Origin of the sequence: Pseudomonas sp. TNT3 (assembly GCF_010095445.2) — a bacterium.
In the GTDB taxonomy this organism is placed as follows: Bacteria; Pseudomonadota; Gammaproteobacteria; order Pseudomonadales; family Pseudomonadaceae; genus Aquipseudomonas.
Genome location: NZ_WFGV02000010.1, coordinates 1 through 57671 on the forward strand (window position 1 = coordinate 1; position 57671 = coordinate 57671).

Consider the following 57671-nt stretch of genomic DNA (forward strand, 5'->3'; position numbering starts at 1 on the left):
GCCCAGGTCTTTTTGCGCGGCGTCGGGATTTTCCAGCGCCAGCCCGACTATGCGTTCGGCCGCACTGATGTAGGTATCGAGGCTCGGCTTGACCTTGTTCAGCCCCGTCTTGATGGTGTCGTTGACCTTCAGCTTGAGGATCAGGTCGCCGGTACCGACTTCGTCATCCAGCTTGATGGAAACGCTTTCCACCACGCCAGCGGCAGGCGATGGAATTTCCATGCTCGCCTTGTCGGATTCCAGGGTGATCAGTGACTGGTCGGCTTCAACGGTGTCGCCAGCCTTGACCAGGACTTCGATGATCTTGGCCTTGCCCGACGAGCCGATGTCCGGAACGTGGATGTCCTGAACGCTATCGGCAACCGGTGCCGCCGGAGCTGCCGCTGCAGCAGGCGCAGCGGCCGGTGCAGGTGCAGCTGCCTGAGCTGGAGCGGCAGCAGCAGGCGCCGCAGCACCTGCCACTTCCAGGTCCAGGATCAGGTCGCCGGTGCCGACTTCGTCGTTGAGCTTGACGCTGATGGCCTTGACCACGCCCGCGGCAGGCGACGGGATTTCCATGCTGGCCTTGTCGGATTCCAGGGTGATCAGCGATTGATCAGCCTCGACGGTGTCGCCGACCTTGACCTGGATCTCGATGATCTGGGCCTTGCCCGACGAGCCGATGTCCGGCACGTGCACTTGTTGAACCGAAGCGGCAGCAGGTGCAGCGGCTGGCGCGGCAGCAGCAGGTGCGGCAGCCGGTTTCTCTTCAGCCTTGGCCGCCGGTGCAGCGGCCGCCGCAGGGGCTGGCGCAGCGTCACCTTCGACTTCCAGCTCCAGCAGTTCGTCGCCTTCTTTCAGGCGATCGCCCAGCTTTACTTTCAGGCTTTTGACGATACCGGCCTTCGGCGCAGGCACTTCCATGCTCGCCTTGTCCGATTCCAGCGTCAGAATGCTCTGCTCGGCTTCGATACGGTCGCCGACCTTCACAAACAGTTCAATTACTTCACCTTCACCGCTGCCGATGTCAGGTACGCGAATGAGTTCGCTCACAGAGTGTCTCCTCAGCAGTCCAGTGGGTTGCGTTTTTCCGGGTTGATACCGAACTTGGCGATGGCTTCAGCCACGACCTTAGGTTCGATGTCACCACGGTCAGCCAATGCTTCCAGGGCTGCCAACACCACGAATTGACGATCGACTTCGAAGAAGTGACGCAGCTTCTTACGGCTGTCACTGCGGCCGAAACCGTCGGTGCCCAGGACTTTGAATTCCTTGGACGGGACCCACTGACGAATTTGCTCAGCGAACAGTTTCATGTAGTCGGTGGAGGCGATGACCGGACCTTTACGGCCGTTCAGGCACTCTTCGACGTAGCTCAGTTTAGGCTTCTGGCCCGGGTGCAGACGGTTGGTACGCTCAACGGCCAGGCCGTCGCGACGCAGTTCGTTGAAGCTGGTAACGCTCCAGACGTCAGCACCGATGTTGAACTCTTCACGCAGAATCTTCGCCGCTTCACGCACTTCACGCAGGATGGTGCCGGAGCCCATCAGTTGTACGTGGTGCGCCGCTTCGCGGGTGTCTTCTTCGAGCAGGTACATGCCCTTGATGATGCCTTCCTCGGCACCGGCCGGCATGGCAGGTTGCTGGTAGGACTCGTTCATCACGGTGATGTAGTAGAAAACGTCCTGCTGCTCTTCGGTCATCTTCTTCATGCCGTCCTGGATGATCACCGCCAGCTCGTAGCCGTAGGTTGGATCAAAGGTGCGGCAGTTCGGGATGGTAGCGGCCAGGATATGGCTGTGACCGTCTTCGTGTTGCAGGCCTTCGCCGTTCAGCGTGGTCCGGCCGGCGGTGCCGCCGATCAGGAAGCCACGGGTGCGGCTGTCGCCAGCGGCCCAGGCCAGGTCGCCAATACGCTGGAAGCCGAACATCGAGTAGAAGATGTAGAACGGCAGCATTGGCTGGTTGTGGCTGGAGTACGAAGTACCAGCGGCGATGAAGGAGCTCATGGCGCCTGCTTCGTTGATGCCTTCTTCGAGAATCTGGCCTTTCTTGTCTTCCTTGTAGAACATCACCTGGTCTTTATCGACTGGCTCGTAGAGCTGGCCGACGGACGAGTAGATGCCCAACTGACGGAACATGCCTTCCATACCGAAGGTACGGGCTTCGTCCGGGATGATCGGAACGATGCGTGGGCCGATTTCCTTGTCCTTGACCAGCTGCGCGAGGATCCGCACGAAGGCCATGGTGGTGGAGATTTCACGGTCGCCCGAACCGTCAAGGATGGCCTTGAGGGTATCGAGTGGCGGGGTCGGCACGCTGAAGCTCTGTGCGCGACGTTGCGGCACGAAACCGCCCAATGCAGTGCGGCGCTCGCTCAGGTAGCGGGCTTCTGCGCTGTTTGGCTCCGGCTTGAAGAACGGCAGGTTTTCCAGCTCTTCGTCCTTGACCGGGATGTCGAAACGATCACGGAACAACTTCAGGCTGTCGACATCGACTTTCTTGGTGTTGTGCGCCGTGTTTTTCGCTTCGCCGGCACCGGTGCCATAACCTTTGATGGTCTTGGCCAGGATGACAGTCGGTTGTTCTTTGTGGTTGACCGCTTCGTGGTACGCCGCGTAGACCTTGTACGGGTCGTGGCCGCCACGGTTGAGCTTCCAGATCTCGTCGTCGGACAGATCAGCAACCATCGCCTTGAGTTCTGGCGAGTTGAAGAAGTGTTCACGCACGAACGCGCCGTCTTTGGCTTTGTAGTTCTGGTACTCGCCGTCGATGACTTCGTCCATGCGACGTTGCAGGATGCCGTCGACGTCTTTGGCCAGCAGTGGGTCCCAGAAACGGCCCCAGATGACTTTGGTCACGTTCCACTGAGCACCGCGGAATACGCCTTCGAGTTCCTGGATGATCTTGCCGTTGCCGCGAACCGGGCCGTCGAGGCGCTGCAGGTTGCAATTGATGACGAAGATCAGGTTGTCGAGCTTCTCGCGGCCAGCCAGCGAGATCGCGCCCAGGGATTCCGGCTCGTCGCACTCGCCGTCGCCCAGGAAGCACCAGACTTTCTGCTTGCCTTCAGGGATGAAGCCACGGGCTTCCAGGTACTTCATGAAGCGTGCCTGGTAGATCGCCTGGATCGGGCCCAGACCCATAGATACGGTCGGGAACTGCCAGAAGTCAGGCATCAGCCAAGGGTGCGGGTAGGACGACAAGCCCTGGCCGTCGACTTCCTGGCGGAAGTTGTTCATCTGGTCTTCGGTGATGCGGCCTTCCATGAACGCGCGGGCATAGACGCCTGGCGAGGTGTGGCCCTGGAAGTAGATCAGGTCGCCGCCGTGTTCTTCGGTCGGGGCCTGGAAGAAGTAGTTGAAGCCGATGTCATACAGGGTCGCACTGGAGGCGAAGCTGGAGATGTGACCGCCGAGGTCAGAATCTTTCAGGTTCGTACGCATTACCATGGCCATCGCGTTCCAGCGAACCAACGAGCGAATGCGGCGTTCCATGAACAGGTCGCCAGGCATGCGTGCTTCGTGGGTCACAGGAATCGTGTTGCGGTAAGGCGTGGTGATGGCGTATGGCAGCTGCGAGCCACTACGGGTCGCCAGTTCGCCCATACGGGTCATCAGATAGTGAGCGCGGTCTTCGCCTTCTTTGTCGAGAACCGATTCCAGGGCGTCCAGCCATTCCTGGGTTTCGACGGGATCGAGGTCTTGCATGGCTTGCTCCAGGGCGGAAAGGCTTCCAGAATCGGTTGCCTGAGTTTGCGACTGGCCTTGTGGGCAGACGATATAAATTCTTGGATTGCCGAGAGGTTGTTCCGGCGGCGTGTAGTTTTACTACAAATCTTCGGGCATTTCAGCCTTTCGAATGTATAGACGAGTAGTAAAACTACAGATGAGCGGCTTGTGGCCTCCAGCTGCGTTGTGAGAATAATCGTTAAGGTTGGTCTTTTGCCAACCGAAAAAGGTGAAAGCTTGATGATCGCTGCCAACATTAAAAGAATTTCAGCTATTTCTAACCTTTGTTCGACAGTCGATCAGGTAGTGGGTTTTCGAAAATCACTACATGCAGCCCGTTACACGCCGATCAAGGATAGACCATGAGCCTCCCTTCGCTTGCCGAACTGCCCGCCATACTCCTGCCGTTTGTCACCCGTGCCGAGCAGTCGTTCCGTGAAGCCGTCGCTGCACTCGATGGCGACTCGAACCTGTCCGGCTGGACGCCTGAACGTTGGGCCCAATTTGCCCGTATTACCGCCGCCAGCGACTTTGTCACCGAACAGAGTGTGCGTGACCCTTTAATGCTGCTTGAACTGGTGCAGTCCGGCGAACTCGACCGTGGCTTTGCCCCCGGTGAACTGTGTGCGCAGATCGCGGCGGCAGTAGGGCTGGCTGAAACCGAGGACGAATTGGGGCGTGTCTTGCGTCGGCAGCGCACCCGCCATCAGGTGCGGATCATCTGGCGCGATCTGACCCGGCAGGCCGATCTGGTCCAGACCTGCCGCGACCTTTCGGACATGGCCGATGCCAGCATCGATCAGGCCTATCAATGGTTGTACGCGCGCCATTGCCAGCAGTTCGGTGTACCTACGGGACGGCGCAGCGGCGAGGCGCAGCAAATGGTCATCCTGGGCATGGGCAAGCTTGGCGCGGTCGAGCTGAACCTGTCGTCGGACATCGACCTGATCTTCGCCTACCCCGAGGGCGGCGAAACCGTCGGTGTGAAGCGCTCGCTGGATAATCAGGAATTTTTCATACGCCTCGGTCAGCGCCTGATCAAAGCGCTGGACCCCATGACTGTCGACGGCTTCGTGTTCCGCGTTGACATGCGCCTGCGGCCCTACGGTTCGGCAGGTGCCCTGGTGCTGAGCTTCAATGCGCTGGAGCAGTATTACCAGGATCAGGGGCGCGACTGGGAACGCTACGCGATGATCAAGTCGCGGGTGGTGGCCGGCGATCAGGTGGCCGGCGCGCAATTGCAGGAGATGCTGCGTCCTTTCGTTTACCGACGGTATCTGGACTTCTCGGCCATCGAAGCGCTGCGCACCATGAAGCAGCTGATCCAGCAGGAAGTCCGCCGCAAGGGCATGGCTGACAACATCAAGCTCGGCTCTGGCGGCATCCGCGAAGTCGAATTTATCGCTCAGGCTTTCCAGCTGATTCACGGCGGTCGCGACCTGAGCTTGCAACAACGCCCTCTATTAAAAGTACTGAGCACACTGGAAGGCCAGGGGTACCTGCCACCCGCGGTGATCAGCGAGTTGCGCGAAGGCTACGAATTCCTGCGTTACACCGAACATGCGATCCAAGCGATCGCCGACCGCCAGACCCAGATGTTGCCGGACGGCGCGCAGGATCAGGCGCGCATTGCTTTTATGATGGGTTTTGCCGATTGGCCTGCCTTCCACGAGCAATTGATGTACTGGCGCGATCGTGTGGCCTGGCACTTCGGTCAGGTGATCGCCGATCCCGACGAAGAGGAAGGCACCGAGAGCGAAGTGGTGGTCGGGGGTGAGTGGCTGCCGCTGTGGGAAGAGGCTCAGGATGAAGAAGCCGCTTGCCGCCAGTTGGAGGACGGAGGTTTTGCGGACGCTTCAAAAGCCTTGAAAACCTTGGCCAGTCTGCGGGGCAGCCCGCAATTGCGCGCCATGCAGCGCCTCGGTCGCGAACGGCTCGACGCCTTTATTCCGCGGCTGCTGGCTCAGGCCGTGGAGCACGCCAACCCGGACCTGGTGCTGGAGCGGGTATTGCCATTGGTGGAGGCTGTCGCCCGTCGTTCCGCGTACCTGGTGTTGCTGACCGAAAACCCGGGTGCACTTCGCCGCCTGCTAACCCTGTGTGCCGCGAGCCCGTGGATTGCCGAGCAGATCACCCGCTTCCCGTTGTTGCTCGACGAACTGCTTAACGAAGGCCGGTTGTTCAAGCCGCCCCTGGCGCCGGAATTGGCCGCCGAGCTGCGCGAACGCCTGACACGAATTCCTGAAGACGACCTCGAGCAGCAAATGGAAGCGCTGCGCCATTTCAAACTGGCGCACCGCTTGCGTGTTGCCGCCTCGGAAATCGCCGGCAGCCTGCCGCTGATGAAAGTCAGTGATTACCTGACCTGGCTGGCGGAAGCGATCCTGGAGCAAGTGCTGGCACTGGCCTGGCGTCAAACGGTGGCCAAATATGGCACGCCCCTGCGCACTGACGGCACGTTGTGCGATCCCGGCTTCGTCATTGTCGGTTATGGGAAAGTCGGCGGACTGGAACTCGGGCATGGTTCCGACCTGGACCTGGTGTTTATCCACGACGGTGATCCGCAGGCAGAAACGGACGGGGCAAAACCGATTGATGGGGCCCAGTTCTTCACCCGGCTCGGGCAGCGGATCATTCACTTGCTCACGACCCAAACCAACTCGGGCCAGCTGTATGAAGTGGATATGCGCCTGCGACCATCCGGTGCGTCGGGCTTGCTGGTGAGTTCGCTGGGTGCGTTTGCGCGTTATCAGGAAAACGAAGCCTGGACCTGGGAGCACCAGGCATTGGTGCGGGCGCGAGTACTGCTGGGCAGTCAGGATGTGGGGCAGGCGTTCGAGAAAGTCCGTGCGGCGATTTTGGGTAAACCAAGGGACTTGCCGACCTTGCGCCAGGAGGTCAGCGAGATGCGCGCCAAGATGCGCGATAACCTCGGCAGCAAGAGCACGGCGGCCGGCACCGGGACAAATGCTTTCGAAGCCACCGCGCCGTTCGATCTCAAGCAGGATGCCGGAGGTATCGTCGATATTGAATTTATGGTGCAATACGCGGCCCTGGCGTGGTCCGAAACGCACCCGTCATTGCTGCGCTGGACCGACAATATCCGCATTCTGGAAGGGTTGGAGGAGGAAGGGCTGATGCCCGCCGAAGACGCCGGTTTGTTGCGCGAGGCCTATAAAGCCTATCGTTCTGCCGCGCACCGACAGGCCTTGCAGAAGGATGCTGGCGTAATACCTGGCGATCAGTTCGCGGACGAACGACGGCAGGTGCTGCGAATCTGGCGCGAGTTGGGGCTAAGCTAAAACCGGAGATTGGCAGCACCGTATTACCCTGTGGGAGCGAGCCATGTGGCGAGGGGATTTATCCCCGTTGGACTGCGCAGCAGTCCCATTTTTTAGGGCCGCTTCGCGACCCGACGGGGATAAATCCCCTCGCCACATGGCTTGCTCCCACAGTAGATCTTCATTGTTTTGTAGATTGAGGCAGCTAAGCTGCACCGCACTGGATGTGCACCAATACCCAATGTGGGAGCGAGCTTGCTCGCGATAGCGGAGTGACAGTCGACAGTCATGTTGAAGGTGATGACCCATCGCAAGCCTGCATGCTTCCACAGTGATTCTCGAGGCGGGGAGGCGTAAGCCTCCCCGGTTCGTTTTTGGAAACCACATGAAAATTCTGATCGTTGGGCCCAGTTGGGTCGGTGACATGGTGATGGCGCAGACACTCTTTCAGTGTCTTAAACAGCGCCACCCGCAATGCGAAATCGACGTGTTGGCCCCCGAGTGGAGCCGGCCGATTCTGGAACGCATGCCCGAAGTCCGTCAGGCCTTGAGCTTTCCGCTCGGCCACGGCGCTCTCGAGCTGGCGACCCGCCGGCGCATCGGCAAATCCCTGGCCGGCCAGTACGACCAGGCGATCCTGCTGCCCAATTCCCTCAAGTCGGCGCTGGTGCCGTTCTTCGCCGGCATTCCCAAACGCACAGGCTGGCGTGGCGAGTTTCGCTACGGCCTGCTCAATGACGTGCGCACGCTGGATAAAGAACGCTATCCGCTGATGATCGAGCGCTTCATGGCGCTGGCTTACGAGCCCGGCGCCGAGCTGCCGAAACCCTATCCCCGGCCAACCCTGCAGATCGATCCGGTCACCCGCGAGGCGGCTCTGGCCAAATTCGGCCTGACCCTCGACCGCCCGGTATTGGCGCTGTGCCCAGGCGCCGAGTTCGGTGAGTCCAAGCGCTGGCCGTCCGAGCATTACGCCAAGGTCGCCGAAACGAAGATTCGTGAAGGATGGCAGGTCTGGTTGTTCGGCTCTAAAAACGATCACGCGGTGGGCGAAGACATTCGCGCCCGATTGATCCCTGGCCTGCGCGAGGAGTCGGTGAACCTCAGCGGCGGAACGTCCCTGGCTGAAGCCATTGATCTGCTGTCCTGCGCCGACTCGGTGGTGTCTAACGACTCGGGCCTTATGCACGTCGCCGCCGCACTGAACCGTCCTCTGGTTGCGGTCTACGGCTCGACGTCGCCAGGCTTCACGCCACCCTTGGCCGAGCACGTCGAAATCGTTCGCCTGGGCATTGAATGCAGCCCTTGCTTCGACCGTACGTGCCGCTTTGGTCATTACAACTGCTTGCGCCAGCTCATGCCGCAAGCGGTGAACGAAGCCTTGCAGCGGTTGCAGGGCACTGTGGTCGAGGTCAATTAGTTTGCGGGTACTGTTGATCAAGACTTCATCGCTGGGTGACGTGATCCACGCGTTGCCGGCGCTGACTGACGCGGCACGGGCAATTCCTGGCATCCAGTTCGATTGGGTCGTGGAAGAAGGTTTCGCCGAAATTCCGACCTGGCATCCCGCCGTGGGCAAGGTGATTCCGGTGGCGATCCGTCGCTGGCGCAAGAACATCTGGCAGACCCTCAAGAGCGGCGAGTGGAAGCGCTTCAAGCAAAGCGTTCGCGCCACGAAATACGATCTGGTCATCGATGCCCAGGGCTTGCTGAAAAGTGCGCTGCTGACCCGTTACGTCAAAGCGCCGGTGGCCGGGCTGGACAAAAACTCCGCCCGTGAACCGATCGCTGCGCGCTTCTATTCCCGGCGTCTTGCCGTCGCCCGTGGGCAGCACGCGGTCGAGCGTGTGCGTCAGTTGTTCGCCGTGGCCCTGGGTTATGACTTGCCCAAAGGCCTGGGCGACTATGGCCTGAACGTTGAACGACTGGTGGAGCTGCCACGCAAAAATCCTTACGTGCTGTTCCTGCACGGAACCACCTGGGACACCAAGCACTGGCCGGAGGCGTACTGGCGCGAGCTGGCCGAGCGCGTAGGCTATCTGGGCGTCGGGGTGAAACTGGCGTGGGGCAACCCGGCAGAGAAAGCCAGGGCCGAGCGCATCGCCAAAGACATGCGACACGTCGAAGTGCTACCGAAGCTGAACCTGGCGGGCGTTGGCAAAGTGCTTGCCGGGGCGCAAGCCTGTGTGGCAGTGGACACCGGTCTGGGCCATCTGGCGGCCGCGCTGGACGTGCCGACGCTTTCATTGTTCGGCCCAACCAACCCCGGCCTGACCGGTGCCTACGGCAAGTCCCAGATTCACATGGCGAGCGATTTCCCCTGTGCGCCGTGCCTGCAAAAGAAATGCACTTATCAACCGACGGCTGAAGATGCTCGTCGGTTCGACCTGAAACGCGAGTGGCCCCTGTGCTTCACGCGTTTGAATCCCGAGCGTGTCGCGACCCGACTGAGCACGTTGTTACTGGCTGAGGAGCTGCGCTGATGCAATTGGCATTCGTCTTGTACAAGTATTTTCCATTCGGGGGCTTGCAGCGTGACTTCATGCGCATCGCGCTGGAGTGTCAGCAGCGTGGTCATCAGATCCGCGTCTATACGCTCATCTGGGAAGGCGACATTCCGCCCGGTTTCGAAGTGCTGGTGGCGCCGGTCAAAGCGTTCTTCAACCATCGCCGCAACGAAAAGCTCAGCGAGTGGATGGCGGCGGACCTGGCCAGGCGCCCGGTCGACCGATTGATCGGTTTCAACAAAATGCCGGGTCTGGACGTCTACTACGCCGCCGACGGGTGCTTCGAGGACAAGGCGCAGAACCTGCGCAATTCCCTTTACCGTCGCTGGGGCCGCTACCGGCATTTTGCCGAGTATGAGCGTGCGGTGTTCGCCAAGGACGCCAAGACCGAAGTCCTGATGATTTCCGAAGTTCAGCAACCGCTGTTCATCAAGCATTACGACACACCGCTGGAGCGTTTCCATTTGCTGCCGCCGGGCATCTCCCAGGACCGTCGTGCGCCGCCGAATGCGGCCGAGATTCGCGCTGAATTTCGTCGCGAATTCAACCTGAAAGACGACGAGCTGCTGTTGGTGCAAATCGGCTCCGGCTTCAAGACCAAGGGCGTCGATCGCAGCCTGAAAGCCCTGGCCGCATTGCCCGCTGATCTGAAGAAACGTACCCGGCTGTTTGTAATTGGCCAGGACGACCCCAAATTATTCCAGATGCAGAGCGCGACGCTGGGGCTTGGCGATAACGTGACGTTCCTCAAGGGACGCAGCGACATTCCGCGTTTTCTGCTGGGCGCCGACCTGTTGATCCACCCGGCGTACAACGAAAACACCGGAACCGTGTTGCTCGAAGCCGTGGTGGCCGGGTTGCCGGTGCTGGTGAGTGCGGTGTGTGGTTATGCCCATTACATCGCCGAGGCCGACGCTGGCCTGGTGCTGGACGAGCCTTTCGATCAGACCCAGCTGAACCGTTACCTGACCGATATGTTGAAAGATCCTCATGCCCGCGCGGCCTGGAGCCGCAACGGTCTGGCCTTCGCTGAGACGGCCGACCTCTATAGCATGCCGCAGCACGCGGCCGATGTGATTCTGGCGGAGCACGCTTAATGAAGTTGATGCTGGCTGAACCGTTCAAGAGCCTGTGGGCTGGACGCGATCCTTTTACCGAAGTCGAACGCCTTGAGGGCGAGGTGTATCGCGAACTCGAAGCGCGCAGGACCCTGCGTACCGTCGTTGATGGCAATGGGTTCTTCGTGAAGATTCACCGTGGCATCGGTTGGGGCGAGATTTTCAAGAACCTGCTCACGGCCAAGCTGCCGGTGCTCGGCGCCGGGCAGGAATGGAAGGCCATTGAGCGCCTCAAAGAAGTCGGTGTGCCGACCATGACGGCTGTCGCCTATGGCGAAAAGGGCAGCAACCCCGCAGACCAGCATTCGTTTATCGTCACCGAAGAACTGGCGCCGACCGTCAGCCTCGAAGACTTCAGCATCAACTGGCGCAAGCAGCCGCCGGAACCCGCACTCAAGCGCGCATTGATTGCCGAAGTGGCGCGCATGACCGGCATGATGCACCGCGGCGGGGTCAACCACCGCGACTGCTACATCTGCCACTTCCTGCTGCACATCGACAAACCCGTGACGGCGGGAGACTTCAAGCTCTCGATCATCGATCTGCATCGAGCCCAGACTCGCCCGGCGATCACTCAACGCTGGCGCAACAAAGACCTGGCCGCCTTGTATTTTTCGGCCCTCGATATCGGCCTCACCCAACGCGACAAATTGCGCTTTCTAAAAGGCTACTTTCAGCAGCCGCTGCGCCAGATCCTGGCGGAAGAAGCGGCGTTGCTGGCCTGGCTCGAAGGCAAGGCCAACAAGCTTTACGATCGTAAGCAGCGATACGGGGACGCGCTCTGATGTCGGGTTGGAAACTTGAACCGGCTTACAGCGACCTGGCAGAAGATTTCGGCAGTCTCGAAGCGGTGTTTTCGCTTCAGGGCGAGCGCCTGACCCGCGACCCGTTGTCCGAAGTCATCCGGGTCGAGCGCAATGGCGTCAACTATTACGTCAAGCGCTACGTCGGTGCCGGTAAGGGCTTGCGTCGGTACCTGGGCAAGCCTCGTGTCAAAGCCGAGTGGCAGAACCTCAAACGCTTCGCCAAGTGGGGTATCCCGACAGCCGAAGTCGTGGCCTGGGGGCTGGAACGGCGCGGCGCGGCCTATGATCGCGGGGCGATGATTACCCGTGAATTGCCGCATACCGAAGATTTGTCGGTCCTGGCCGAGCGGCACGATCCGAAGCTGCGAGATCGTGCATGGGTCGATACCGTGAGCCGGCAACTGGCTGGCTATACCAGGATCATGCACGACCACCGGTTCACCCATAACGATCTGAAATGGCGCAACCTGTTGATCGATGATCAGGCCCGACTGTTCCTGATCGATTGCCCCAACGGGGATTTCTGGCGCGGTTTCTGGCTCAAGTACCGTATTACCAAGGATCTGGCGTGCCTCGACAAAGTCGCCAAGTATCAACTGTCGGCCACTCAGCGCCTGCGCTTTTACCTGCAGTATCGCCAACGTGATCGTCTGAATGACGCGGACAAAAAGCGCATTCGGCACGTTGTAAGATTTTTCGAGGGACGCGAATGACTGACTTTCTGGCGGCTGAAGACCGTGCGCTGCTGGAGCGTCACGGGCTCGGCAATTTTGATGCGCTCTGGGCCAAGCAACTCGAGGCGGTGGATGAACCCAACACCGCGCGCGGTGGCTGGAGCAGCGTGTTTCGCCTGGATCTTGAAGGTCATGGCTACTACCTCAAGCGCCAGAGCAACTATCAGATGCGCACGCTGCATGCGCCCTTTGGCGAGCCAAGTTTCTCTCGTGAGTTTCGCAATATCAGTCGTTACGAAAACCTTGGAATTCCAGCACTGAAAGCCGCGTTCTACGGCGAACGCAAGGTCGAGGGTGAAGTCCGGGCGATTCTGCTGACCCGTGCGCTGGATGGCTGGGACGATCTGGATTCGCTGTTGCAGCGCTGGTCGGAGCTGAGCGAGGCGCAGCACTCGGCGATCATGAACGCCTGTGGGCAGTTGGCTCGACGCCTGCACGGCGCTCGTCAGGTTCACGGCTGCTTTTACCCCAAACACATTTTTCTTCAGGCGACCGGCGACGGTTATCAAGCCCAGCTCATCGATCTGGAAAAGACCCGGCCATTGCTGTTCGGTCTTCGTGATCGGGTCAAGGACCTGGAACCGTTACTGCGCCGAGCGCCACAGTGGAACGACGCTCAGTTGCGCGAGTTGCTGGCGGCCTACCTGGTTCAATCGCCGGACAGCTCGCTTATCGACACCTGGCTGGTGCGGCTGACCGCGCGGCGCAGTTACAAGGGAGTGCGTTGATGCGTTTATCCGAACTGAAAAACGCGGGGCGCAGCCCGAGCCTGCCGCTGAGCATCTCACTGGCAGATGCTGCCGGGCCTGCTGACTTGCAGTTGCTGACCTTGTTGCGAGTGTTGCCGGGACAGCGCTATGTCGGTGCCGGTGTGTGGCGTGGTCGGCCGGTGCTGGCCAAGTTGCTGGTCGGTAGCAAAGCATCGCGACACTTTCAGCGTGAGCTCAACGGCGTGCGTTTGCTGGCTGATCAAGGACTGACAACACCCTTGCTGCTCGCCGATGGATTGAAAGAGGGTGAGGGTGGTTGGCTGCTGTTCGATTTTCTCGAAGGTGCCCACAGCCTGGGGGATGCCTGGCAACAGGTCGAATCCCTGCCAATGCTCGCGGACGAGCAATCGGCGGTGTTGGCCGATGCCCTGGGCGCGATTGGCCAGCTGCATCGAAAAGGCTTGTGGCAGGAAGACCTGCATCTGGACAACCTGCTGCGTCAGCGCGGTCGGTTGTACCTGATTGATGGTGCCGGTATCTGTGCAGAAACACCGGGACAGCCGCTTTCACGACAGAAAGTGCTGGAAAACCTGGGTGTGTTTTTTGCCCAGTTGCCTAAATCCCTGGAACCGTTCACCGAAGAGCTGCTGGTGTATTACCTGCTGAGCAATGGCGAACATGCGTTACCGATGGAGGCGCTGCAAAAGCAGATCAACAAGGTGCGTAGTTGGCGGCTCAAAGACTTCCTGGACAAGGTGGGGCGCGAGTGCACGCTGTTCAGCGTCCAGCGCGGCGCATTTGGATTGCGGGCTATACGGCGAGAAGAAGAGGCGGCGATGTTGCCGGTGCTGGATCAGGCAGACGCCTTGCTTGATCAGGGGCATCTTTATAAAACCGGTGGCGCTGCGAGCGTAGGAAAAGTCCAGATTGATGGTCGCACGCTGGTAATCAAGCGCTACAACATCAAAGGCTTCGCTCACTGGCTCAAACGCTTCTGGCGTCCGAGCCGTGCCTGGCACTCCTGGCGCGAAGGTAACCGCCTGGCGTTCCTTGGCATTGCGACACCCAAGCCACTGGCGATGCTGGAGAAGCGTTTTTTCTGGCTGCGGAGTCGGGCTTACCTGGTGACTGAATTTTTGCCGGGGCCGGACATTATCGAGCGCTTTGCGCCCTACGTTGAGAGCGGCGATGCGCCTGAAGCTGAGCTGCTGGCGCTGGATCATCTGTTCGCCGAGCTGATTGGCGAGCGGATCAGTCATGGTGATTTCAAAGGGCACAATCTGTTCTGGCAGCAGGACCGTTGGGCGCTGATCGATCTGGATGCGATGCGTCAGCACACTTCGGTAAGCAGCTTTGCCCCAGCCTATGCGCGGGATCGGGCAAGGTTCATGCGTAACTGGCCAGAGGGCAGTGCGCTGTATCAGGTTATTGATCAGCGTCTGCCCAGAGATATCTCCAGCGCTGCCTGAATCGCCTTCGCGAGCAATCTCCCGAGATCTGGCGGACAAGTTTTTATGAACTGTCCTACATCATCCTCAGATTCATGAGCTATGCCCTGAATAGTCGCGATGCTAGCTTGCCTGACGTTTTCGGAGGGCAGCTTGTGACTATAAAAATGAGTATGGCGATGGGTGCTGTCGCACTGGCCTTATCCGGCTGCGGAACCGTCGTTACGGTCTTTCAGGATGAGGCTGAAACGGCAAAGGATCTGCGGAAAAGGCAGACCTACTGTCAATCCATACCGCGTGTCTACAGCGGTCTGGCCTACGACTTCTGCATACTCAACTCGCCACCCAGCCAGACGGCAGGTTCAGCCCAAGTGGGCTCTATTCCACTGATCTTTCTCGACATTGTGGTTTCCGGCGTACTGGACACTGTCATCTTGCCTTACACCATTTATCGCCAGAGCGAGGACGGAAGCCTCTGGATCAAGTGAAGGCACCACCATGCGAAGCGTTCTGTTGCGACAGACCGGTGTAAACAACCGCCGGGTCATTCCCGCCATGTTTACGCTATAATCCCGCCCTTTAGCTGTCTCTCGCCCCTTGCGAGGGGCACATCAATTTTCGAGGCGCCTTGCGCCTGCATGCAGACTAAAGAGGCTAGACCCCTGTGGCATTGACGATTCTTGGCCTGTCCGGCGCCCTTAGCCATGATCCTTCCGCTGCTTTGTACATCGACGGCAAGCTGGTTGCGGCGGCTGAGGAAGAGCGCTTTGTGCGCGATAAACATGCAAAGAACCGCATGCCTTACGAATCGGCGAAGTTCTGTCTCGAACAGGCAGGTATCAAACCGTCCGACGTTGACGTAGTAGCGATCCCGTTCGCGCCTATCAGCCTGTTTGGCAAGGCCCGCTGGCACTACGCCAAGCGTTACTGGTATGCCCCGGACCGCGCTCTTGACGCGATCCTGATGGGCAACCGTCGCTACAAGCGCTATCGCAACAAGATTGTCTGGTGCCTCGAGCAACTGGGCTTCGATCCGAAGAAAATCAAGATCGAGCCGGTTGAGCATCACCTGGCCCACGCCTCCAGCGCTTACCACTGCTCCGGTTTCAAAGAGAAAACCGCGATCCTGGGGATCGACGGCAAGGGTGAGTACGCCACGACGTTCTTCGGTTACGGCGAAAACGGCAAGATTCACAAGATCAAGGAATTCTTCGATCCGGACTCCCTCGGCGGCCTGTACGGCGCGATCACCGAATTCCTCGGTTTCGAGATGCTCGACGGTGAGTTCAAGGTCATGGGCATGGCGCCGTATGGCGATGCCAGCAAGTACGATTTCTCCCGATTGGCCTCTTTCGAGAATGGCGAATTGGTGATCAACACCGAATACGCGAATGTCATCGGTCTGCGTCGTTATAAAGAGAAGGGCAAAGGCTTCTACTTCTCGCCAAAGCTGATCGAGTGGCTGGGTCCAAAGCGCGAAGGCGACATTGCCGACGAGCCTTACATCCACTACGCCGCGAGCATGCAGGCGCTGTTCGAAAAGCTCTCGCTGCAGATGATCGACCACTACCTGGGCGATGTGCTCAAGGAAACCGGCAAGCTGGCCTTCGCCGGTGGCTGTGCGCTGAACGTCAAGCTCAACCAGAAGATCATTGCCCGCGATGACGTCAAGGAACTGTTCGTACAGCCTGCATCCGGCGACGCCGGTACTGCGGTGGGTGCGGCGGCTTATGTGTCCCACGCCCGTGGCGTGCCGGTCGAGAAGATGGAACACGTCTACCTCGGCCCGTCGTACACCAACGAAGACGTGCTTGCCGCGTGTGCTCGCCACCCAAGCAAGCCTGTTTGGCGCAAGCTCGACAACATGCCGGAAAACATCGCCAGGATCATGGTCGATGGCAACCCTGTGGCCTGGTTCCAGGGCCGGATGGAGTTTGGTCCGCGTGCGTTGGGCGGTCGTTCGATCATTGGTTGCCCAAGTGCCACCGGCGTGGCTGACCGGATCAACCACCAGATCAAGTTCCGCGAGCGCTGGAGGCCTTTCTGCCCGTCGATGCTCGACACCGTCGCGCCGCAGATGATCAAGATCGATCACCCGGCCCCGTTCATGACGTTCACTTTTGAAGTGGCGGAAGAGTGGAAGACCCGCGTACCGGAAGTCGTCCACGAAGACGGTACGTCCCGCGCCCAGGTGCTCAAGCGCGAATACAACCCGCGCTACTACGACATGATGAAGGCACTTGAAGTGCTCACCGGTAACGGCGTGTCGCTGAATACGTCCCTCAACCGCCGCGGCGAACCCATGATCTGCTCGCCGACCGACGCCCTGAACATGTTCTTCGGGTCCGATCTACAGTATCTGATCATGGAAGACATTCTGGTCGTCAAAGAGGGCGCGGACGCATATGACTCGCTCGGCTGAACGCCATGTGCTGCAGTTCTGTCACGGCTATGACGGGCCGTTTCTGGACTGCGCCCGGCAGTATGCCAGTCTGTTCGCGGGTACCGGCTATCGAGTGACCACCGTGTTCCTGACCGGGGTCGCCGATGCCGACGTGGCTGCGGGCTGTGCCAGCGATGAAGTGTTGTTCATGGAATACAGCTCCAAAGCCATTCGTGGCCTGAAGCTGGGTGCCATCGGCGATCTGCGCAAGATTGCCGCTTCGCGCAATTTCAGTTTCTGCATTGCTCACCGTTTCAAACCCATCTATATCGCCTTGCTCGGTACTTCATTACCGGTCATTGGCGTGCATCACGCGTTTGGTGATTACAAACGCGGCACACGCAAACTCTTCGCCCATATTTTTCGTAAACGCCTGAGCCTGCTGGGCGTTTCCGATGCTGTGCGCGACGACATGCGCGAGAGCCTGCCGAAATGGCCGGCCGACCGGATTCAGACGCTCTACAACCGAATTGACGTGCAGGCGTTGCTAGACGGCCAGGTATCGATTCAGGAAGCCCGGGAAACCCTCGGCCTTTCGATGGATGCCTGGATCGTGGGTAATGTCGGTCGGCTGCATCCAGACAAGGACCAGACTACGCTGCTGCATGGTTTTGCTGCGGCATTGCCGGGTTTGCCGAGTCACAGTCAGTTGGTCATTCTGGGTACCGGTCGGCTGGAGCAGGACCTCAAAAGCCTGGCGCGTGAACTGGGAATCGGCGATCGCGTGCTGTTTCTCGGTCAGGTGCCTGAGGCCCGACGTTACTTTCGTGCCTTCGATGTCTTTGCCTTGAGCTCCGATCACGAACCCTTCGGCATGGTGCTCCTGGAAGCCATGGTCGCCGGTGTGCCGTTAATCGCTACAGCGGCGGGCGGTGCCAGGGAAGTCGTTGAGGGTGTCGGCATTCTGTTTCCGCTGGGCGATGCCGAGCGTTTGGCTCAAGGACTTCAACATTTGGCAGCGATGGATGAGCAACAGCGTCGCCAGTGTGCCGAGCTGATGCTCGACCGCTTGCATGAACGCTTCAGCGATCAAGCCGTGCGTGACGCTTTCTGGCGTTTGCCGCGTGTTCGCGAACTGGCACCGAGGGCCTGATGCTCAACAGATTTCAAAGCTGGCGTGAACGTGGCTGGTCGGTCATCGATGCCTCGACTTATGCCGACGCCTGGCAGCGTTTTGGCGGTAGCGTCGCCACTCATCCCATGGTGGTCGAACGGCTGGCACAATTGGCCGCAATCCCGGTGCGATATCTGGCGTGGGAACAAGACGGGGAGATCAAAGCAGCGATTCCGACCTGGGGCCGCGACCTTGCCTTGTCCAAGGATGTGCTTAAGCGCAGCGGTAAAAAGGGTTTGTTCGACTTGGGTAATGCCGAACTCATCCTGCCGGCTGTTGCCGATGCCCAGGCGCCGTTGCGTCATCGCGCGCGTTATCTGTCGGCGCTGAACGAAGGCCGCTTTATCGGCCTCAAGGCGCAGACCGAGCAATTGGCCATGGCCCGCACTCCTGAAGAACTGTCGAAGAAATTTCGCTATAACCAGCGCCGTGAATTGCGTTTGCTGGAAGAGGCGGGCGGAGTGGTGCGGCCGGTCACCGACTTTTCCAGCAGCGAGCTGGCAGCGATCTATTGCGACCTGTTCCAGCGTCGCTGGGGTTTTCCTGCAACGGGGGCCGAGCGCATGGCTGAGGTCATCGAGTTGCTGCGAGAGCTGCTGATCGGCTCGGTGATTTTCCTTAACGATGCGCCGATTGCGATTCAGCTGGTTTACCGCGTTGAAGCACCGCAATGGATCAGCGTCGAGTACATCAACGGTGGCGTCGACCCCGAAACCAGCGAGTTCAGTCCTGGGAGCGTGTTGAGTTTTCTCAATACCCAAAGTGCGTGGGAGCATGCCCGGGCGCTGGACAAACCGTTGCGTTTTTCCTTTGGTCGCGCCGACCGTGAATACAAGGATCGCTGGTGCAATCCTGTGCCGGTATTCACCGTATGAGACAGCCCATGAGCCGCAAACAACAACTGCTCAAGCGCCATCGGCGCAATAAACGTTTTGGTCTCATCATTGCGCTTTTGTTGCTGATCGCCATAGGGGTGTTGGTGGTCTGGTGGTTGCCGGTGGTACTTGCGGTGCTGGGCTGGGTTGCCCACGAAGCCTGGTTCGCTGACCATTTGTTTTATTCCCCCGCAGACGATTACCAATACATTTTTCCGCCCTACACTCAGCAGCCGAAGGTCCATCTGGACGGTGAGCGCTTGAGGCTGGATGACGGTGTCATGCTGGTCGACGACGCCACGTTGATACTGGCGCTGCGAATTAAAAGTAACTGGCTGGGGCGCTTCATTGACCCGGTTGTCGAGCTATCGGGCGGCAGCAACCCCGACCGGCAAACCTTTGAACGCGGCGTCGATGGTCTGCGTTACCTCAATCTCAGTGGTCAATCGTCGGCGTTATCCCAAGGCGAATTGCAGCTTCGTGGTCGATTCTGCCGACTACTCGGCGAGCCGGTGCTTTGGGCGTTCGAGTACCCGGACTACCGCAACAAGCGGGTGATGGTCATCGCCCCCCACGCCGACGACGCCGAACTGGCCGCGTTCGGGCTGTACAGCAGCGCCGAGCAAAGCTGGATCGTGACGTTGACTGCCGGTGAAATCGAGGCCGGGCACTATCAGCAGATGGGGCTCGATCGCGTTGAAGCGTCGCGGCTGAAAGGCTCTCTTCGTGCCTGGGACAGTGTCAGCGTGCCGTTATGGGGCGGTGTTCCGCAGGAGCGCTGTATCCAGTTGGGTTACTTCTGTCTTCAGTTGCCCGTCATGCAACGGGCACCTGCTGAGCCGGTGGCATCGAATGATGCGCAACTGGGAGATACCCGATACTTCCGACGATTCAATCCGTTTGCCCTGCACAGCGATGTCGATGGCGTGCCGTCCTGGAACAATCTGCTTGGGGATCTGCACGAGCTGATCGAGCGCATCCAGCCTCAAGTCATTGTGTTGCCGCACCCTCGCTTCGACCCTCACCCAGATCACCTCTGCTCGCAGCAGGCTGTCCTGCAGGCGCTTGCCGCGACAACCTGGCAGCCTGAAACCCTGCTGTACTACGCCAACCATTTGCACGACAACGATCGCTGGCCGATGGGCGACGCTGGCACGGGAGTGGCGCTTCCGCCGCAGATCACGGCGGATGAGCCGTTGCGGCCATGGACGCTGGGCCTGTCGACCGAGAAACAATGGCACAAGGCAATGTCGCTGGGCATGATGCATGACCTTCAGCCGCGACTTCCCCTCAAACGACTTCTTCGGCGTGTGATACAGCGATGTCTGGCTGCCCGACGCTGGCCGGTTTATGGCGAGAATGAGTTTTTCCGTAAAACGGTGCGGCGCCACGAATTGTTCTGGGTCCAAGAGCTGTCTGGAAAGAGAGAAAACAATTGAAAGTTCTGTTTCTGGTGCAGAAGGAGCAGAGGGCGATCCTGGATCGACTCTATGACGGCATCGCCGAGCATTGCGATTGCGACAAACGTGAGCTGACCAGTGAAGAACAGGGCGACTTGCGCGGCTACTTTCGCAAGCACGTCGACGTGACGCTCTACGATCGCATTGTGTTTTTCCTGCGATTCAAAAAAGAAATAAGGCAGGTAAGGTTCATCCAGACCGTGCCCAACCTGGTCTTTCTGGAACACGATGCTTACCAGAATTACATCCCGTGCAAGTACACCGGTAAATTCAGCGCCCATTATCGCAAGCTGCCATGGGTGCGGGTGATCAGCTCGGGGTATGTGGTCACCGAGCGTCTGCGTGGGGAAGGCTTCGATGCGGTGTTCGTTCCCAAGGGATACGACCAGACACTGCTGCAGGACCGGGGTCGTGAGCGGGATATCGAGCTGGCATTTGTCGGCAGTACCAACAGCGTCGCCTACAGCGGTCGTAAAGCCCTGCTTGATGAGTTGGGGCGCGTAGAGTCGCTGGTGGTCACTCGGACCAAGTCTGGCGAAGAGTATTGCGAAACCCTCAACCGTATTCGCTTTTTCGTCAGCGCCGATGTCGGTATGGGCGAGTTCATGATCAAGAACTTTGAAGCGATGGCGTGCGGTTGCGTGTTGCTGGCGTATGACCAGGGCGAGGCAGAAAGCCGCGCGCTGGGGTTACAGGACATGCACAACGTGGTGTTCTACCAGACCATCGCGCAGCTTCAGGAAAAACTGGCGCAGCTGCGGGCAGACCCGGAGCTGGCGCAACGTATCGCTCGCAATGGCCGCGAACTGGTGGTTGGTCAACTCAGTTTTGCGCGTATCGGACAGCGTATTGTCGAAGAACTCGAGCCGACATTACGTCCTCGCTCACCGTTGAGTTTTTTGGAAAAGGCGCGCTTGAAACTGGGCGTTTGACAAGGGGTAGCCAGCCATCGATATTGCTGGCACTTTGGCTTGATTGGAGGTCTGGTGCAGTTTTCTAAAGGAAGTGACATCACATTAGTGGTTACCAGCTGTGGCCGTCTTGATCTGCTCAAGGCGACCCTTGAAAGCTTTGACCGCTTCAATACGGCTGCCATTCGCGAGGTCTTCATCACCGAAGATGCAGGCGACGATGCCGTTCATTCGGTCATTCCGGCTAGCTGGAAAGGTCATTGCACCGTTTTCGTCAATCGACCCAAGCTGGGTCAGTTAGCGTCCATCGACCTGGCCTATGAACACGTCACGACGCCCTACATTTTCCATTGTGAGGATGATTGGGAGTTCTATCGTCCAGGTTTCGTTGAAGACTCTTTGGCGGTTCTTGAGGTGCGACCGGAAATCCTCCAGGTCTGGATGCGCAGCTATATTTATGATCTGAGTGTTCATAGTCCTTACATCCGTTTGGGCGAGCGGGAATTCATCGCAGGCGTGGCCTGTTATCCGCTGATTTCCGACAAGCCTGAGTGGCAAAGTTTTTCTCTGAACCCAGGTTTGCGCCGCATCAAGGAATATCGGCTGTGTGCTCCATATTCCGCGCACGACGGAGAGAAGGCGTTGTCCAAGCGGTACGCGCAGCTGAATTTGACGGCTGTGACGCTGGAAGGCGATGCTGTCTGCCACACCGGATTTGGGCTCCACGTCCAGACATCGGAAGAGCGTCAACGCAAGGCGCGTCGCAGTCGGCGCGAAAAGATCAAGTTTGCATTGTCTCTACTGTTGGGAGTCTGCATTGGCTGGTTCATCAATTAAGTGCACCAGAGCATCTCTCCCCAAGGTCCTGCATGGGCTTGGGGCGCTATGAGCATTCTCAACGTCATGTGGTCAGGCGGTGCGCCATTCGCGTCGATTCACAAGGTTCATCAGCAGATACTGTCGCAGACCAGTTCTACAACACCGGTAGAGACCTGGTTACTCCAGGGCGGTGTTTCTGACTGCGGCGTGAATGTTGATGGTGCCAGGGAATGGAAGCTGTCTTCTGCTCGCTTGAAAGGGCGACATTTCTGGCGGCTGGCTAAACCCTGGATGCGGGCTGGCTTCAAGAAGGCGCTGGTGGAGAGCGGTGCGAAACTACTGCTCCTTGATGGCCTTGGGGTTGCGCGCGCACTTTTGCCTCTGCTCAAAAAACTCCCCCATATCCGTGCTGTCGTTATTTTCCATGGCTCAACGCGGATACGTGCCGAGGATCGAGTCCTCTTTCAACACTTCAAGCCGTCTCAGCTGACATTGGTTGCCGTGTCGGACACCTTGGCGACCAAGCTGGGGCAGGATCTTCAACTACCCATCATTACGCTACGCAGTGCCTTCGATCCAGTTGCCTTTCGCTCGCAAGTATTGTCGCGAGACGATGCTCGTGTCCGTCTGGGTTTGCCGGTGGACGGAACGCCGGTACTTGGGGCGGTGGGGCGACTGGAAGACAAGAAAGGCTTCGGATGCCTGCTTGAGGCATTTGCCGGCGCTTTGAGGCAGCGGGCCGATTTGCGCCTGGTCATTATCGGTGAAGGGTCGAACCGGGCGGCCCTGCAGGGTCGTATCGACCACCTCGGGTTGGGTTCCAGTATCTCGTTGCCAGGTCATTTGACTGACGCCGCGCAGCTTTACCGTGCTTTCGACTGGGTCGCGATACCTTCGCTGAGCGAGGGACTCGGGTTGATCATGCAAGAAGCTGTGATGGCGGGTGTGCCGGTGGTGTCCAGCGACTTGCCAGTGTTCCGTGAACAGCTCGCTGACAAGGGGTTGTATGCAGCTGCCGCTGATGTCGATGCCTGGAGCGATGTCATCGTTCGCGCATTCAACAACTCCGCAACGACGGTCGCTGCCGACCAGCGCCAGGAGCTGGCGCCCGAGCAGGCTTGGCTGAACTTCAGTCAGGCTGCCCGCGCATTGCTTTCATGACGACAGGACAGCCTGCTCGAGTGCTTGCATTGGAAAGCTCCCGTTCAGGTTCTCGCGCGCAATATATCGCGCGAAGTGTCGCAGGTTGCGCTTGATCAAATGCTTGGGCAGTGGCGCACGCAAAAAACGCATGTCAGCGACATCGATCAGGCCCATCCGGTTGTCTGGCGTGACCACGATGTTGCCCAGATGCAGTGAGCGAAAGTAGATCCCCGACGAATGAAGACTGCGTATCAACCCGGCCAGTGCGGGCAAGGCCTGTTGCCAGGTGAAGCCTTCCTTGCCGGCGATCTGGCGCAAGGTTTCTCCCGGCAAAGGTTCATACAGCACAGCCGTCATGCCAGGCGCTTGCAGGCGATAGAACTGCAGTACCTGAAGGGTGGGTACGCCAAGCTTTTGCAGTCCCGCGACATTGTCGATGAAACGTTTCGAGTACGGACGGAACATCGCAGAAGAAAATATGCGTTTACGTCTAAACAGTTTGAGGATATTCCCATCCTGCAACAGGTAGACTTTCGGGCCGTAGCTGTCAGCCTCCAGTACTCTGGCGCCTTCAATCATGCGATTTAAAGCGTCTTGCGGAAGTCGGGAACATTGCATCGTATAAAGCCTTGTCGGAATAGCGGGCACTGTGGCGGGCAATGATGCCCAAAAGTTTCAGTTTTAACCATGCCGGGTTGGGCAGGGTGAATATCCAAGGAGCAAATTGATGCAGGAAACACGCTGGGCGCAACTATGGATGTCGACGGGGCTGCTGTGGTTTTTGCTGGCTATTGCCGTTGCGCCGTCCAACAAGGTCTACCAACAGGGCCTTATTGCCCTGATCTGGCTGCCGGCATTGGTGTTTGCCTGGCCAGCGCGAGCTCGCTTCAGGGAACTGTTCCATGAGCAGCGTTGGGTCTACCTGCCTATGCTCGGGTTGCTGGTCTGGTCAGTGATCAGCCTGTCCTGGACCAATGTCGAAGAACCGAGTCGCGAAGCGAAGCGCTTGCTGTATATCGTCGTTTTCCTGCTGTTCTTCCCGGCTTTCGCCAATTCCCGGCCCGAGCGCGTGATTCGCATCATGCAATGGGGCGGTATAGGTCTCGCGCTGACGGCGCTGGCCGCCATCGTTAAGTTTTATGGGCTCCATGCCAACAGTTGGGTCGCGCGTCTTGAAGGGTTGGGCGAGCTATCGCATCCAATTCTGGGTGGGTATGTCATTGGGCTCGCAGCGGTGTGGCTTGTTCTTTGGGTGCCGAGCAATCGCTGGTTGCAAGCCGTCTGGGTGGTCGCGCTGAGCCTGCTGGGCTTGTTTGTGGTGCTCAGCCAAAGTCGAGGTGCTGGTCTGGCGTTGTTCTTCACATTGCTCGCCATGCCACTCTGGTGCCGCAATCGACGCAGTTGTGTCGTGGCGATCGGTGCGTTGATCGTGGCGATGGCGGCATTCTGGCTTTTCGAGCCGTTGGTGATGGCTCGCGGCGCTTCTTTCCGCCCGCAAATCCTGATGGCAAGTATGAATATGGTCGCGGAGCACCCATGGCTCGGTCTCGGCCTGGGTGGAAACTACAAAGTCTTTGCCGAAGGCATGTACTTTGATCACGCCCATAATCTGTTCAGTCACGTGGCGATCGAGCTGGGTTTGCCGGGCCTGCTATTGTGGTGCGCGGTGTGGTTCGCGGTCTTGCGTGAAGCCTGGAAAGCCCGGGAAACCCTGTATGGCCAAGGCATCATCGGTATTTGGCTCTTCTCGACACTTGCCATGCAGTTTGACGCGGCCAGCCTGACCGGAACGCCAAGGGCCGAATGGTTCATCAGTTGGTTGCCCATTGGCTTGGCCAGTGTTTTGGTATGGGCACGGGTCAACTCCAGCGGCTGTGATAAAATTTCGCGTTCTTCCTAACAAGTGAGCTCTACGATGAGTGACGCACCGCCCAAAGCGGGACAGGATTCCAGCCTGAAAATCTATCTTCGGCTGTTGGGGTATGTAAAACCCTATGTGGGCCTTTTCCTGCTGAGTATCGTGGGCTTCGTGATCTTTGCCTCTACCCAGCCGATGCTGGCGGGGATTCTCAAATATTTCGTCGATGGCCTGAGCAACCCTGAAGCGGTGCTCTTCCCCAACGTCCCCTACCTGAAAGACTTGCAACTGCTGATGGCGGTGCCGTTGCTGATCATCCTGATCGCCGCGTGGCAGGGGTTGGGTTCGTTTCTGGGTAACTACTATCTGGCGAAAGTTTCGCTGGGACTGGTACATGACCTGCGCGTCGAGCTGTTCAACAAGCTGTTGGTGCTGCCGAACCGCTATTTCGACACCCACAACTCCGGTCATCTGATCTCCCGCATCACCTTCAACGTCACCATGGTCACTGGTGCCGCCACGGATGCCATCAAAGTGGTCATCCGTGAAGGCCTGACGGTGGTCTTCCTGTTCGCGTATCTGTTGTGGATGAACTGGAAGCTGACGATCGTGATGCTGGCAATCCTGCCGGTGATCGCTTTCATGGTCGGTAATACCAGCAAGAAATTTCGCAAGCAGAGCAAGAAGATCCAGGTGGCGATGGGGGACGTGACTCATGTGGCGTCCGAAACCATCCAGGGCTATCGCGTAGTGCGCAGCTTCGGCGGCGAGAGCTACGAGGAGCGTCGCTTCGCCGAAGCCAGTCAGGGCAACACCGACAAGCAATTGCGCATGACCAAGACCGGTGCGGTCTACACGCCGATGTTGCAGTTGGTGATTTATACCGCCATGGCCGTGTTGATGTTCCTGGTCCTGTTCCTGCGGGGCGATGCCACAGCGGGCGACCTGGTGGCCTACATCACCGCGGCGGGACTGTTGCCTAAACCGATTCGTCAGCTGTCAGAAGTCAGTTCGACCATCCAGAAAGGCGTAGCCGGTGCCGAAAGCATTTTCGAGCAGCTGGATGTCGAGCCCGAGGTTGATCACGGTACAGTCGAGCGCGATCGCGTCGATGGTTACCTGGACGTACGCAACCTGAGCTTCACCTACCCGGATACCGAACGTGAAGTGCTGAAGAACATCAGTTTCACTGCGGCGCCAGGGCAGATGATTGCGCTGGTAGGTCGCTCGGGCAGCGGCAAGTCGACCCTGGCCAGCCTGATTCCGCGTTTCTATCATCACGAAACCGGCGAGATCCTGCTCGATGGCGTAGAGATCGAAGATTACCGCCTGCGCAATCTGCGCCGGCACGTGGCGCAGGTCACGCAGCATGTCACCCTGTTCAATGACACCATCGCCAACAACATTGCCTACGGCGACCTGGCCGGCGCCCCGCGTGCCGACATTGAAAAAGCGGCCACCGACGCCTACGCAATGGATTTCATCTCGCAAATGCCCGAAGGCCTGGATACCCAGGTTGGCGAAAACGGCGTGTTGCTGTCCGGCGGTCAGCGTCAGCGCCTGGCGATTGCCCGGGCACTGTTGAAGAACGCCCCGTTGCTGATTCTCGATGAGGCAACCTCGGCGCTCGATACAGAGTCCGAGCGCCATATTCAGGCGGCACTGGATCAGGTCATGAAAGGTCGGACCACACTGGTGATTGCTCACCGCTTGTCGACCATCGAAAAAGCTGACCTGATCCTGGTCATGGATCACGGTGAAATCGTCGAGCGTGGCACCCACGCGCAACTGTTGGCGCAGAATGGCTACTACTCGCGTCTGCACGCCATGGGGCTCGATGCTCCGGTGGAAAACATAGCCTGACGTGACGAGAGGGTGGGTCCAGGCTCACCCTCTCGGATCACCGGCGTGCAATGCGTCCGGTGTTTAGACAATACCTTTATTTCGGCTCAATTTTTGAACAGAAAATCCCCTGTATTCATCCTCTTGCAGCCGTCACGCAAGCCTGTGCCAACCCTGTGTTAATATCGCGACCCTGTTCATTTTGTATGTGGGTTGCACCATGAAGTTGTCCATGCCGCGATTCGATCAAGCCCCTGTCTTGGTGGTCGGCGATGTCATGCTCGACCGTTACTGGCATGGTGGTACCTCACGGATTTCTCCCGAGGCGCCAGTACCGGTAGTCAAGGTCGAGCAAATCGAGGACCGTCCGGGCGGTGCCGCCAACGTTGCGTTGAACATTGCCGCCCTCGGTGCGCCAGCCTCATTGGTTGGCGTCACTGGCGACGATGAAGCCGCCGACAGCCTGGTCAATAGCCTCAAGGGCGCGGGCGTCCGGGCATTGTTCCAGCGCATCGCGCACCAGCCGACCATCGTCAAGCTGCGAGTCATGAGCCGTCACCAGCAGTTGCTGCGTATCGACTTCGAAGAACCCTTCGCCACCGACGCCCTGGCGTTGGGCGAACAGGTCGACGAGCTGCTCGACGGCATCAAGGTATTGGTGTTGTCCGATTACGGCAAAGGCGCGTTGAAAAACCATCAGGTGCTGATCCAGGCTGCGCGAGCTCGAGGCATTCCGGTGCTGGCCGATCCCAAGGGCAAGGATTTCTCCATCTACCGTGGTGCGAGCCTGATCACCCCGAACCTAAGCGAATTCGAAACCATCGTCGGCAAGTGCGTTGATGAGCACGAGTTGGTGAGCAAGGGCGCGACCTTGATGCACGAGCTCGATCTCGGCGCCTTGCTGGTCACCCGTGGTGAACACGGCATGACCTTGCTTCGTCCGGATCATCCCGCGCTGCACTTGCCGGCGCGAGCGCGTGAAGTGTTCGACGTGACAGGTGCTGGTGACACGGTGATATCTACCCTGGCCGCAGCGATTGCTGCAGGCGAAGAACTGCCCCACGCAGTGGCGCTCGCCAACCTGGCCGCAGGCATCGTGGTAGGCAAGTTGGGTACCGCGGCCATCAGTGCGCCCGAGCTGCGTCGTGCGATTCAGCGTGAAGAGGGCTCCGAGCGCGGCGTGCTGGGACTTGAGCAATTATTGCTGGCGGTCGACGATGCGCGTGCGCACAAAGAGACGATCGTCTTCACCAATGGCTGCTTTGACATTTTGCATGCGGGTCATGTGACCTACCTCGAGCAGGCGCGAGCCCAGGGTGATCGCCTGATCGTTGCGGTCAATGACGATGCTTCTGTGAGCCGCTTGAAGGGACCGGGTCGCCCGATCAATAGCGTCGACCGTCGCATGGCTGTACTTGCCGGTCTGGGCGCTGTGGACTGGGTGATCAGCTTCGCCGAAGGCACTCCGGAAAACCTGCTGCGCGAGGTCAAGCCGGACGTGTTGGTCAAGGGCGGGGACTACGGAATCGAGCAGGTGGTGGGTGCTGACATCGTGACGGCTTACGGCGGAACGGTGAAAGTGCTGGGGCTGGTGGAAAACAGCTCGACCACGGCGATTGTGGAGAAAATCCGCAAGTCCGAGTGAAACAACAAAAGATCGCAGCCTTCGGCAGCTCCTACAAGGTTATGTGTACACCTGTAGGAGTTGCCGAAGGCTGCGATCTTTTGATTTCAAGAACTCACCTTCTTGCGCGGCACGATCTTCTTCAACAACTGCTTCGCCTTCCCGCGCAATCGCGCCAGACCTGAATCTTTACCCTGCGGGCTCAAGCCCTGCTGGCGTACCCAATCCTTCCACTTGATCCGCTCATCCCGCACCAGCCAGCCATCCTGCAGTGCAAAGCTCTCCGCCAGGTACAACCCTCGCGTACTCGCCGGATACAGCTGATCTTTTTTAAGGGTATAGAGTTCAGCCATCGGCTGGCCGTCCTGCAAGGGCATCAGATACAAATCGGGCCGTTTGCGATCGAGTCGCGCGACCAGTTGATCGCCCTCCAATCGTTCATCGACATGAAACAGGCTCAAGGATTTCGCTTCCTTGGGCACGTCCAGTCGCAAGTCATAGATCAGTTGCAGCGACGCCGTCGGCAAATGCACATAGGCCCGCGGCCGTTCGATCAACTGCATGTTGGCGCAACGCACTGGTCGCGCCGAGCCGGACAATGGCGTCAGGCGAAACGGCAGGGCTTCGCGATAATGCAGGGCGGAGGAGTAGGGTGCCGGTAGCCAAGTGTCATTGAAACGCCCTCCCAGCCAGCCTTCCGGTGTTTCCAGCAGACACTCTTCAGCAATCTCCTGGATGGCCGTGTGCAGCGGCAGGTTCAGCTCATGGGCGGGCACGTAACCTGAGATCAGCTTCAGCACCACATCGCCACGGTCTTGCCGGCGTTGACGGACCAGCACCCAGTAATCCCGATTCTGCCAATGCAGGGTCAGTCGCACCGACACCCCAAGGTTGGCGAGCTCGACCGCAAAGCGCTCGCTGTCAGGCACTGCCACCGGGCGGCGACGTTGCAGGGTCTGGGAAAAATTGAGCGGCATCCCGACGCTCTGATAACTCAAGCCTTCGGGAGTCGCTTCAACGAATAATGGCAGGGTCTTGAAGTTGCTCGGGTTCTTTCTAATGAGCGTACGCGGCATGTCGGCTCCTGCTTAAGGCCGCGTGGGCGGCGTCAGTGACTACGTAGGACCTTGGCAACGGTCGCGACGTTGTGGGCGAGGTGCAGCGGATTGATGGTCCCGACAATAGCACTGGCTACACCCGGATGCTCAAACAACAACTCGAAGCTGGCACGCACCGGATCGACACCCGGACTCAGGCAGACGTGACCGCTGGCGAGTGCTTTTTTTACCAGAATGGCTTTGCCGTGAGCAGCAGCATAGTCAATGACGGCTTTCTCGCTCAATTCGTTCAGATTGTAAGTGACCATCGCGCAATCACCCTGTTCCAGAGCCTTCAATCCACCTTCGACGGTTTTCCCGGAAAAACCGAATCCACGAATTTTCCCTTCGGCCTTGAGCGCTGCGAGCGTTGCGTAGACCTCGCAGTCGTTGAGGATGGCAAGGTCGTTGCCGTCGGAATGCACCAGCACCAGGTCGATAAAATCCGTTTCCAGACGTTGCAGGCTGCGCTCGACCGACAGGCGGGTATGGGCGGCGCTGAAGTCGTGACTCGATAGACCGTCGGCAAACTCTTCGCCGACCTTGCTGACAATCACCCAGTCCTGACGCTGACCGCGCAACAACGGGCCAAGCCGCTCTTCACTGCGACCGTAGGCCGGTGCGGTGTCGATCAGGTTGATGCCCATGTTCTGCGCCAGTTTGAGCAACATGCGTGCTTCATCGTCGCCCGGGATCTGGAAGCCGTTCGGGTACTTCACTCCTTGATCGCGACCCAGTTTGACGGTGCCCAGGCCTAGCGGTGAAACCATCAGGCCCGTGCTGCCCAAGGGGCGATGCAAATCGTGCAGGGTCGGTTGGGTCATGGTAGCAGTTGCTCCCAGGCAGGAACGCCCATCGGTGGTTTGGGTAGCTCCGGCAGTGGCGCGCAGTGGCTGGGTTCAATGCCGTCGCGCTGCAGAGAGGCGATGACACGGTCAGCGAAGTCCGGGGCCAGCGCCAGTTTGGTAGGCCAGCCGACCAGCAGTCGGCCTTCTTCGGCGAGAAACGCGTTGTCCGGTCGCGTCAGTCCCGATTGCAGCGGCTCGGCGCGATCTACCCGCAACGTCGCCCATTGCGTGGTGCTCAAATCGATCCATGGCAGCAATTGGCCAAGCTCTTTCTGCGCCGTGGCAATCTGCTCGGCGGGTTCGCGGGCAACACCTTCGGATTCAGCGATGTCACCGCCCAGGTACCAGACCCATTGGCCATCGGCGGCCGGATGAGTGGTGACGGTGATGCGAGGTTTGGTACCGCCTCCCAGGCAGTGGGCATACAGCGGTTTAAGGCCTGGACCTTTGGCGATGATCATGTGCAGCGGCCGACGTTGCATGGCTGGCCGACTCAGCGCCAAGGTTTCGAGCAGCGCTGCCGTGCCTGCACCGGCGCTGAGAACGATGCGCTGGGCGCGAATGTCGCGCCCATCGACCGTCAATCCCACCAGAAGGCCACCTTCCAGCAACGGTTCGATCTGCTGTCCGGCCAGTAGACCGTCACCCGACAGGTCGGCGAGACGCTGAATCAGACTCGGGACATCGACCACCAGCTCGGCCAGACGATAAACCTTGCCCTTGAAGCGCTTGTCTTGCAGCGCAGGTGGCAGTTGATCGCCCTTTACCTGGTCAACCCGGCCGCGCACGGCTTTGCTGGCGAAGAAACTGGTGAGGTTTCCAGCGAGTGTGCCGGGTGACCACAGGTAATGCGCTTCGGACAGCAGGTGCACGCCGGACAGGTCGAGTTCGCCATTGCCGGCCAGCGCTTCACGCCAGCGCCGTGGCATGTCGGCGATTGCTTCCGACGCGCCGGTCAGGGCGCCGTGCAGCGCGTACTTGGCGCCGCCATGGATGATGCCCTGGGACTTCAAACTCTGACCGCCGCCGAGGCTGGCGCTTTCCACCAATACCGTCGAAAAACCCTGACGGCGCAGACGCGCATTCAGCCAGAGGCCGGCGACACCAGCGCCGACAATCAGAACGTCGGTGGAAATAACGGATGGCATGCAGCGACCTCAGTGTTCAAGACGAGGGCGCAGTATACAGACTCGACGGAAAGGGGATTTATTGCTGATCTTTAAGAGTACGCAAAACCTGTGGCGAGGGAGCTGGCTCCCGCTGGGCCGGGCTGGCGCTCCAGCGCAAAGCGGCCCTTGAAACCATTCGCCGCAGTTTTTCAGACTGACCGCGTCTAATGGTCCTGCAACTGCTGCGCAGTCGAGCGGGAGCAAGCTCCCTCGCCACAGGTTACTGTTTGTCTCCAAGGTTCGGTCAATGCCCCGCCGTTTTGGAAAATAGCTGGATGACCACAACCCCCAGCACAATCAGCCCCATCCCCAGCATCGCCGGCACATCAAGCTTTTGCCCATAGATGAACAATGCCGCAACGCTGACCATCACGATCCCCATCCCGGCCCATACCGCATAGGCCACGCCGACCGGAACGCTGCGCACCACCAGCGTCAACATCCAGAAGGCAATGCCATAACCGACGATGACCAGCACCAGGGGCAGGGGCGTGCTGAATCCTTTGACGGCTTTCATCGAAACGGTCGCGATCACTTCGGCGCAGATGGCAATGGCCAGGTAGTAGTAAGCGGTCATAGGTGCATCCTCAAGTGAAGTGTTGCTGTCTTGGCTGGGCATTCTAGAGCTTCGTCAGATGCGGTAAAGTCATTACCTATCTGTTTTGGAGATGGGTTGGCCATGAACACGCAATGGAATCTGGAACAGCTACGACTGTTTGTCAGCGTAGCGGAGCAGCGATCGTTTTCGGCCGTTGCGCGGGATCAGCGCAAGGCGCAGTCAGCTGTCAGCAGTTCAATTGCGATGCTTGAAGAGGACCTCGGCGTCAGCCTGTTTGATCGTAGCAGTGGCCGTCAGCCGACGCTGACCGAAGCCGGCAACGCGTTGCTTGAAGAGGCGCGGGAAGTACTGCGTCAATGCGAGCGCCTCAACGGACGGGCATGGGCGATGATGCGCGGCCAGGAGGCGCGGCTGCGTTTGGCCCAGGATGAGGCAATGCCTTATCAGGCGGTGGTGGATAGTTTTGAAGCCCTGGCGGAAAAATTTCCCAGCCTTGAGGTTCAATTGACCAGCGCCGCCCAAGGGGAAGTGGCGCGCAAGCTGGTGGAGCGTCAGGCCGATCTGGGTTTGCTGTTTTACCACGATCAGATTCCCGAAGCGCTTGAGCGGCAAGTGCTGGGCAGCGTTGAGATGGTCACCGTGTGCGGTGCCGGTCATCCGTTGGCGGGGAAAGCGGCGGTGGACTGTCAGCAACTGGCGCAGCACCGGCAACTGCTGATGTCCACTCAGTCCAGCGTCTACCCCGGCAGCGAGCCTGCCAGCCCGCAAGTCTGGCGCGCCGACAGTTTCTACGTCATGGCAGAGTGGCTGGTTCGCGGTCTCGGCTGGGCCTGGCTGCCGCGTCATGTGGTGCAATACCCCGCTTATCAGGGGCAGATGATCGAACTGGCCAGCGAATGGACCCCGCCTGCGTTGGTCGTGGAGTTGGTCTGGCGCCGTGATGAGCCGCTGGGGCCGGCAGCTCGATGGCTGGCGGAACGTTTTGCTGTGCACTTGCGGGCGATCGGCGATAAAAGCCGATAAACTCCGCCGCCATGAATAGAACTCTCTACACCGCGCTGTTTTACCTGGGGCTGCCACTGGTAGCGATTCGGCTTTGGTTGCGAGCGCGTAAAGCGCCAGCCTATGCCAAACGTATCGGCGAGCGTTTTTCCTACGGGATACCGGCGATGAAACCAGGGGGCATCTGGGTGCACGCGGTGTCGGTGGGCGAGAGCATCGCCGCAGCGCCGATGATTCGTGCCTTGCTGCAACGTCATCCACAGTTGCCGATCACCGTGACCTGCATGACCCCGACCGGCTCGGAGCGAATCCAGGCCTTGTTCGCCAATGAACCGCGCATCCAGCACTGCTACTTGCCGTATGACTTGCCCTGCGCAGCCAAGCGATTTCTGGATCGGGTTCAGCCGAAATTGGCAGTGATCATGGAGACCGAACTCTGGCCTAACCACATTCACCAGTGCGCCAGGCGCGGGATCCCGGTGGCGCTGGCCAATGCGCGGCTGTCCGAGCGATCGGCCAAAGGCTACGGTCGTTTCCGAAAACTGACCCAGCCGATGCTTGCCGAAATGAGCCTGCTCGCGGTGCAGACCGAAGCAGAAGCCCAGCGCTTTCGTGACCTAGGGGCGCGCCCGGAGACTGTCGAGGTGACCGGTTCGATCAAGTTCGACCTGACCATTGACCCGCAACTGCTTCAGCTTGCCACCGAGTTGCGCGGGCAATGGCAAGCACAGGAACGCCCGGTATGGATTGCTGCCAGCACCCACGACGGTGAAGACGAAGTGGTGCTGGCGGCCCATCGTCAGCTGTTGGCCAGTCATCCGGATGCGGTGTTGATCCTGGTGCCCCGTCATCCGGAACGATTCAACGCCGTGTTCGAGCTGTGTCAGCAGCAAGGTTTCGCCACTGTTCGTCGTTCCTCCGGTGAGCCAGTCCGCAGCGATACTGCTGTGCTGATGGGCGACACCATGGGTGAGTTGCTGTTTCTCTACGCCTTGGCCGATACCGCGTTCGTCGGCGGCAGCCTGGTGCCCAATGGCGGGCACAACCTGCTGGAGCCGGCCGCGTTGGCCAAACCGGTCTTGAGCGGTCCGCACCTGTTCAACTTCCTCGAAATCGCCGCGCAATTACGCAATGCCGGCGCATTGCAGGAAGTGGAGGATGCCGAAGGGTTGGCTGTGGCGGTGCAGCGCCTGTTTGAACTGCCGCGGGATGCGCAGCGAATGGCGGATGCCGGATTGAAGGTGATGCGCAGCAATCAGGGTGCATTGCAGCGATTGCTGGAGGGGTTGGGGCGGTTGATCGAGCGTTAATTCAGCTCATCCTGTGCCTCGCGCCGGCGTCCTTCGACTGATTCTGCCGCGACACTGCACCTGTGGCGAGGGAGTAAACTCCCTCGCCATGGCACCTCGGTGTTTAGTCGCTTATGGCCGGGCTTTCAACTGTTCCGCCGCAGCCTTCGCCAGATCGGGTGGCAGGAAGTCCTTGTCCGGGTTGTAGTCAGGCTTGAGGTAACGTTTGAGGTCCTCCAGGTCGCCCGGGTTCAGCGTGCCGGCAGCCTGCTTCAAGCGCAGGTTGTCGAGGATGTAGTCGTAGCGGGTGTTGTTGTAGTTGCGCACCGAGGTGTACAGCTGACGCTGGGCATCCAGGACATCGACAATGTTCCGTGTCCCCACCTGATAGCCGATTTCAGTCGCTTCCACCGCACTCTGGTTGGAAATGATCGACTGTTTGCGCGCTTGAACCTGCTCAACGTCGGTGTTCACCGCGCGGTGCAGGTTACGGGTGCTTTCGACGATTTGCCGACGCAGGCCTTCGCGCTGTTGTTCCGTCTGGTCCAGGCGCGAGTAGGACTCACGAACCTGCGAGGTGGTCAGGCCGCCGCTGTAGATCGGGATGTTCAGTTGCAAGGCCAGGGTGGTTTGTTCGACCGGGCCCCGATACGACTGACCGAACGCGCTCGGGTTGCTGAAACCAAAGGCGTCGTTGTCACCTTTCTCGTATTTCGCCACCGCATCCACAGTGGGCGCATGGCCGGCCTTGCGCTGCTTGAGGGTTTCCTCGGCGGCGCTCACCGCATAGTTGCTGGCCAAGAGATTGAGGTTCTGTCGGGCGGCGGTGTCGACCCAGGCCTTGGCATCGTTCGGTGCCGGCGGCAGGATCGGCAAGCTGTGAACAATGCCCTGAATCGAGTTGTACTGACGGTTGGTCAAGGTGATCAGTGCTTCGAATGCATCATCCACCTGGCGCTGAGCGAGGATTCGGTTAGCTCGCGCCGTGTCATAACTGGCTTGAGATTGCAGCACGTCGGTCTTGTCCGACAGGCCCACGTCAAAGCGTTCGTTGGACTGGTCGAGCTGGCGTTTGAACGCGGCTTCTTCGGCCTTGGTCGAGGCCAGGTTATCCTGGGTACGCAACACGTTGAAGTAGTTTTCGGCGGTCTGCAGGATCAGGTTTTGCTCGGTAGCCGAGAGTTGCAGTGCAGCCTGTTCGTTGACGTCTTTGGCGGCCTGGTACTGGAACCAGCGATCGGCCCGGAACAGTGGCTGAGCCAATGTTGCCTGATAGGAGTTGGCGCTGCGATTGGCGACGGCGGCCGGTTGATCGATATCGGTACGCACACTGGCCATCTGAGCGCCGCCGGAGATGTTCGGCAACAGGCCGGCACGTGCCTGAGGCACTACTTCTTTCTGGGCGCCGTACTGGGCGCGGGCGGCAGCCAGGTCGGCGTTGTTGTCTACCGCTTCCTGGTAGACGCTCACAAGATCGGTTCTGGTCGATAAGGGCGCTTCTGCTGCCCAGGCCAATCCATTGGAAGCACAAGACACGGCAAGGGCCAGTGAAAGTTTGCGCAGCATGCGGCCATCCCTAAAAATTACGCTGATAATTTGCGCCAAAGGTACGGCGCGGCTTCGTCCATCGTCAATGCACAGCGTCGATGCGCGGCACGGCGTAGCGAGTGTAGTTGGGCATCCGTCCGGCAACAATCCTGTAATTACGCCATTCATCATGGTGTTTACCTTGGGGTTGGCGTTCTTTGCCAGTTGTGTCTAGACTGGCCGGGTTCTTGTCGGGGTGCCTTGCTATGAGGCTGAGATCGAATAATTTCGGATCCCGTTGAACCTGATCAGGTTAACGCCTGCGTAGGGAACAAGATTTCTCGTCACCCGGCGAGTCCTCTTGTGCTTCGTCCGGGATGTTGTTCGACAATCGAACACCCCTCGAGTACTGAGCACAGCACCAACAGCGCCATAGCTGATTGGTCGCGTCCATTCGTTACAGGTTCGCTCCGACAAAATTCCACCGCCTGGATGCTGTCTGGAGAGCCCGTGATGACGATAAAACTAAAAAACGTAACGAACCTGAGTGACTCGGCCCAAGTCGATCAACAGTCCGTTCAACCCTTTACCCGCTCGCAAAAAATCTACGTTCAGGGTTCACGCCCGGACATTCTCGTGCCGATGCGCGAAATCAGCCTCGATGTCACCCCTACCGACCTCGGCGGCGAGATCAATGCACCGGTGGTGGTCTACGACACCTCGGGCCCTTATACCGATCCCAATGTCATTATCGACGTGCGCAAAGGCTTGGCCGATGTGCGTTCGCCGTGGATTGAAGCCCGTGGTGACACCGAGCGTCTGCCTGGCCTAAGCTCGAATTTCGGGCGTGAACGCCTCGCCGACGCCGAGCTGACCAAGCTGCGATTTGCCCACGTGAACAACCCGCGTCGCGCCAAAGCCGGCGGCAACGTCACCCAGATGCACTACGCCCGCAAAGGCATCATCACGCCCGAGATGGAATTCGTTGCCATCCGCGAAAACATGAAGCTTGAAGTGGCCCGCGCCGCCGGTCTGCTGGACCAGCAACACGCCGGCCACAGCTTCGGTGCCAGCGTGCCGAAAATCATCACCCCTGAATTTGTCCGCGAGGAAATCGCCCGCGGTCGCGCGATCATTCCGGCCAACATCAACCACACCGAACTGGAACCGATGATCATCGGCCGTAACTTCCTGGTGAAGATCAACGGCAACATCGGCAACAGTGCCTTGGGTTCGTCCATCGAAGAAGAAGTGGCGAAACTGACCTGGGGCATTCGCTGGGGCGCGGACAACATCATGGACTTGTCCACCGGCAAGCACATTCACGAAACCCGCGAATGGATCATTCGTAACTCGCCAGTGCCAATTGGTACCGTGCCGATCTATCAGGCGTTGGAAAAAGTCGGTGGTGCGGCCGAAGACCTGACCTGGGAGCTGTTCCGCGACACGCTGATCGAGCAGGCCGAGCAGGGCGTCGACTACTTCACCATCCATGCGGGCGTGCTGTTGCGTTACGTACCGCTGACCGCCAAGCGCGTGACCGGTATCGTGTCCCGTGGCGGCTCGATCATGGCCAAGTGGTGCCTGGCGCACCACAAGGAAAACTTCGCCTATACGCATTTCGAAGAAATCTGCGAAATCATGAAGGCCTACGACGTCAGCTTCTCGCTGGGCGATGGCCTGCGTCCGGGTTCGATTGCCGACGCCAATGACGCCGCGCAATTCGGCGAGCTGGAAACCCTCGGCGAGCTGACCAAAATCGCCTGGAAGCATGACGTGCAAACCATGATCGAAGGCCCGGGCCACGTGCCGATGCAGTTGATCAAAGAGAACATGGACAAGCAGCTCGAGTGCTGCGACGAGGCGCCGTTCTACACCCTCGGCCCGCTGACCACTGACATTGCGCCGGGCTACGACCACATCACCTCCGGTATCGGTGCGGCGATGATCGGCTGGTTCGGTTGCGCCATGCTTTGCTACGTCACGCCGAAAGAGCACTTGGGCCTGCCGAACAAGGATGACGTGAAAACCGGGATCATCACCTACAAGATCGCCGCCCATGCGGCCGACCTTGCGAAGGGCCATCCGGGCGCGCAGATCCGTGACGATGCCTTGAGCAAGGCGCGTTTTGAATTCCGCTGGGAAGACCAGTTCAACCTGGGCCTGGATCCGGATACCGCTCGTTCGTATCACGATGAAACGTTGCCGAAGGATTCGGCCAAGGTCGCGCATTTCTGCTCGATGTGCGGGCCGAAATTCTGCTCGATGAAAATCACTCAGGAAGTCCGCGAGTACGCGGCCAACCAGCAGCTCGAAACCATTGACGCCGAAGTCGCCCAGGGGTTGGCGGAACAGGCCGAGCGGTTCAAGCAGGAAGGCAGTCAGCTGTACAAGAAGGTTTGATCTGACCTGAATGGGTGGGGCCTACACAGGCCCCATCGCCAGCAGGCTGTCTCCCACATTGGATCTGTGGCGTTCACAAGTCCCCTGTGGGAGCCAGCCTGCTGGCGATAGCGATCAATACAACAACAAAAGTCCCTCTGAGATAACACCCTTGAGCATTCAACCCAGCACTTATTCCCCAGACATCGCGGTGCCCACGGACAAACGTGTCTTCGGCGGCCGCGATCTCTTCTCCTTGTGGTTTTCCCTCGGCATCGGCCTGATGGTTCTGCAGACCGGCGCATTGCTGGCGCCAGGTCTGGGCCTGTCCGGCTCGTTACTGGCGATCTTCCTCGGCACGCTGGTAGGTGTTCTGCTGCTGGCCGCCGTCGGCGTGATCGGCAGCGACACCGGCCTGTCGTCGATGGCCGCACTCAAACTCAGCCTCGGCAAACGCGGCGCGAGCCTGCCTGCGGTGCTGAACCTGCTGCAATTGATCGGTTGGGGCTCATTCGAAATCATCGTCATGCGTGACGCTGCCAGCCTGTTGGGTGCCCGTGCATTCAGCGAAAGCAGCGTGTTGTCCAGTCCACTGCTCTGGACCCTGTTCTTCGGCGGCCTGGCGACCTTGCTGGCCGTCAGCGGCCCATTGACCTTTGTGCGGCAGATCCTGCGTAAATGGGGTATCTGGTTGCTGTTGGCTGCCTGTATCTGGCTGACCTGGAACCTGTTCGCCAAAGCCGATCTGGCTGCCCTGTGGGCCCAGGCAGGTGATGGGTCGATGCCGTTTGCCGTGGGCTTCGATATCGCCATTGCCATGCCGCTGTCATGGCTGCCGTTGATTGCCGACTACTCGCGTTTCGGCAAGCGAGCCAGGAATGTCTTTGGTGGTACCGCTGTGGGTTTCTTTATCGGCAATTTCTGGCTGATGAGCCTGGGCGTGGCCTACACCCTGGCCTTCGCGCCGAGCGGAGAAGTGAACGCATTGCTGCTGGCATTGGCCGGTGCTGGGCTGGGGATTCCGCTGCTGTTGATTCTGCTGGATGAATCGGAAAACGCCTTCGCCGACATTCACTCGGCGGCCGTATCCAGCGGATTTTTGCTGCGCTTGAAAGTCGAGCATCTGGCCCTGGCCATCGGCGTGATTTGCACATTGATCGCCTTGCTGGCGCCATTGGCCCAGTACCAGAACTTCCTGCTGTTGATCGGTTCGGTGTTCGCGCCGCTGTTCGGCGTGGTGCTGGTGGATCATTTCATCCTGCGCAAGCGCAGTGCTCAGGTGGCGTCAGCCGCATTGCGCTGGCCGGCGCTGCTCGCCTGGTTGGGCGGGGTAAGCACGTATCACTTGCTGGCCAATCTCTACCCGGACATCGGCGCAACCCTGCCGTCGTTGATTCTGGCAGGGTTGCTGCAGCTGGTGCTGGGTCGGGCCTTCAGTTACGGCCGGGAAACAGCTCGGGCTTGAGAATGCCGTTCAGGCGAGGGTAGGGGATCTTCAGTTCGACGTGGCCCAGCGCGTAAGGCGCGATGGTGCTGGTTTCGTACTTGAGGACTACCGCGCCATAGGTCAGCGCCACGTTCTGGGTTTTCTGGAACGGCCAGCTCTTCACGAACTCTGCTTCCTGATCGAGCTTGGTGCTGATCAACCAGCTGTTATGCGCCACTTGTGCGGCTTTCCAGAATGCTTCTTCCTGCCCTGGCAACAACATGTCCGACAGCGTCAGCACCTTGTGCTGCTGGCGCGAATAGTTGATGAAGCTGCGCCCCGGCGTGCCATGTGCGCCGCCGGTGTCCAGGTAGCTGGAAAACTCGACGATCACCAAGCCGTCATGCTGCTCACGTACCTTGGCCTGCAGGTAGCTGCTGTAGCGCGGGGCGGCGGTGCGCAAAAACTCGTCACGATAAGCCGTCAGCGTTGGCGCCACCGGTGCGTCGGGTGAGGTGCGGGTCATTTGCAGCAGGCGTTTTTCGATGATGCCGTCCAGCGCAGGCTCGGCAGGGAAACGCAGCGTGTCGATATTGACCAGCGGGCAATCAGGTGTCGTGCAGCCAGGCTTCAGCTGCTCGGACGCATCGCGGGTCGTTTCCAGCGGCGCCCGATAGTTGGGCTGGAACAGGCTCTGGCAAGCGCCCAGAGTCAAAGCGATTGCGGCCACGGAGGCGATTTTAAAAAGCGACATGGGCGTCCTTGATAAAACTGGGAAAGGCGAAAAGTTATCCGCTTCGACTCTCAACGAAGCAGTCAGTTCGCCACTAAGCTAATTAGAGTTGGTTTCGCCCTCACCGTCTATCCCGCTGACGGGAAAGGGGCTGCATCAAACGTCACGGGCGCGTTAGGATGGCGCGAAGTCGAGGCTGGAGCCTCGGTGTGTGTAGATACGAGGATTGTCATGACTGATTTTGCCAACGCCATTCCGACCGCCGTTGATATCGTTCGGCGTGAAAAGTGCTACGTGGGCTTTTACAAGCTCGATCGTGTGCACTTGCGCCACGAATTGTTTGGCGGGGGCATGAGCCGCGAAATCAATCGGGAAGTGTTCGTCCGCCATGATGCCGTCTGTGTGTTGCCCTACGACCCGCAACGTGACGAAGTGGTGTTGATCGAACAGTTCCGCGTCGGCGCCATGGGCAAGACTGATAATCCTTGGCTGATCGAACTGGTCGCTGGTCTGATCGACAAGGATGAGGTGCCGGAAGAAGTTGCTCACCGCGAAGCGCAGGAGGAAGCTGGGCTTGTGTTCGGGGCGCTCTGGCCGATGACCAAATATTTTCCATCGCCGGGCGGCAGTAACGAATTTGTGCATCTGTTCCTGGGGCGTTGCGACAGTACTGGCGCTGGCGGCCTGCACGGGCTGGAGGAAGAAGCAGAAGATATTCGCGTCACGGTCTGGGCGTTCGAGGATGCCTTGCAAGCCGTACGCGACGGACGAATTGCCAACGCGGCCAGCATCATTGCCTTGCAATGGTTAGCTTTAAACCGCGCTGAAGTGAGGGGGCTATGGTCGTAAACAAACTGCGCGATCGCTATCGGGTTGACCTCGTGGGGCTGCAAGCGTCCTGCGAGGCCAACTACGCGCGCCTTATGCGACTGCTCCCGGACATGCGCAACGAGCCGGCAGCCCGGCGCATAGCCGTGACCCATGGCGACCAGATGCTCGGCGTATTGGCGCTGGAGGTGCTGCAGGTCTGTCCGTACACCACCACGTTGCAAGTACGCCAGGAGCACAGCCTGCCGTGGCTGCCGGTGCCCCAGCTGGAAGTTCAGGTCTATCACGATGCCTGCATGGCCGAAGTCGTCAGTGCCGAGCATGCACGACGCTTCCGTGGCATCTATCCTTATCCGAACGCCTCGATGCATCAACCGGACGAAAAAGCGCAGCTGAATATGTTCCTGGGGGAATGGTTGAGCCATTGTCTGGCGTTGGGGCATGAGTACGAAGCTGTTCGTTAAGTGCCAGATGTGAACTGTGTTCGGTTCGCAGCGTTCCTCTTTTGGTCGTCCCCCAGCATAATTGCGGCACTTACCCACACCCGTGATTCAGCCTTGGGAGAACGCCTTGCCGAGCGTATCCACATTGACCACCGCCGATTCGGCGTTGCTGGTGCAACTGTCCGACAGTCATCTGTTTGCCGAAGCGGACGGGACGTTGTTGGGGATGAATACCCGCGACAGTCTGATGAAGGTCATCGAGCTGGTACGCGCTCAGCAGCCGAAAATCGACCTGATCGTCGCCAGTGGTGATCTGTCTCAGGACGGGACGCTGGAGTCTTATCAGCTGTTTCGTGACCTGACTCGGCAGCTCGACGCACCGGCGCGCTGGATCCCCGGAAATCACGACGAACCACACATCATGGCCGAGGCCGCGGTGCAGAGCGCGCTGCTGGAACCAGTGGTGGATCTCGGCAACTGGCGCATCACCTTGCTGGATTCAGCAGTGCCCGGATCGGTGCCGGGTTATCTTCAGGACGAACAGCTGCAACTGCTGGCCCGTTCGTTGAGCGAGGCGCCGGAGCGGCATCATCTGGTGTGTTTTCACCATCATCCGGTGTCGATCGGGTGTGTATGGATGGAGCCTATCGGATTGCGAAATCCCGAAGCGTTGTTTGCGGTGCTGGATCGGTTTCCCCAGGTGCGCGCGGTTTTATGGGGGCATGTTCACCAAGAGATCGATCGGGAGCGCAATGGCGTACGGTTGATGGCCTCGCCGTCTACCTGCATACAGTTCGAGCCGGGCAGTGAAGAATTCAAGGTGGGCGATCAAGCGCCAGGCTATCGGTGGATGCGGTTGTTGCCCGATGGTCAGCTCGAAACCGGCGTGGAGCGGGTCACCGGGTTCGACTTTCAGGTGGATTACGGCTCCAACGGCTACTGAGTATCTGTGGTGCTGCCATCGCCAGCAGGCTGGCTCCCACATTGAATCCGCGTCGTGCACAAACCCCTGTGGGAGCCAGCCTGCTGGCGATGGCGTCCGCTCAGGCGACCTGAATTCCACGGATATCCCCGATTCCCCCGACTCCCTGTAAACTCCGCCTTCTTTACCCGACGCACAGGGCGCTCAAATGTCTGGTTCGATCCTTTATATCCATGGTTTCAACAGCGCGCCTGCTTCGAAAAAGGCCACTCAGTTGATGGACGTGATGGACCGCCTGGGTTTGAGCGATCAATTGCGCGTTCCGGCCTTGCATCACCACCCGCGTGAAGCCATCGGTCAGCTGGAGCAGGCGATTGGCGAGCTGGGGCGGCCTCTGCTGGTCGGCAGCTCACTCGGCGGCTACTATGCGACTCACTTGGCCGAGCGCCATGGCCTCAAGGCCCTGTTGATCAATCCTGCCGTGAGTCCGCACCGGATGTTCGACGGGTTTCTGGGGCCGCAAACAAACCTGTACACCGATGAGACCTGGGAAATGACCCACGACCACGTGACGGCCCTGGCCGAGCTGGAAGTGCCGGCGCCTCAGGACCCGCAGCGGTATCAGGTGTGGTTGCAGACTGGCGACGAAACGCTGGACTATCGCCTCGCCCAGCAGTACTACCGGGCCTGTGCCTTGCGCATCCAGGCCGGTGGCGACCATGGTTTCCAGGGTTTTTCCAGGCAATTGCCGGCCATGTTGAGTTTTGCCGGCATCGGCGCAGATGTTTATCAGTCGATCGATTTCGAAGCGCTGTGACCGGCCTCTTTTTCACAGAACACTTTTTTCACTGAAGGACGACGAGACCCCATGGCCACTCCCAGCGCTAGCTCTTATAACGCAGACGCCATCGAAGTCCTCTCGGGCCTCGACCCGGTGCGCAAACGCCCCGGCATGTACACCGACACCAGTCGGCCGAACCACCTTGCCCAGGAAGTCATCGACAACAGCGTCGACGAAGCCTTGGCCGGACATGCCTCCTCGGTGCAGGTCATCCTCCACGCCGACCACTCCCTGGAAGTCAGCGATGACGGTCGTGGCATGCCCGTGGACATCCATCCGGAAGAAGGTGTGTCGGGCGTTGAACTGATCCTCACCAAGCTCCATGCCGGCGGCAAGTTTTCCAACAAGAACTACCAGTTCTCCGGCGGTTTGCACGGGGTGGGTATTTCCGTGGTCAACGCCTTGTCGACCGAAGTCCGGGTGCGTGTGAAGCGTGACGGCAACGAATACCAGATGACTTTCGCAGATGGTTACAAGAAAACCGATCTGGAAGTGATCGGTACCGTCGGCAAGCGCAATACCGGCACCAGCGTGTTTTTTGCTCCGGATCCCAAGTACTTCGACTCTCCGAAATTTTCCATCAGCCGCCTCAAGCACGTGCTCAAGGCCAAGGCTGTACTGTGCCCGGGACTGCTGGTCAGTTTCGAAGACAAAGCCTCAGGCGAAAAAGTCGAATGGCATTACGAAGACGGCCTGCGTTCCTACCTGGTCGATGCGGTCAGCGAGTTCGAGCGCCTGCCGGACGAGCCTTTCTGCGGCAGCCTGGCCGGTAATAAAGAAGCGGTGGATTGGGCGCTGCTGTGGTTGCCGGAAGGTGGCGACAGCGTTCAGGAAAGCTACGTCAACCTGATCCCGACGGCCCAGGGCGGTACTCACGTCAACGGTTTGCGTCAGGGCCTGCTCGATGCCATGCGCGAGTTCTGCGAATTCCGCAGCCTGCTGCCCCGTGGGGTGAAGCTGGCGCCGGAAGACGTCTGGGAACGCATTGCTTTCGTCCTGTCGATGAAAATGCAGGAACCGCAATTCTCTGGTCAGACCAAGGAACGCCTGTCATCCCGTGAAGCCGCGGCGTTTGTTTCCGGTGTGGTCAAGGACGCATTCAGCCTGTGGCTCAACGCCAACCCGGAAACGGGCATGATGCTGGCGGAACTGGCGATCAATAACGCTGGCCGTCGCCTGAAGGCCAGCAAGAAGGTCGAGCGCAAACGCATCACCGCGGGCCCGGCACTGCCCGGCAAACTCGCCGACTGCGCCGGCCAGGACCCGATGCGTTCCGAACTGTTTCTGGTGGAAGGTGATTCCGCTGGCGGTTCGGCCAAGCAAGCGCGAGACAAGGAGTTTCAAGCGATTCTGCCGTTGCGCGGCAAGATCCTGAACACCTGGGAAGTCGACGGCAGCGAAGTGCTGGCGAGCCAGGAAGTGCACAACATCGCCGTGGCCATCGGTGTCGATCCCGGCTCGGCGGACATCGCCCAGCTGCGCTACGGCAAGATCTGCATCCTCGCCGACGCCGACTCCGACGGTCTGCACATTGCCACGTTGCTGTGCGCGTTGTTCGTCCAGCACTTCCGGCCGTTGGTGGATGCCGGTCACGTCTATGTCGCCATGCCGCCGCTGTACCGTATCGACCTCGGCAAAGAGATCTACTACGCCCTGGACGAAGCCGAGCGCGACGGCATTCTCGATCGCCTGGTGGCCGAGAAGAAACGCGGCAAGCCGCAGGTCACCCGATTCAAAGGTCTGGGTGAAATGAACCCGCCGCAGCTGCGCGAAACCACCATGGACCCGAACACTCGGCGCCTGGTGCAGTTGACCCTGGAAGATTACGACGCAACCGCAGAAATGATGGACATGCTGCTGGCGAAAAAACGCGCCGGCGACCGCAAGTCCTGGCTGGAGTCCAAAGGCAACCTGGCCGAGGTTCTTGGTTGATGCGGGTTGGCTTTGCCCTGTTGTCTGCGTTATTCCTGAGTTCGACGGCACTGGCCGAACCGACTCCGCAGCTGCGCCTGTTATCCGAGCATGCCGTCGAAGGCATGCGCGGTGGCAACCTGTCGGGGCTGGCGCAGTGCGGCGAGGCGCTGTGGACGATCTCCGATCGAGACGATAAACAGATCTACCGTCTCGATACCCGCCAAGACACCTGGCAAGCTGAAGCCGTGCCGATCGATGTCCCGATCGTGCCTGCCAGTGGTTTGCCGTGGGGGTTGAGTTCGCGCAGTTGGGCGGCGTCGTTCATTCGCGGTGGCGACCTCGATTTTGAAGGCATCACCTGCGACAGCGCCGGCAATCGCTACATCGTCAGCGAGTCCCATGCCGCGGTGCTGCAAGTACCACCATCGGGACCGGCATCCTGGCTGAAAATCTCGCCGATGCTGGTTCGCGAGGCACGGGCCAGTGGCATGCTGTTGCATTTCAATGCGCTGTTTGAAGGTCTCGCGGTTAACCCTGAAGGTGACAAATTGTGGCTGGCCGCCGAACGCGATCGCCGCGGTTTGCTGTTGATCAAGCGCAAGCAAGTCGTCTGGGATTGCGACGGGGGTTGCGTGCTGTTGAGCGAGGCCGGGAAGGAAATGCAGCCTGCGCAGTTTCGCAAGGCCAAGGCGGTTTCCCGGGATTTTGCCGACCTGTCATTGTTCGACGGCAAGCTGTTTACCCTTGAACGCAACGCTTACAAGATCTGCCGCCGCGATGCAGTAACGGCAAAGGTCGAGCGCTGCTGGTCCTATGCCGCCGAGTTGTTGCAGGAAAACCGGCAATACCCCCAGGGCTTTGGCCTTGAAGAAGCATTGGTCGTGGACGCCAAAGGTGCCTGGATCGGTGTCGATAACAACGTTGGTGCCCGCGATGATGGCGAGGTTCGTCCGATCGTTTGGCGTTTCGCCGCACCTGAAGACGGTTGGAGTGCCAAGCCGTGAGTCAGCAGACGCCGGGCAAGCGCGCCGGTCGAGTGTTGATGGTGCTGGCCTGGTGCGCGGCGTTATTCCTGGCGACGCGGTTTTTTGGCCAATGGGAAGCGCGACAGGAAAATCCCAATGTCGTCGTCAACTCGGAGCAGGGCGAAGGTTTTATCGAAGTGAAACTGGTCAGTAACCGTCAGGGGCATTTCGTCGCCAGCGGCCAGATCAACGGCCAGCCGGTGGATTTCATGCTGGACACGGGGGCAACCGATGTTTCTATCCCGGCGGAAATGGCCAAGCAGCTGAAGCTGGAAGAAGGCTTCGGCGTCACCCTGAGCACGGCCAACGGCTTGAGCCAGGGGTATAGAACCCGAATCGACCGTTTGCAGGTGGGCGATATTGTCTTGCGTGATGTACGTGCGCTGGTCGCGCCCGGCCTGGGCGGTAAACAGGTGCTGCTCGGTATGAGCGCGCTGAACAAACTTGAATTTACCCAGCGCGGTGGCACCATGCTGCTGCGCCAGACAACGAACCGATGAGGCCCGCATGAGCGACTCCCTTGATCTCAGCCTGGACGGTGTAGAACGCCGGTCGCTGGCTGACTTCACCGAAAATGCCTACCTCAACTACTCCATGTACGTGATCATGGACCGTGCCTTGCCGCATATCGGCGACGGCCTGAAGCCGGTACAGCGGCGCATCATCTATGCGATGAGCGAGTTGGGGCTGGACGCCGATTCCAAACACAAGAAATCGGCGCGTACCGTCGGTGACGTGCTTGGTAAATTCCATCCGCACGGCGACTCGGCCTGCTACGAAGCCATGGTGCTCATGGCCCAGCCGTTCAGCTACCGCTACACGCTGGTCGACGGGCAGGGCAACTGGGGTGCGCCGGATGATCCCAAGTCTTTCGCGGCCATGCGATACACCGAGGCGCGGCTCTCGCGTTATTCCGAAGTACTGCTCAGCGAATTGGGCCAGGGCACTGCGGATTGGGGCCCGAACTTCGACGGCACCCTCGACGAACCCCTGGTGTTGCCGGCACGTTTGCCGAACATCCTGCTCAACGGTACCACCGGTATTGCCGTGGGCATGGCCACCGACGTTCCGCCGCACAACCTGCGCGAAGTCGCCACCGCCTGTGTGCGCTTGCTCGATGAGCCTAAAGCCACGGTCGAACAGCTCTGTGAACACATCCAGGGCCCGGACTACCCGACCGAAGCGGAGATCATCACGCCGCGTGCCGATCTGCTGAAAATGTACGAAACCGGCAAGGGCTCGGTGCGCATGCGCGCCGTTTACCACATCGAAGACGGCGACATCATCGTCACCGCGTTGCCGCATCAGGTGTCTGGCGCCAAGGTGCTGGAACAGATCGCTGCGATGATGCAGGCCAAACCGTCCAAAGCGCCGCAGATCGCTGATCTGCGCGATGAATCCGATCACGAGAACCCGTGCCGGATCGTGATCATTCCGGGTGCCCGGAAAAATTTCGACCACGATGCGCTGATGCAGCATCTGTTTGCCAGCACCGAGCTGGAATCGAGCTATCGGGTCAACGTCAACATCATCGGCCTGGACGGCAAGCCGCAGCTGAAAAACCTGCGTGCGTTGCTGGTTGAATGGCTGGAATTCCGGGTGCAGACCGTGCGTCGTCGCCTGCAATTCCGTCTCGACAAGGTCGAGCGCCGTCTGCACCTGTTGGACGGTTTGTTGATTGCCTACCTCAACCTGGATGAAGTGATTCACATCATCCGCACCGAGGAACACCCTAAAGCCGCGCTGATCGCCCGTTTTGCGCTGAGCGAAATCCAGGCCGACTACATTCTCGACACCCGCTTGCGCCAGTTGGCGCGACTGGAAGAAATGAAGTTGCGTGCCGAGCAGGATGAACTGCTCAAGGAACAAGCCAAACTGCAAGCCCTGCTGGGCAGCGAAGCCAAGTTGAAGAAACTGGTGCGCACCGAGCTGATCAAGGACGCTGAAACCTATGGCGATGACCGTCGTTCGCCAATCGTCGAACGCACCGAAGCCAAGGCGCTGACTGAGCACGATCTGCTGCCGAATGAGAAAGTGACGGTCGTCTTGTCGGAAAAAGGCTGGGTGCGCTCCGCCAAAGGCCACGAGATCGACGCTACCGGGCTGTCCTACAAGGCCGGGGATGGTTTCAAGGCGCTGGCAGCGGGGCGCTCGAACCAGTTCGCGGTGTTTATCGACTCCACTGGCCGTAGTTATTCGGTGGCCACGCACACGTTGCCATCGGCCCGAGGCCAGGGCGAACCACTGACCGGTCGTCTGACGCCACCGCCAGGCGCTACGTTTGAATGCGTTTTGATGCCGGAAGACGATTCGCTGTACGTGATTGCGTCCGACGCCGGTTATGGCTTTGTAGTCAAAGGCGAAGACCTGCAGGCCAAGAACAAGGCGGGCAAGGCGCTGTTGAGCCTGCCGAACAACTCGAAGGTCATTCTTCCGCGGCCGGTGACGGATCGCGAGAACAATTGGCTGGCGTCGGTGACGACCGAAGGTCGCCTGCTCATCTTCAAGATCAGCGACCTGCCACAATTAGGTAAGGGCAAAGGCAACAAGATCATCGGCATCTCTGGTGAGCGTGTGGCCAATCGCGAAGAATATGTCACAGACATCGCCGTACTGCCGGAAGGTGCAACGCTGGTGCTTCAGGCCGGAAAACGTACCTTGTCACTGAAAGCAGACGACCTCGAACACTACAAAGGTGAACGTGGACGTCGTGGTAACAAATTGCCACGTGGCTTTCAGCGGGTCGATGCACTGCTCGTCGAAAACCTCAATTAAGCGTCCTAGAGCGCTCGATCTACGATTTAACGCGTAGATCGACGCTTTGCCGCTGGAGTCGGAACGCATATTCACGGATGATATGGCCTTTCAAGCGCCGGCGTGGCCGAGCGTTCTTCATATTTATTGAGTATTTTCACAGTGGTTAGCCTTGTGGCAGCCACCTGGATGGGACGATGACTGCTCTGCGCCTTCCTTTTATTTTGATGCTCGCCGGGGTTCTTGGCCTGGCGGGTTGCAGCGTTCACCAACCGGTGTCGCTGTATCAGCTGGACAGTGGAAGTCCGGCTGCCCCTGCACAAACTGCAGGCATGGCGGTATTGATTGGCCCGGTAACGATTGCTGACTATCTGCAGCGTGAAACCCTGTTACAGCGTCAACCGGATGGCAGCCTCCAGGCGTCGACCGATGGTCGCTGGGCCGGGAGCTTGTCGTCGGATATCGATCAATTGCTGTTGCGTCAGGTTGCCGGTCACCTGGACAGCCAGCGCGTTGTCCTCGCCCCCGCAACCTTGGGCTTCACGCCAGATGTACAGGTGTTGTTGACCATCACCCGTCTTGATTCGGGTGAGTCGCAACCGGCAATCCTTGACGCGCAATGGCGACTGATCGATCGCCGTGGTCAGGTTCGCGATAACCGCATTGTGCATTTGCAGGAACAACACGCAGGTGGCACCGCGGCTCAGGTTCAGGCACAAGGTGTGTTGCTGCAGCGTCTGGCCGAGCAGCTGTCGGTGGCACTCAAGCCACTGGCTAATCAGCCTCCAATTGCTGAAGCCCCGAAAAAGCAGGCTGCCAAGCCTGTGGCACCTGCGGCTGAGAAGGATAAACAGCCGAAGATCCCGATGGCCTCGCCGATCCGGACAGATATGGAAGTATTCAGGTTCTAAGCCTGGATTGATTCAACACAAAGCCTGCAGCGATGCGGGCTATGTTGTTTCTGCGGGGCACTTGTAGCAGCTGTCGAGCCTGCGAGGCTGCGTTCGAGGACGAAGTCCTCGCAAGACTTGTCAGTGCGGTCTATCAGAATTTACCCATTGCCTCACGACTGCTGCGCAGCCGAACGCAGCCTCGCAGGCTCGGCAGCTGCTACAAGATCAAGTGGCAACAAAAAGCCCGCAGACAATCACTCATCTGCGGGCTTCTTCACATCAGGGCTTCAGGCCCGGCGTTCATGCATCCGCGCCAGTTGCCGCTCCAGCATCGACGGATAAGGTTCCATCAACCGCTCCACACAGCAAGCGCCCTCGGGGCTGGCGATCGGCCGGATGCGCGCACGCTGACGGATCAGCACGTCATCGCTGATCTTGCGTTCCACCAGCAACAGGTTGCGGCTGTGTTGGGACAAGGCCAGGGCGTCCTGCGCGGACTCGGTCAGCAGCAGGTCGATCTGACTCAGGCCAAACAGACCATCGCCCAAGGTCAGGCCCAGTTGCAGTTGCAGGGTGATGCCGCTGTCAGCCACTTCTATCTGCAGTTGATGCCCCAGCGCGCGCAGCAACTCGCCGCAGCAGATGGCATTGGTCAGGTAATCGTCGCCGCTGTCTTCGGTGTGGAACAGCATCAGCGTGCTGCCGTCGTTCAGGGTATGCAGTTCGCTCTGGTAGAGAGAAGCCGCCTGATCGAGGCAATCGCGGTAGCGTTTGAGCAGTTCTTCCAGGCGTGTGCGCGGCAGGCGGCGCAGTTGATCCTGGGCGCCCAGTTGCACGGCCAGGACAGCGCTGTGCTGAGGTACGCTGGACACTGGCGGTTTGACGACAGGTTTGGGTGCGCTCGCGAGCGTTTCTTCACGCAGATCGGCAAACGGATCCTCGTCGTCATCATCTTCGACCGTGCTGACAATACGCCGAGGCGCAGGCTTGAGGCCGGCGACAGGCTTGGTCTCATCGAAGCTTGGATCACGCAGGTTGCGGACTTCGAAGGCCGGCTCGTCGGCTTCTTCGTCTTCGGTTTCGTCGTACTCGGGCTCCGGTTCCGGCTCGGGCTCTACGGGTTCCGGGGCGAAGTTGGCGTGCAGTTGACGGGCCAGATCGCCGATTTCATCCTGGCGCTCGGTGGCCGGCGTGTACTCATCGATGTTGCGCAGCCAAACCCGCAATTGCAGCAGTGGCGTGGAGATGTGTCGACCCAGGCGCAGGCTCAAGGCCAGGGACAGCGCCAACAGAATCGCACTCAATATACCCATGCTTTGCAGGCTGATGGTCATCGGCTGCTGGAACTGATCCATGTCCAGGCTGATGCGCAGCTGCCCGGCAGTCACGTCCTGGAACGTGATCTTGCTCTGGTACATGCCTTCGGCTTCGCCCAGCAGGCTGTGCTTGGGACGCTGACCGGCTTCGGCGAGGATGCGGTTATCCACGCTATAGATGGCGGCGTGCGCCACCAGCTTGTTCTTGGTCAGGTTATTGAGCAGCACGTTGAGGCTGAGGATGTCGTTGGAGACCAACAACTCCGTAGCGGACGTGGCGGTTTGCGTGGTCAGGCTTTCGCCCAGCGCATCTGCCTGCTCGTGCATGGCCTGCTTGAACTGCAAACCCATTACGCAGGCATAGATAACCAGGGCCAGAGCGACCAGGATCACGTTATGGCTGGCAATGCGTAATGCAATCGGTACACGGCGATGGCGCAGTGCCCGGAAGATCAGCAGAAAGAAGTTATCGGTTTTTACTGGCGTGGGCCGGTTCACTTGAGCTCGGCTCTTTTGTCCGTGAAGTTGACGCGCAGTATAGCGACAGGCCCTAGACCGGCAAAGCGCTGACGGTGCCCGATGGTCACTGAAAGTGGGTAGAATGCGGTTTTTTTCCACCTGCGGGGGTGCGCCTTGCGCGAAATCGTCCTGATAAACATCACGGGAGTCGACCGTCCGGGTCTGACTGCTGCCATTACCGGCGTTCTGGCACAAGGTGGTGTGAACATTCTCGACATCGGTCAGGCGGTCATCCACGACACCTTGTCGTTCGGGATCCTGGTTGAAATTCCTGACACCGAGCAAGGCAAGTCGGTCCTCAAGGACATCCTGTTCACCGCCTACAAGCTCGATCAGCAGGTGCGGTTCACGCCGGTGTCCGAAGAGGATTACCAGCAATGGGTCGGCAATCAGGGCAAAAAACGCCACATCGTCACCCTGTTGACCCGCAAAGTGACGGCCGAGCAGTTGCAGGCCGTGAGTTCGATTACCGCGAAATACGGCCTGAACATCGACCACATCGATCGTCTGTCCGGGCGTATGCCTCTGGACACTCCGGCCGACAAGGGCAAAGGGTGTATCGAGTTTTCCGTGCGTGGCGAAGCGGCCGATCCGCAAGCGCTTCGGGCTGAGTTCCTCAGCGTGGCGCAGGACCTGAATGTCGATATCGCTTTCCAGGAAGATTCGCTGTTCCGCCGTAACCGTCGTCTGGCGGTGTTCGACATGGACTCCACGCTGATCGAAGCCGAAGTCATCGACGAATTGGCTAAAGCGGCCGGCGTAGGTGAGCAGGTCTCCGCGATTACCGAGCGGGCGATGGCCGGCGAGCTGGACTTCCGTGCCAGCTTCAAGGAACGCCTGGCGTTGCTGCAAGGACTTGACGTCAGCGTGCTGGACTCGATTGGTGCCTCTCTGCGTCTGACCGAAGGCGCAGAAACCCTGTTTGCCGAACTCAAACGCCTGGGTTACAAGACCGCGATTCTGTCAGGTGGCTTCACGTACTTCGCCAAGCAGTTGCAGGCCAAACTGGGCATCGACTACGTGTTTGCCAATGAGCTGGAAGTGGTCGACGGCAAGGTCACCGGTGTGGCGGTCGAGCCTATTGTCGATGCGCAACGCAAAGCGGATCTGCTCAAAGAACTGGCGCACAAGGAAGGGTTGCGACTGGAGCAGACGATTGCTGTCGGCGACGGCGCCAACGACCTGCCGATGCTGGCGATTGCCGGTTTGGGTGTGGCGTTCCGCGCCAAACCGCTGGTGAAACAGTCGGCGAAGCAGGCGATTTCCACGCTTGGGCTGGATGGGGTGCTGTATCTGCTGGGCTTTCGGGATCGTGACGGGCAGCTCTGATTCTTGTATTGATTGACCATGCCTGATCGCGGGCAAGCCTTGCTCCTACTGGTCTACGCTAACCTCTGTGGGACCAAGGCTTGCCCGCGATTGCAACATCGCGGTCATCAAGATGTACTCGTCAAAGCGATTTCCACAACGAATCAAATTCCTCTTCAACGCCGCTCTCTGCGGCGTTTTCGTGTCTGACAGTCTCCAGTGCACGGTAAGCAAACTGATTGAAGCTGTTGGTGCTCGCCACCCGCCGATCCAGGCCGGCGCGGCGTTCGTCGCCATTGGTGTTGATCATGACCTTGTTGCCCTCCTGAAAAGGCAATCGGGGAGCGAGCAGTGTGGCGGGCAGGTCGGCCGCGCTGATGGCTGGCAATAAAAGGCCGCGCAAATAGTGACTATGGTCATCACTCGAACGCATCAGTTGCAGGCCGCAAGGCTCGGCATAAGGTGCGACCTGTTCGATGCCCATTTGCGTTCCTCCGCCACGGACCTGACGAATCCAGCGCACTACCGCGATGCTCCAGCCTTGCCCCGCAACGTCCTCGATGCCGACCATCTCGCCCGCCTGAAGCTCGGTCGGTACCGCACCAGGCCAGGCCAGGCAATAACCGCCGGGGCTGTGATTGATCACGGGCAGTGCATAGGTGGGAAAATGCCGGTTGCTGTCGGACGCTTCATTACTGTCATCGCTTTGCAGCTGCGGGTATTCGATCTCCTCGTAAGGCAGCATGGCGTCGGTGTTGCCATGGGGCGCTGCATCAAAGGCGTGGCTCCATTGATCATGTCCCTTCGCAGTCGGGGACGTCGCCGCAAATTTCGCGTGCCGGGAGCCCTGATGTTTCAGCAGATCACTGAATGAACGTTGTCCACCCAGGTAATAATGCAGGGCGCTCATGCCCACGCACAGGGTCAAGGTGCCCTGGCTGGCGGTGCGCTGAAAACTGCGTTCGGCCGTCTGGCCCCAGGCCGCGATCAGGTGCTGCAACGTGTCGAGGTTCAACCCCGCAGGAACGAGCAAGGGGTTGGCACCTTCGGTTTTAAGCACATGGGCTTCGATAGCGGCGACTAACGGCTGCGGATCGATGGCCAGCAACTGCTCCTGCTGCTCGAGCCGGAATTTGGAGCGGTAACGAGGCCCGGTGTCGAGTTCGGGTGCGACGGCAAACAACCCGTTCGGTTTGCCGGGTTGCAGCTTGATCAAATGGCTCCAGGGTTCCAGCACTTCGGCGAGGCGAGCGATTTGGTTCTGGCGTAACTGATTACAGCGCGCGGCGCCCATCAGCAGCGCTGCGACATAGGTTTGCTCGATGCTCAGGGTGTGTGTCTGGCTGGCCAGTTCGTCACGCAGGTTCAAATGCTGGAGATGGTGCGAACAGGCGATCCGATACAGTTGATGCAATTCCAGCCATAGACCTTCGGGCACAGGACAATAAAGCTGAGTAGCGCGAACCATGGGGCCGTTGAGGCAATGAATCGCTCGCTGCAACGCCTGGGTCAGCAGTGGCGCCCGGTCCTTGCTGAAGCGCGGGACGATGCGCACGACGATCTGTTTATAGCCAATCGCCAGATGGCTTTGCAGTGCCTGGCACAGGTTGGCGATTTTGCGTGAGCGTTCGTCGAGCACAATGGCCTGATGCAGGAAATGCCGCTCCAGGTGCTTGCAGACGTAGTACACCTCGGGTCGCATCAGTTCGAGCAGTTGCAGGCGGTTTTCACTGGGGGTAAGCAACTGGTTGAGTTCGCCCAGGCCCTTATAGAGCTGGCGAGCGGTCTCACCAATGTTGGCTTTGGGCAGATTAGCTATCCAGCGCTTCAGGTCGCGCGGGGTGGGCTCACAGAACGACAGTCGCAACTGTTCAGGGACGGGCGCGCGGAGCAGCAGGAGGGGATTGGTCTCATTCATGCCGGGTAAAAACTCCAACCGGGAAATGGGCAGTGAATGACCTGACTGTAGCAGCTAAGTTGGGTGAAGGTATCGCGACATGTTCACCATCCCCTGTGGTAGCAAGCTGCTCCCACAGGGGATGGTGCGGGGTTGAATCAGACTTTCGGCAAACCCAGACCCTGGCCCATCTGCACCGGGGAAAGAGCGCCCAGGCCTTCAGCCCACTTCACCTGATCAGGCCCGAACAGCACGACCGCGGTGGATCCCAGCTTGAAGCGACCCAGTTCAGCACCTTTCTCCAAATGGATTGGTGCGCGAGCTGCTTCGTCGTAGCGGAAGGTTTTCAGTTCGCGTTTTGGCGGTGTCACCAATCCGGCCCAGACGGTTTCGATCGACGCCACGATCATCGCGCCGACCAGCACAACGGCCATTGGTCCGCGCTCGGTGTCGAAAATGCACGCCACACGCTCGTTACGGGCGAACAGCTCTGGCACGTTTTCAGCCGTGGTCTGGTTGACCGAGAAGATGCGGCCCGGAATGTAGACCATTTCACGCAAAGTGCCGGCCAGTGGCATGTGCACGCGATGGTAGTCCTTCGGCGACAGGTAAATGGTCGCAAAATCACCGCCCATGAACGGCGCAGCGTTGGCCGCATCACCGCCCAGCAGTTCCAGCACGCTGAAACTGTGACCCTTGGCCTGAAACACGCGGCCGTGCTCGATCGGGCCAAGCTGGCTGACCGCGCCATCGGCCGGGCTGAGGATCGCGCCCGGCGTCTCGTCCAGTGGACGGGCACCGTCTTTCAGTGCGCGGGTGAAGAAGGCATTGAAGTGTTCATAGGCGGTCAGGTCTTCGACCAGTGCCTGAGACATATCCACCTGATAACGCTTGGCGAACCAGGCCGTGAACGCATTCTTGAACCAGCGCACGCGGCATTCGGCAATGCAGCCGGCCAGTCGCGAGAGCAAGTGGTGGGGCAGCAGGTATTGGCTGAGGATAAACAAACGCTTATTCATTAACTGTCCTTAAAAACCTTAATTCTCTATAGGGGTGTCGGGATGGTTGCCCCATTCGCCCCAGGAGCCGGCGTAGCCCTTGACGCGCGGATAACCGAGCGCCTTGGCCACCAGATAAGTGAAGCCAGAGCGATGGTGAGTCTGGCAGTGAGTAATAACTTCTTTGTCCGGGGTGATCCCGAGTTGTTCCAGGATCTGCGGCATGTCTGTGCGGATGCGCAGGTTGCGCGCCTGATCCATGCCTGCGGTCCATTCAAAGTTGACCGCGCCGGGAATGTGTCCGGCCCTGGCCGCCAGGACCTTCTCGCCGGAATACTCCAGCGGACCGCGTGCGTCCCAGATCGCCAGGTCGGCGGCACCCAGGCGACTTTGCAGGTATTCGCGGGTGGCCGTGGGTTCGTCATGCAGGGTCAGGCTCACCGGGCCACCCACCGGGGCAGGGACCTCGGTCGATACCGGCAAGTCCTGCGCCAGCCACGACAGCAGGCCGCCATCCACGTAGTGATAGTTTTTGTGGCCGATGACATCGAGCAACCAGATAAACCGTCCGGCCCAGCCGCCGCCTTCGTCGTCATAAACCACGTAGACCGCGTCTTTGTTGTGGCCAAGTTCGCCGAACAGCGTTTCGAGCGCAGCGTGCGGCGGCATCAGGCCTGGAGCGGGTAGTTGGCCGAGTTGCGTGCGTTTGGGGTCGACAAACCGCGCGCCAGGTATATGCCCTTCGGCATAGCGGGCGCTGCTGGTCAGGTCCACCAAAATCAGATTGCGGGCGTCAAGACGGGCGAGCAGGTCGCCGGGCTCTATCACCAGCGCCAAGCCAGAGAAGTCAGACATGTGAGGTCTCCAGAGCACAAAAGGAGGGATTGTAACGCAGCCTTATTGGCCGCGGTGGCTAAAGCTGTGCAGGGCCTTCTCGATGCACTGGGCGGTTTTGCCGAAGGCTTGCACGGTGATTTCCGAGAACGGCCCGCCACCCTGGTCGGCCACGACCAGCATGATCACCCGCCCATTGTTGACCAATGACCTTAGCAGCAGATGCTCGCCACCAAAAAGTGAGCGCAGGCTCGCCGGTAACAGCGCCGAAAACTGCGCGCTGTTTTCCGGCGTCAGGCGGACCTGAGCCTGTTGCGCGAGCAGTCGTTGCAGCACGGTGCTCTGACTCACCTGCAGATTCAGGCTGGATGCGTCCTTGGGCAAACCGGCGCACTGGTGCACGCGAAGATTGGCGTGAGTGCGATCGGCCATCAGGATCATCACCCGTCGCATGCCGCAGGCGAGCAACGCGTCCCGGGCAGACGTGGTCAGGTGCATCGCATTGGCGAAGCGACTCGGTTCCGCCAGCAGCTCGGCACATTGTTTACGCCATTTGGCTAAATCTTGCGCAGTGGGCGCCGGGGCCGCAAGCGAACCTGCCGCCGCCCGGTTCATGCCCCACGGCCAGATCAGCGAGACGGCGGGGTGCCAAAGGTCGGGCATCGCGTGGTAACGGGCGCTATTGGCAGCCTGTTGGTGCAACTGCTGCTGCACGTGGTCCATCGGTACCTGGAGGTAAAGGCT

47 protein-coding genes and 1 riboswitch (1 of these 48 running past the window's edge) are annotated in these 57671 nt (G+C 59.4%); of the genes, 33 read left to right on the forward strand and 14 right to left on the reverse strand.

Annotated features, from left to right (window positions below; all coding sequences use genetic code 11):
- Together GBC55_RS08650 and aceE are read right to left on the reverse strand one after the other, a co-directional pair.
- Positions 1-1032: biotin/lipoyl-containing protein (locus tag GBC55_RS08650; RefSeq protein WP_348650977.1), on the reverse strand; the 1032-nt coding region annotated here is incomplete at its 3' end.
- Positions 1033-1043: 11 nt separating this feature from the next.
- Positions 1044-3689 carry a pyruvate dehydrogenase (acetyl-transferring), homodimeric type gene (gene aceE, locus GBC55_RS08655; protein ID WP_162437169.1) on the reverse strand — a complete coding sequence of 882 codons (2646 nt, stop codon included), beginning with the start codon at positions 3687-3689 and terminating at the stop codon, positions 1044-1046.
- A gap of 383 nt (positions 3690-4072) precedes the next feature.
- On the opposite strand from aceE, the gene glnE reads away from it, so the two are divergent.
- The 16 genes from glnE (at position 4073) to GBC55_RS08735 (ending at position 23097) form a co-directional block, all read left to right on the forward strand.
- The gene (gene glnE / locus GBC55_RS08660) at positions 4073-7012 is read left to right on the forward strand and encodes a bifunctional [glutamate--ammonia ligase]-adenylyl-L-tyrosine phosphorylase/[glutamate--ammonia-ligase] adenylyltransferase (RefSeq protein ID WP_162437168.1); all 2940 of its coding nucleotides are present in this window, start codon (positions 4073-4075) and stop codon (positions 7010-7012) included.
- A gap of 364 nt (positions 7013-7376) precedes the next feature.
- Positions 7377-8411 carry a lipopolysaccharide heptosyltransferase II gene (waaF, locus tag GBC55_RS08665; protein ID WP_162437167.1) on the forward strand — a complete coding sequence of 345 codons (1035 nt, stop codon included), beginning with the start codon at positions 7377-7379 and terminating at the stop codon, positions 8409-8411.
- Position 8412: 1 nt separating this feature from the next.
- Positions 8413-9474: a lipopolysaccharide heptosyltransferase I gene (gene waaC, locus GBC55_RS08670; RefSeq protein ID WP_162437166.1), complete on the forward strand. Its 1062-nt coding sequence runs from the start codon at positions 8413-8415 to the stop codon at positions 9472-9474.
- Positions 9474-10595, forward strand: coding sequence for a glycosyltransferase family 4 protein (locus GBC55_RS08675; protein ID WP_162437165.1), 1122 nt, complete (start codon positions 9474-9476; stop codon positions 10593-10595). Before waaC ends, GBC55_RS08675 begins: the two co-directional genes overlap by 1 nt.
- Positions 10595-11401, forward strand: a complete 807-nt coding sequence (rfaP, locus tag GBC55_RS08680) for a lipopolysaccharide core heptose(I) kinase RfaP (RefSeq protein WP_162437164.1) — start codon at positions 10595-10597, stop codon at positions 11399-11401. The genes GBC55_RS08675 and rfaP overlap by 1 nt, the downstream gene beginning before the upstream one ends.
- Positions 11401-12135, forward strand: coding sequence for a lipopolysaccharide kinase InaA family protein (locus GBC55_RS08685; protein WP_162437163.1), 735 nt, complete (start codon positions 11401-11403; stop codon positions 12133-12135). Before rfaP ends, GBC55_RS08685 begins: the two co-directional genes overlap by 1 nt.
- Positions 12132-12884, forward strand: coding sequence for a lipopolysaccharide kinase InaA family protein (locus GBC55_RS08690; RefSeq protein WP_162437162.1), 753 nt, complete (start codon positions 12132-12134; stop codon positions 12882-12884). The genes GBC55_RS08685 and GBC55_RS08690 overlap by 4 nt, the downstream gene beginning before the upstream one ends.
- Positions 12884-14335, forward strand: coding sequence for a lipopolysaccharide kinase InaA family protein (locus tag GBC55_RS08695; protein ID WP_162437161.1), 1452 nt, complete (start codon positions 12884-12886; stop codon positions 14333-14335). Before GBC55_RS08690 ends, GBC55_RS08695 begins: the two co-directional genes overlap by 1 nt.
- 134 nt (positions 14336-14469) lie before the next feature.
- Positions 14470-14802, forward strand: a complete 333-nt coding sequence (locus GBC55_RS08700; RefSeq protein ID WP_162437160.1) for a YceK/YidQ family lipoprotein — start codon at positions 14470-14472, stop codon at positions 14800-14802.
- Positions 14803-14978: 176 nt separating this feature from the next.
- A complete protein-coding gene (locus tag GBC55_RS08705; protein ID WP_162437159.1) occupies positions 14979-16736 on the forward strand; it encodes a carbamoyltransferase in 1758 nt (585 codons plus the stop codon).
- The gene (locus tag GBC55_RS08710; protein WP_162437158.1) at positions 16720-17850 is read left to right on the forward strand and encodes a glycosyltransferase; all 1131 of its coding nucleotides are present in this window, start codon (positions 16720-16722) and stop codon (positions 17848-17850) included. The genes GBC55_RS08705 and GBC55_RS08710 overlap by 17 nt, the downstream gene beginning before the upstream one ends.
- The gene (locus tag GBC55_RS08715; protein ID WP_162437157.1) at positions 17850-18746 is read left to right on the forward strand and encodes an antimicrobial resistance protein Mig-14; all 897 of its coding nucleotides are present in this window, start codon (positions 17850-17852) and stop codon (positions 18744-18746) included. Before GBC55_RS08710 ends, GBC55_RS08715 begins: the two co-directional genes overlap by 1 nt.
- A gap of 8 nt (positions 18747-18754) precedes the next feature.
- Positions 18755-20185, forward strand: coding sequence for a PIG-L family deacetylase (locus GBC55_RS08720; RefSeq protein ID WP_162437156.1), 1431 nt, complete (start codon positions 18755-18757; stop codon positions 20183-20185).
- Positions 20182-21138 (forward strand): glycosyltransferase, encoded by a 957-nt coding sequence (locus GBC55_RS08725; RefSeq protein ID WP_162437155.1) that lies wholly within the window; start codon positions 20182-20184, stop codon positions 21136-21138. Before GBC55_RS08720 ends, GBC55_RS08725 begins: the two co-directional genes overlap by 4 nt.
- A 54-nt stretch (positions 21139-21192) precedes the next feature.
- Complete coding sequence (locus tag GBC55_RS08730) at positions 21193-21954, forward strand: glycosyltransferase family 2 protein (RefSeq protein ID WP_162437154.1); 762 nt, start codon at positions 21193-21195, stop codon at positions 21952-21954.
- 48 nt (positions 21955-22002) lie between these two features.
- The gene (locus GBC55_RS08735) at positions 22003-23097 is read left to right on the forward strand and encodes a glycosyltransferase (RefSeq protein WP_162437153.1); all 1095 of its coding nucleotides are present in this window, start codon (positions 22003-22005) and stop codon (positions 23095-23097) included.
- Here the strand turns inward: GBC55_RS08735 and GBC55_RS08740 are convergent.
- Entirely contained in the window at positions 23092-23658 is a 567-nt protein-coding gene (locus GBC55_RS08740) for a toluene tolerance protein (RefSeq protein WP_235992822.1), read from the reverse strand. The two genes, GBC55_RS08735 and GBC55_RS08740, sit on opposite strands and share 6 nt — an antisense overlap.
- 148 nt (positions 23659-23806) lie before the next feature.
- Here GBC55_RS08740 and GBC55_RS08745 point away from each other — a divergent pair, with 148 nt between their 5' ends.
- The 3 genes from GBC55_RS08745 (at position 23807) to hldE (ending at position 28424) form a co-directional block, all read left to right on the forward strand.
- Positions 23807-24979, forward strand: coding sequence for an O-antigen ligase family protein (locus GBC55_RS08745; RefSeq protein WP_162437151.1), 1173 nt, complete (start codon positions 23807-23809; stop codon positions 24977-24979).
- A gap of 15 nt (positions 24980-24994) precedes the next feature.
- Positions 24995-26800 carry a lipid A export permease/ATP-binding protein MsbA gene (gene msbA / locus GBC55_RS08750; protein ID WP_162437150.1) on the forward strand — a complete coding sequence of 602 codons (1806 nt, stop codon included), beginning with the start codon at positions 24995-24997 and terminating at the stop codon, positions 26798-26800.
- 199 nt (positions 26801-26999) lie between these two features.
- Complete coding sequence (gene hldE / locus GBC55_RS08755; protein ID WP_162437149.1) at positions 27000-28424, forward strand: bifunctional D-glycero-beta-D-manno-heptose-7-phosphate kinase/D-glycero-beta-D-manno-heptose 1-phosphate adenylyltransferase HldE; 1425 nt, start codon at positions 27000-27002, stop codon at positions 28422-28424.
- Between the two features lie 86 nt (positions 28425-28510).
- Here the strand turns inward: hldE and GBC55_RS08760 are convergent, their stop codons facing one another.
- The 4 genes from GBC55_RS08760 to GBC55_RS08775 all read right to left on the reverse strand — a co-directional run bounded on the left by GBC55_RS08760 (position 28511) and on the right by GBC55_RS08775 (position 32094).
- Positions 28511-29479 carry a metal ABC transporter ATPase gene (locus GBC55_RS08760; RefSeq protein ID WP_162437148.1) on the reverse strand — a complete coding sequence of 323 codons (969 nt, stop codon included), beginning with the start codon at positions 29477-29479 and terminating at the stop codon, positions 28511-28513.
- Between the two features lie 32 nt (positions 29480-29511).
- Positions 29512-30324: an aldo/keto reductase gene (locus tag GBC55_RS08765; protein WP_162437147.1), complete on the reverse strand. Its 813-nt coding sequence runs from the start codon at positions 30322-30324 to the stop codon at positions 29512-29514.
- On the reverse strand, positions 30321-31496 hold the full coding sequence (locus GBC55_RS08770; RefSeq protein ID WP_162437146.1) for an FAD-dependent oxidoreductase: 1176 nt from the start codon (positions 31494-31496) through the stop codon (positions 30321-30323). The genes GBC55_RS08765 and GBC55_RS08770 overlap by 4 nt, the downstream gene beginning before the upstream one ends.
- A gap of 265 nt (positions 31497-31761) precedes the next feature.
- Complete coding sequence (locus GBC55_RS08775) at positions 31762-32094, reverse strand: multidrug efflux SMR transporter (protein ID WP_162437145.1); 333 nt, start codon at positions 32092-32094, stop codon at positions 31762-31764.
- 102 nt (positions 32095-32196) lie between these two features.
- Here GBC55_RS08775 and GBC55_RS08780 point away from each other — a divergent pair, with 102 nt between their 5' ends.
- Entirely contained in the window at positions 32197-33099 is a 903-nt protein-coding gene (locus GBC55_RS08780; RefSeq protein ID WP_162437144.1) for a LysR family transcriptional regulator, read from the forward strand.
- A gap of 11 nt (positions 33100-33110) precedes the next feature.
- Complete coding sequence (waaA, locus tag GBC55_RS08785) at positions 33111-34388, forward strand: lipid IV(A) 3-deoxy-D-manno-octulosonic acid transferase (protein WP_162437143.1); 1278 nt, start codon at positions 33111-33113, stop codon at positions 34386-34388.
- A 111-nt stretch (positions 34389-34499) separates the two neighbouring features.
- Here the strand turns inward: waaA and GBC55_RS08790 are convergent, their stop codons facing one another.
- Complete coding sequence (locus GBC55_RS08790; protein WP_162437142.1) at positions 34500-35933, reverse strand: TolC family outer membrane protein; 1434 nt, start codon at positions 35931-35933, stop codon at positions 34500-34502.
- Between the two features lie 203 nt (positions 35934-36136).
- Positions 36137-36242, forward strand: a riboswitch (TPP riboswitch).
- 165 nt (positions 36243-36407) lie between these two features.
- Here GBC55_RS08790 and thiC point away from each other — a divergent pair.
- Positions 36408-38297, forward strand: a complete 1890-nt coding sequence (gene thiC / locus GBC55_RS08795; protein ID WP_162437141.1) for a phosphomethylpyrimidine synthase ThiC — start codon at positions 36408-36410, stop codon at positions 38295-38297.
- 151 nt (positions 38298-38448) lie between these two features.
- On the forward strand, positions 38449-39741 hold the full coding sequence (gene cytX / locus GBC55_RS08800; RefSeq protein ID WP_162437140.1) for a putative hydroxymethylpyrimidine transporter CytX: 1293 nt from the start codon (positions 38449-38451) through the stop codon (positions 39739-39741).
- On the opposite strand, the gene GBC55_RS08805 is transcribed toward cytX, so the two are convergent.
- Positions 39710-40456: an RsiV family protein gene (locus GBC55_RS08805; RefSeq protein ID WP_162437139.1), complete on the reverse strand. Its 747-nt coding sequence runs from the start codon at positions 40454-40456 to the stop codon at positions 39710-39712. The two genes, cytX and GBC55_RS08805, sit on opposite strands and share 32 nt — an antisense overlap.
- A 210-nt stretch (positions 40457-40666) precedes the next feature.
- Between GBC55_RS08805 and GBC55_RS08810 the strand changes: the two genes are divergently transcribed.
- The 9 genes from GBC55_RS08810 to GBC55_RS08850 all read left to right on the forward strand — a co-directional run bounded on the left by GBC55_RS08810 (position 40667) and on the right by GBC55_RS08850 (position 50073).
- Positions 40667-41284 carry an NUDIX domain-containing protein gene (locus GBC55_RS08810; RefSeq protein ID WP_162437138.1) on the forward strand — a complete coding sequence of 206 codons (618 nt, stop codon included), beginning with the start codon at positions 40667-40669 and terminating at the stop codon, positions 41282-41284.
- Positions 41275-41727, forward strand: coding sequence for a DUF1249 domain-containing protein (locus tag GBC55_RS08815; protein WP_162437137.1), 453 nt, complete (start codon positions 41275-41277; stop codon positions 41725-41727). The genes GBC55_RS08810 and GBC55_RS08815 overlap by 10 nt, the downstream gene beginning before the upstream one ends.
- A gap of 106 nt (positions 41728-41833) precedes the next feature.
- The gene (cpdA, locus tag GBC55_RS08820; RefSeq protein WP_162437136.1) at positions 41834-42649 is read left to right on the forward strand and encodes a 3',5'-cyclic-AMP phosphodiesterase; all 816 of its coding nucleotides are present in this window, start codon (positions 41834-41836) and stop codon (positions 42647-42649) included.
- 187 nt (positions 42650-42836) lie between these two features.
- Positions 42837-43445: a YqiA/YcfP family alpha/beta fold hydrolase gene (locus GBC55_RS08825; RefSeq protein WP_162437135.1), complete on the forward strand. Its 609-nt coding sequence runs from the start codon at positions 42837-42839 to the stop codon at positions 43443-43445.
- Positions 43446-43496: 51 nt separating this feature from the next.
- On the forward strand, positions 43497-45401 hold the full coding sequence (gene parE, locus GBC55_RS08830) for a DNA topoisomerase IV subunit B (RefSeq protein WP_162437134.1): 1905 nt from the start codon (positions 43497-43499) through the stop codon (positions 45399-45401).
- Positions 45401-46387, forward strand: a complete 987-nt coding sequence (locus GBC55_RS08835) for an esterase-like activity of phytase family protein (RefSeq protein WP_162437133.1) — start codon at positions 45401-45403, stop codon at positions 46385-46387. The genes parE and GBC55_RS08835 overlap by 1 nt, the downstream gene beginning before the upstream one ends.
- Entirely contained in the window at positions 46384-46908 is a 525-nt protein-coding gene (locus GBC55_RS08840) for a TIGR02281 family clan AA aspartic protease (protein ID WP_162437132.1), read from the forward strand. Before GBC55_RS08835 ends, GBC55_RS08840 begins: the two co-directional genes overlap by 4 nt.
- A 7-nt stretch (positions 46909-46915) precedes the next feature.
- On the forward strand, positions 46916-49183 hold the full coding sequence (gene parC / locus GBC55_RS08845; protein ID WP_162437131.1) for a DNA topoisomerase IV subunit A: 2268 nt from the start codon (positions 46916-46918) through the stop codon (positions 49181-49183).
- Between the two features lie 176 nt (positions 49184-49359).
- Positions 49360-50073 (forward strand): ABC-type transport auxiliary lipoprotein family protein, encoded by a 714-nt coding sequence (locus GBC55_RS08850; RefSeq protein WP_162437130.1) that lies wholly within the window; start codon positions 49360-49362, stop codon positions 50071-50073.
- A 269-nt stretch (positions 50074-50342) separates the two neighbouring features.
- Here the strand turns inward: GBC55_RS08850 and GBC55_RS08855 are convergent, their stop codons facing one another.
- Positions 50343-51869 carry an AhpA/YtjB family protein gene (locus tag GBC55_RS08855; protein ID WP_162437129.1) on the reverse strand — a complete coding sequence of 509 codons (1527 nt, stop codon included), beginning with the start codon at positions 51867-51869 and terminating at the stop codon, positions 50343-50345.
- A 135-nt stretch (positions 51870-52004) separates the two neighbouring features.
- Here GBC55_RS08855 and serB point away from each other — a divergent pair, with 135 nt between their 5' ends.
- The gene (serB, locus tag GBC55_RS08860) at positions 52005-53219 is read left to right on the forward strand and encodes a phosphoserine phosphatase SerB (protein ID WP_162437128.1); all 1215 of its coding nucleotides are present in this window, start codon (positions 52005-52007) and stop codon (positions 53217-53219) included.
- A gap of 121 nt (positions 53220-53340) precedes the next feature.
- Here the strand turns inward: serB and GBC55_RS08865 are convergent, their stop codons facing one another.
- From GBC55_RS08865 to GBC55_RS08880, 4 genes are all read right to left on the reverse strand, one after another.
- Positions 53341-55116 (reverse strand): molecular chaperone, encoded by a 1776-nt coding sequence (locus tag GBC55_RS08865; RefSeq protein WP_162437127.1) that lies wholly within the window; start codon positions 55114-55116, stop codon positions 53341-53343.
- 137 nt (positions 55117-55253) lie between these two features.
- Positions 55254-56114 (reverse strand): archaetidylserine decarboxylase, encoded by an 861-nt coding sequence (gene asd / locus GBC55_RS08870; RefSeq protein ID WP_162437126.1) that lies wholly within the window; start codon positions 56112-56114, stop codon positions 55254-55256.
- An 18-nt stretch (positions 56115-56132) separates the two neighbouring features.
- The gene (locus GBC55_RS08875) at positions 56133-56948 is read right to left on the reverse strand and encodes a rhodanese-like domain-containing protein (protein WP_162437125.1); all 816 of its coding nucleotides are present in this window, start codon (positions 56946-56948) and stop codon (positions 56133-56135) included.
- A 42-nt stretch (positions 56949-56990) separates the two neighbouring features.
- Positions 56991-57671, reverse strand: partial view of an HDOD domain-containing protein gene (locus GBC55_RS08880; protein ID WP_162437124.1) — the final stretch only. The gene runs 858 nt beyond the window's last position; 681 of the gene's 1539 nt are visible here — the last part of the coding sequence; its start codon lies beyond the right edge, outside the window; the stop codon is at positions 56991-56993.

Coding starts and splice junctions, on each gene's coding strand:
- aceE (WP_162437169.1), bottom strand. CDS start 3,689: ATGCAAGACCTCGATCCCGTCGAAACCCAGGAATGGCTGGACGCCCTG.
- glnE (WP_162437168.1), top strand. CDS start 4,073: ATGAGCCTCCCTTCGCTTGCCGAACTGCCCGCCATACTCCTGCCGTTT.
- waaF (WP_162437167.1), top strand. CDS start 7,377: ATGAAAATTCTGATCGTTGGGCCCAGTTGGGTCGGTGACATGGTGATG.
- GBC55_RS08675 (WP_162437165.1), top strand. CDS start 9,474: ATGCAATTGGCATTCGTCTTGTACAAGTATTTTCCATTCGGGGGCTTG.
- rfaP (WP_162437164.1), top strand. CDS start 10,595: ATGAAGTTGATGCTGGCTGAACCGTTCAAGAGCCTGTGGGCTGGACGC.
- GBC55_RS08685 (WP_162437163.1), top strand. CDS start 11,401: ATGTCGGGTTGGAAACTTGAACCGGCTTACAGCGACCTGGCAGAAGAT.
- GBC55_RS08690 (WP_162437162.1), top strand. CDS start 12,132: ATGACTGACTTTCTGGCGGCTGAAGACCGTGCGCTGCTGGAGCGTCAC.
- GBC55_RS08695 (WP_162437161.1), top strand. CDS start 12,884: ATGCGTTTATCCGAACTGAAAAACGCGGGGCGCAGCCCGAGCCTGCCG.
- GBC55_RS08710 (WP_162437158.1), top strand. CDS start 16,720: ATGACTCGCTCGGCTGAACGCCATGTGCTGCAGTTCTGTCACGGCTAT.
- GBC55_RS08715 (WP_162437157.1), top strand. CDS start 17,850: ATGCTCAACAGATTTCAAAGCTGGCGTGAACGTGGCTGGTCGGTCATC.
- GBC55_RS08720 (WP_162437156.1), top strand. CDS start 18,755: ATGAGCCGCAAACAACAACTGCTCAAGCGCCATCGGCGCAATAAACGT.
- GBC55_RS08735 (WP_162437153.1), top strand. CDS start 22,003: ATGAGCATTCTCAACGTCATGTGGTCAGGCGGTGCGCCATTCGCGTCG.
- GBC55_RS08740 (WP_235992822.1), bottom strand. CDS start 23,658: ATGATTGAAGGCGCCAGAGTACTGGAGGCTGACAGCTACGGCCCGAAA.
- GBC55_RS08745 (WP_162437151.1), top strand. CDS start 23,807: ATGCAGGAAACACGCTGGGCGCAACTATGGATGTCGACGGGGCTGCTG.
- msbA (WP_162437150.1), top strand. CDS start 24,995: ATGAGTGACGCACCGCCCAAAGCGGGACAGGATTCCAGCCTGAAAATC.
- hldE (WP_162437149.1), top strand. CDS start 27,000: ATGAAGTTGTCCATGCCGCGATTCGATCAAGCCCCTGTCTTGGTGGTC.
- GBC55_RS08760 (WP_162437148.1), bottom strand. CDS start 29,479: ATGCCGCGTACGCTCATTAGAAAGAACCCGAGCAACTTCAAGACCCTG.
- GBC55_RS08765 (WP_162437147.1), bottom strand. CDS start 30,324: ATGACCCAACCGACCCTGCACGATTTGCATCGCCCCTTGGGCAGCACG.
- GBC55_RS08770 (WP_162437146.1), bottom strand. CDS start 31,496: ATGCCATCCGTTATTTCCACCGACGTTCTGATTGTCGGCGCTGGTGTC.
- GBC55_RS08775 (WP_162437145.1), bottom strand. CDS start 32,094: ATGACCGCTTACTACTACCTGGCCATTGCCATCTGCGCCGAAGTGATC.
- GBC55_RS08780 (WP_162437144.1), top strand. CDS start 32,197: ATGAACACGCAATGGAATCTGGAACAGCTACGACTGTTTGTCAGCGTA.
- waaA (WP_162437143.1), top strand. CDS start 33,111: ATGAATAGAACTCTCTACACCGCGCTGTTTTACCTGGGGCTGCCACTG.
- GBC55_RS08790 (WP_162437142.1), bottom strand. CDS start 35,933: ATGCTGCGCAAACTTTCACTGGCCCTTGCCGTGTCTTGTGCTTCCAAT.
- thiC (WP_162437141.1), top strand. CDS start 36,408: ATGACGATAAAACTAAAAAACGTAACGAACCTGAGTGACTCGGCCCAA.
- GBC55_RS08805 (WP_162437139.1), bottom strand. CDS start 40,456: ATGTCGCTTTTTAAAATCGCCTCCGTGGCCGCAATCGCTTTGACTCTG.
- GBC55_RS08810 (WP_162437138.1), top strand. CDS start 40,667: ATGACTGATTTTGCCAACGCCATTCCGACCGCCGTTGATATCGTTCGG.
- GBC55_RS08815 (WP_162437137.1), top strand. CDS start 41,275: ATGGTCGTAAACAAACTGCGCGATCGCTATCGGGTTGACCTCGTGGGG.
- GBC55_RS08825 (WP_162437135.1), top strand. CDS start 42,837: ATGTCTGGTTCGATCCTTTATATCCATGGTTTCAACAGCGCGCCTGCT.
- parE (WP_162437134.1), top strand. CDS start 43,497: ATGGCCACTCCCAGCGCTAGCTCTTATAACGCAGACGCCATCGAAGTC.
- GBC55_RS08835 (WP_162437133.1), top strand. CDS start 45,401: ATGCGGGTTGGCTTTGCCCTGTTGTCTGCGTTATTCCTGAGTTCGACG.
- parC (WP_162437131.1), top strand. CDS start 46,916: ATGAGCGACTCCCTTGATCTCAGCCTGGACGGTGTAGAACGCCGGTCG.
- GBC55_RS08850 (WP_162437130.1), top strand. CDS start 49,360: ATGACTGCTCTGCGCCTTCCTTTTATTTTGATGCTCGCCGGGGTTCTT.
- GBC55_RS08865 (WP_162437127.1), bottom strand. CDS start 55,116: ATGAATGAGACCAATCCCCTCCTGCTGCTCCGCGCGCCCGTCCCTGAA.
- asd (WP_162437126.1), bottom strand. CDS start 56,114: ATGAATAAGCGTTTGTTTATCCTCAGCCAATACCTGCTGCCCCACCAC.
- GBC55_RS08875 (WP_162437125.1), bottom strand. CDS start 56,948: ATGTCTGACTTCTCTGGCTTGGCGCTGGTGATAGAGCCCGGCGACCTG.